The organism is Stenotrophomonas sp. STEN029 (assembly GCF_056760015.1).
Window position 1 is genome coordinate 1 of sequence record NZ_JBRREC010000009.1, and the last position, 57671, is coordinate 57671.

At 65.0% G+C, this 57671-nt stretch carries 45 protein-coding genes and 1 pseudogene (1 of these 46 running past the window's edge); 15 read left to right on the forward strand and 31 right to left on the reverse strand.

Annotated features, from left to right (window positions below):
* Nucleotides 1–145: 145 nt before the first annotated feature.
* From pal to ACVOLI_RS03440, 13 genes are all read right to left on the reverse strand, one after another.
* Nucleotides 146–664: a peptidoglycan-associated lipoprotein Pal gene (gene pal, locus ACVOLI_RS03380; protein ID WP_282269147.1), complete on the reverse strand. Its 519-nt coding sequence runs from the start codon at nt 662–664 to the stop codon at nt 146–148.
* Nucleotides 665–726: 62 nt separating this feature from the next.
* Complete coding sequence (gene tolB / locus ACVOLI_RS03385) at nt 727–2046, reverse strand: Tol-Pal system beta propeller repeat protein TolB (RefSeq protein WP_481533526.1); 1320 nt, start codon at nt 2044–2046, stop codon at nt 727–729.
* 155 nt (nt 2047–2201) lie between these two features.
* The gene (gene tolA, locus ACVOLI_RS03390; RefSeq protein ID WP_481533527.1) at nt 2202–3269 is read right to left on the reverse strand and encodes a cell envelope integrity protein TolA; all 1068 of its coding nucleotides are present in this window, start codon (nt 3267–3269) and stop codon (nt 2202–2204) included.
* A complete protein-coding gene (gene tolR / locus ACVOLI_RS03395; RefSeq protein ID WP_296251742.1) occupies nt 3259–3687 on the reverse strand; it encodes a protein TolR in 429 nt (142 codons plus the stop codon). The genes tolA and tolR overlap by 11 nt, the downstream gene beginning before the upstream one ends.
* A 38-nt stretch (nt 3688–3725) precedes the next feature.
* The gene (gene tolQ, locus ACVOLI_RS03400) at nt 3726–4508 is read right to left on the reverse strand and encodes a protein TolQ (protein WP_296251744.1); all 783 of its coding nucleotides are present in this window, start codon (nt 4506–4508) and stop codon (nt 3726–3728) included.
* Nucleotides 4509–4528: 20 nt separating this feature from the next.
* Nucleotides 4529–4954 carry a tol-pal system-associated acyl-CoA thioesterase gene (gene ybgC / locus ACVOLI_RS03405; RefSeq protein WP_282269154.1) on the reverse strand — a complete coding sequence of 142 codons (426 nt, stop codon included), beginning with the start codon at nt 4952–4954 and terminating at the stop codon, nt 4529–4531.
* Complete coding sequence (gene ruvB, locus ACVOLI_RS03410; protein ID WP_481533528.1) at nt 4944–5990, reverse strand: Holliday junction branch migration DNA helicase RuvB; 1047 nt, start codon at nt 5988–5990, stop codon at nt 4944–4946. The genes ybgC and ruvB overlap by 11 nt, the downstream gene beginning before the upstream one ends.
* 33 nt (nt 5991–6023) lie before the next feature.
* The gene (locus ACVOLI_RS03415) at nt 6024–7949 is read right to left on the reverse strand and encodes a potassium transporter Kup (protein WP_481533529.1); all 1926 of its coding nucleotides are present in this window, start codon (nt 7947–7949) and stop codon (nt 6024–6026) included.
* A gap of 35 nt (nt 7950–7984) precedes the next feature.
* Nucleotides 7985–8572: a Holliday junction branch migration protein RuvA gene (gene ruvA / locus ACVOLI_RS03420; protein WP_481533530.1), complete on the reverse strand. Its 588-nt coding sequence runs from the start codon at nt 8570–8572 to the stop codon at nt 7985–7987.
* A 10-nt stretch (nt 8573–8582) separates the two neighbouring features.
* Entirely contained in the window at nt 8583–9104 is a 522-nt protein-coding gene (gene ruvC / locus ACVOLI_RS03425; RefSeq protein ID WP_282269162.1) for a crossover junction endodeoxyribonuclease RuvC, read from the reverse strand.
* Nucleotides 9105–9177: 73 nt separating this feature from the next.
* The gene (locus tag ACVOLI_RS03430) at nt 9178–9909 is read right to left on the reverse strand and encodes a YebC/PmpR family DNA-binding transcriptional regulator (RefSeq protein WP_296251750.1); all 732 of its coding nucleotides are present in this window, start codon (nt 9907–9909) and stop codon (nt 9178–9180) included.
* 67 nt (nt 9910–9976) lie between these two features.
* Nucleotides 9977–10624, reverse strand: coding sequence for an esterase/lipase family protein (locus ACVOLI_RS03435; RefSeq protein ID WP_481509970.1), 648 nt, complete (start codon nt 10622–10624; stop codon nt 9977–9979).
* A 54-nt stretch (nt 10625–10678) separates the two neighbouring features.
* Nucleotides 10679–13756, reverse strand: a complete 3078-nt coding sequence (locus tag ACVOLI_RS03440) for a TonB-dependent receptor domain-containing protein (protein ID WP_481533531.1) — start codon at nt 13754–13756, stop codon at nt 10679–10681.
* A 201-nt stretch (nt 13757–13957) separates the two neighbouring features.
* On the opposite strand from ACVOLI_RS03440, the gene ACVOLI_RS03445 reads away from it, so the two are divergent.
* Both ACVOLI_RS03445 and ACVOLI_RS03450 read left to right on the forward strand, forming a co-directional pair.
* Nucleotides 13958–14440, forward strand: a complete 483-nt coding sequence (locus ACVOLI_RS03445; protein WP_481533532.1) for an RNA polymerase sigma factor — start codon at nt 13958–13960, stop codon at nt 14438–14440.
* On the forward strand, nt 14437–15450 hold the full coding sequence (locus ACVOLI_RS03450) for a FecR family protein (protein WP_481533533.1): 1014 nt from the start codon (nt 14437–14439) through the stop codon (nt 15448–15450). The genes ACVOLI_RS03445 and ACVOLI_RS03450 overlap by 4 nt, the downstream gene beginning before the upstream one ends.
* A gap of 42 nt (nt 15451–15492) precedes the next feature.
* Here the strand turns inward: ACVOLI_RS03450 and ACVOLI_RS03455 are convergent, their stop codons facing one another.
* The 3 genes from ACVOLI_RS03455 to aspS form a co-directional block, all read right to left on the reverse strand.
* On the reverse strand, nt 15493–15756 hold the full coding sequence (locus ACVOLI_RS03455; RefSeq protein ID WP_481533534.1) for a transposase: 264 nt from the start codon (nt 15754–15756) through the stop codon (nt 15493–15495).
* Between the two features lie 357 nt (nt 15757–16113).
* Nucleotides 16114–16635, reverse strand: coding sequence for a GNAT family N-acetyltransferase (locus ACVOLI_RS03460; RefSeq protein ID WP_296251762.1), 522 nt, complete (start codon nt 16633–16635; stop codon nt 16114–16116).
* A 3-nt stretch (nt 16636–16638) separates the two neighbouring features.
* Complete coding sequence (gene aspS / locus ACVOLI_RS03465) at nt 16639–18396, reverse strand: aspartate--tRNA ligase (RefSeq protein ID WP_481533535.1); 1758 nt, start codon at nt 18394–18396, stop codon at nt 16639–16641.
* Nucleotides 18397–18602: 206 nt separating this feature from the next.
* On the opposite strand from aspS, the gene ACVOLI_RS03470 reads away from it, so the two are divergent.
* Nucleotides 18603–19502 (forward strand): DUF3011 domain-containing protein, encoded by a 900-nt coding sequence (locus tag ACVOLI_RS03470; RefSeq protein ID WP_481533566.1) that lies wholly within the window; start codon nt 18603–18605, stop codon nt 19500–19502.
* A gap of 50 nt (nt 19503–19552) precedes the next feature.
* Here ACVOLI_RS03470 and ACVOLI_RS03475 read toward each other — a convergent pair whose 3' ends face one another.
* The 4 genes from ACVOLI_RS03475 to blaCESS all read right to left on the reverse strand — a co-directional run bounded on the left by ACVOLI_RS03475 (nt 19553) and on the right by blaCESS (nt 25148).
* Nucleotides 19553–20200: a hypothetical protein gene (locus ACVOLI_RS03475; protein ID WP_481533536.1), complete on the reverse strand. Its 648-nt coding sequence runs from the start codon at nt 20198–20200 to the stop codon at nt 19553–19555.
* A 26-nt stretch (nt 20201–20226) separates the two neighbouring features.
* On the reverse strand, nt 20227–22875 hold the full coding sequence (locus tag ACVOLI_RS03480) for a serine/threonine-protein kinase (protein WP_481533537.1): 2649 nt from the start codon (nt 22873–22875) through the stop codon (nt 20227–20229).
* A 69-nt stretch (nt 22876–22944) separates the two neighbouring features.
* Entirely contained in the window at nt 22945–24177 is a 1233-nt protein-coding gene (locus ACVOLI_RS03485) for a cation:proton antiporter (RefSeq protein ID WP_481533538.1), read from the reverse strand.
* Nucleotides 24178–24248: 71 nt separating this feature from the next.
* A complete protein-coding gene (gene blaCESS / locus ACVOLI_RS03490; RefSeq protein WP_481533539.1) occupies nt 24249–25148 on the reverse strand; it encodes a CESS family extended-spectrum class A beta-lactamase in 900 nt (299 codons plus the stop codon).
* Between the two features lie 167 nt (nt 25149–25315).
* Between blaCESS and ACVOLI_RS03495 the strand changes: the two genes are divergently transcribed.
* Nucleotides 25316–26191, forward strand: coding sequence for a LysR family transcriptional regulator (locus tag ACVOLI_RS03495; protein ID WP_481533540.1), 876 nt, complete (start codon nt 25316–25318; stop codon nt 26189–26191).
* Between the two features lie 259 nt (nt 26192–26450).
* Here ACVOLI_RS03495 and ACVOLI_RS03500 read toward each other — a convergent pair whose 3' ends face one another.
* A complete protein-coding gene (locus ACVOLI_RS03500) occupies nt 26451–28328 on the reverse strand; it encodes an ABC-F family ATP-binding cassette domain-containing protein (protein ID WP_282269295.1) in 1878 nt (625 codons plus the stop codon).
* A 312-nt stretch (nt 28329–28640) separates the two neighbouring features.
* On the opposite strand from ACVOLI_RS03500, the gene ACVOLI_RS03505 reads away from it, so the two are divergent.
* Complete coding sequence (locus ACVOLI_RS03505; RefSeq protein ID WP_481533541.1) at nt 28641–31019, forward strand: TonB-dependent receptor plug domain-containing protein; 2379 nt, start codon at nt 28641–28643, stop codon at nt 31017–31019.
* Between the two features lie 124 nt (nt 31020–31143).
* Here the strand turns inward: ACVOLI_RS03505 and ACVOLI_RS03510 are convergent, their stop codons facing one another.
* Nucleotides 31144–32037, reverse strand: a complete 894-nt coding sequence (locus ACVOLI_RS03510) for a LysR family transcriptional regulator (protein WP_481533542.1) — start codon at nt 32035–32037, stop codon at nt 31144–31146.
* 121 nt (nt 32038–32158) lie between these two features.
* Here ACVOLI_RS03510 and ACVOLI_RS03515 point away from each other — a divergent pair, with 121 nt between their 5' ends.
* From ACVOLI_RS03515 to ybaL, 4 genes are all read left to right on the forward strand, one after another.
* Entirely contained in the window at nt 32159–33349 is a 1191-nt protein-coding gene (locus ACVOLI_RS03515) for a serine hydrolase domain-containing protein (protein WP_481533543.1), read from the forward strand.
* A 20-nt stretch (nt 33350–33369) separates the two neighbouring features.
* The gene (locus ACVOLI_RS03520; protein WP_481533567.1) at nt 33370–34422 is read left to right on the forward strand and encodes a zinc-binding alcohol dehydrogenase family protein; all 1053 of its coding nucleotides are present in this window, start codon (nt 33370–33372) and stop codon (nt 34420–34422) included.
* Nucleotides 34419–35639, forward strand: a complete 1221-nt coding sequence (locus ACVOLI_RS03525; RefSeq protein WP_481533544.1) for an MFS transporter — start codon at nt 34419–34421, stop codon at nt 35637–35639. Before ACVOLI_RS03520 ends, ACVOLI_RS03525 begins: the two co-directional genes overlap by 4 nt.
* Nucleotides 35640–35970: 331 nt before the next feature.
* Nucleotides 35971–37683 carry a YbaL family putative K(+) efflux transporter gene (ybaL, locus tag ACVOLI_RS03530; RefSeq protein ID WP_481533545.1) on the forward strand — a complete coding sequence of 571 codons (1713 nt, stop codon included), beginning with the start codon at nt 35971–35973 and terminating at the stop codon, nt 37681–37683.
* Here the strand turns inward: ybaL and ACVOLI_RS03535 are convergent.
* A complete protein-coding gene (locus ACVOLI_RS03535) occupies nt 37659–38537 on the reverse strand; it encodes an AraC family transcriptional regulator (protein WP_481533546.1) in 879 nt (292 codons plus the stop codon). The genes ybaL and ACVOLI_RS03535 overlap by 25 nt on opposite strands.
* A gap of 44 nt (nt 38538–38581) precedes the next feature.
* Nucleotides 38582–39508, reverse strand: a complete 927-nt coding sequence (locus ACVOLI_RS03540) for a LysR family transcriptional regulator (protein WP_282269281.1) — start codon at nt 39506–39508, stop codon at nt 38582–38584.
* A gap of 120 nt (nt 39509–39628) precedes the next feature.
* Here ACVOLI_RS03540 and ACVOLI_RS03545 point away from each other — a divergent pair, with 120 nt between their 5' ends.
* The gene (locus ACVOLI_RS03545; protein WP_481533547.1) at nt 39629–40279 is read left to right on the forward strand and encodes an NAD(P)-dependent oxidoreductase; all 651 of its coding nucleotides are present in this window, start codon (nt 39629–39631) and stop codon (nt 40277–40279) included.
* A 185-nt stretch (nt 40280–40464) separates the two neighbouring features.
* On the opposite strand, the gene ACVOLI_RS03550 is transcribed toward ACVOLI_RS03545, so the two are convergent.
* From ACVOLI_RS03550 to ACVOLI_RS03575, 6 genes are all read right to left on the reverse strand, one after another.
* Nucleotides 40465–41751: an O-acetylhomoserine aminocarboxypropyltransferase/cysteine synthase family protein gene (locus ACVOLI_RS03550; protein ID WP_481533548.1), complete on the reverse strand. Its 1287-nt coding sequence runs from the start codon at nt 41749–41751 to the stop codon at nt 40465–40467.
* Between the two features lie 281 nt (nt 41752–42032).
* A complete protein-coding gene (clpB, locus tag ACVOLI_RS03555; RefSeq protein WP_481533549.1) occupies nt 42033–44621 on the reverse strand; it encodes an ATP-dependent chaperone ClpB in 2589 nt (862 codons plus the stop codon).
* Nucleotides 44622–44798: 177 nt separating this feature from the next.
* The gene (locus ACVOLI_RS03560) at nt 44799–45611 is read right to left on the reverse strand and encodes a DUF3014 domain-containing protein (protein ID WP_481533550.1); all 813 of its coding nucleotides are present in this window, start codon (nt 45609–45611) and stop codon (nt 44799–44801) included.
* 77 nt (nt 45612–45688) lie between these two features.
* Nucleotides 45689–47266 carry a hypothetical protein gene (locus tag ACVOLI_RS03565; RefSeq protein ID WP_481533551.1) on the reverse strand — a complete coding sequence of 526 codons (1578 nt, stop codon included), beginning with the start codon at nt 47264–47266 and terminating at the stop codon, nt 45689–45691.
* Nucleotides 47267–47329: 63 nt separating this feature from the next.
* Complete coding sequence (locus ACVOLI_RS03570; RefSeq protein WP_481533552.1) at nt 47330–48223, reverse strand: XAC2610-related protein; 894 nt, start codon at nt 48221–48223, stop codon at nt 47330–47332.
* Between the two features lie 55 nt (nt 48224–48278).
* Complete coding sequence (locus tag ACVOLI_RS03575) at nt 48279–48752, reverse strand: DUF3574 domain-containing protein (RefSeq protein WP_481533553.1); 474 nt, start codon at nt 48750–48752, stop codon at nt 48279–48281.
* Between the two features lie 219 nt (nt 48753–48971).
* Here ACVOLI_RS03575 and ACVOLI_RS03580 point away from each other — a divergent pair, with 219 nt between their 5' ends.
* From ACVOLI_RS03580 to otsA, 5 genes and pseudogenes are all read left to right on the forward strand, one after another.
* Nucleotides 48972–51404: a TonB-dependent receptor plug domain-containing protein gene (locus ACVOLI_RS03580; RefSeq protein WP_481533554.1), complete on the forward strand. Its 2433-nt coding sequence runs from the start codon at nt 48972–48974 to the stop codon at nt 51402–51404.
* 260 nt (nt 51405–51664) lie between these two features.
* On the forward strand, nt 51665–52996 hold the full coding sequence (locus ACVOLI_RS03585) for an OmpA family protein (protein ID WP_481533555.1): 1332 nt from the start codon (nt 51665–51667) through the stop codon (nt 52994–52996).
* Between the two features lie 274 nt (nt 52997–53270).
* On the forward strand, nt 53271–54017 hold the full coding sequence (gene otsB / locus ACVOLI_RS03590) for a trehalose-phosphatase (protein ID WP_481533556.1): 747 nt from the start codon (nt 53271–53273) through the stop codon (nt 54015–54017).
* A gap of 27 nt (nt 54018–54044) precedes the next feature.
* Nucleotides 54045–55850: pseudogene (locus tag ACVOLI_RS03595) on the forward strand (glycoside hydrolase family 15 protein); the annotation flags it as partial.
* Nucleotides 55847–57214 (forward strand): alpha,alpha-trehalose-phosphate synthase (UDP-forming), encoded by a 1368-nt coding sequence (gene otsA, locus ACVOLI_RS03600; protein WP_481533557.1) that lies wholly within the window; start codon nt 55847–55849, stop codon nt 57212–57214. The pseudogene ACVOLI_RS03595 and the gene otsA, both read left to right, overlap by 4 nt.
* Before the next feature lie 160 nt (nt 57215–57374).
* Here the strand turns inward: otsA and ACVOLI_RS03605 are convergent, their stop codons facing one another.
* Nucleotides 57375–57671, reverse strand: the 3' portion of a protein-coding gene (locus ACVOLI_RS03605; RefSeq protein WP_481533558.1) for a thiol-disulfide oxidoreductase DCC family protein. Its footprint extends 105 nt past the window's final position; the window shows 297 of its 402 coding nt (coding positions 106–402); the start codon falls outside the window, past its right edge — the gene reads right to left on this strand; the stop codon is at nt 57375–57377.

Sequence of the window (57671 nt, forward strand, 5' to 3'; positions counted from 1 at the left end):
TGCTCTGGCGCGCGGGGGTGTGTCAGACGGCCCTTTACCGCCGCAGATTTCACTAGCATACGGGCGGCGGGCCCGTTGCGGGTGCCCGCCCCCCCCCCGGCCCCCCCGCGACCACGAGCATCAGTTTGAGACTGATGCGCATCGATTACTGCGCGGTGTAGACGATTTCGACGCGACGGTTCTGCGACCAGCAGGACTCGTTCGAATCGGTGCAGACCGGACGCTCTTCGCCGTAGGACACGACGGTCAGCTGCGAAGCCGAACCACCGTTGGCCTGCAGAGCCGAGTTCACGCCATTGCCACGACGCTCGCCCAGGGCCTGGTTGTAAGCGCGGCTGCCGCGTTCGTCGGTGTTGCCCTGCAGGGTGATGCGCGAGGACGGACGGTCACGCAGGTACTTGGCGTGGCAAGCCATGATGGCCTGGAATTCCGGCTTGACCGAATCCTGGTCCAGGTCGAAGTAGACAACGCGCTGACGCAGGCAGGCGTCGGTATCCAGGTCGCCCGGGCCGTACAGGCCGGAGGTGGACGGACCGGTCGGCTGGGTGGTCGAACCGGTATCAACCGGCGGCTGTGCCGGCTGTTCCTTGACCTTCTTCGAGCAGCCAGCGAGCGCGGCTACCGACAGCAGCGAAACGAGCAAAACACGAGTTGACTTGTTCATGGCTATACCTAGTGGCTCCTGGCCAATGTTGGGGATTAATGCGGGAAGAGATTAACATTTTATCAACGCGCAGTGCGGTACGGACCCCATGCTGGCTCACGCACGTCGCCATCGGCCAGCACCAAGCGCTGGCGCACCCGGCCGTCGGCGGATACTTCATACAACACACCACGCCCACCTTCACGAGCGGCGTACAGCACCATGCTCGCATTGGGCGCAAAACTGGGCGATTCGTCCAACGAACCCGGCGACAGCGTGCTCCAGCGCGCCGCCCCCAGGCTGCTGTCCATCACCGCGATCTTGTAGCTGCTGCCCGCACCCTGGGCGACGGCAATCTTCTTGCCATCGAAGGAGACGCTGGCCTTGGCATTGTAGTTGCCCTGGAAGGTCACGCGGCTGGCGCTGCCGCCGGTGGCCGGCACCTGGTAGATCTGCGGGCGTCCGCCGCGATCGGAGGTGAAGTAGACCGAGCTGCCATCGGCGGCCCAGGTCGGCTCGGTGTCGATGCCGAAGTGGTTGGTCAGCTGGGTCAGCTGCTTGCTGCCCAGGTCCATCACGTAGATCTCCGGGTTGCCGCTGCGCGACAGGGCCAGGGCCAGGCGACGGCCGTCCGGTGAGAACGAGGGCGCGCTGTTGATGCCACGGAAGCTCGTCAGCAGCTCACGGCCACCGGTGGCGATGTCCTGCACGTAGATGGAGGAGTTGCCGCGCTCGAAGCTGACATAGGCCAGCTTGCGACCGTCCGGGCTCCAGCTCGGCGACAGCAGCGGCTCGGCCGAGCGCACGATGGTCTGCGGGCTGTAGCCGTCGGAATCGGCCACCATCAGCGCGTAGCGCATGTTGGCGCCACTGCCACTGGCAGTGATGTAGGCGATGCGGGTCCAGAAGGCACCACGCACACCGGTGATCTTTTCGTAGATCGCATCGGCCATCTGGTGGGCGACATCACGCATGGCGCTGGAACGTGCGGTCATCGCCAGGCCGAGCAGGCGCTCGCCCTTGGCCACATCGAACAGCTCGTATTCCACGCGGTAGGCGCCGGCACCGGCGTCCTGCACCCGACCGACGACCAGGAAATCCTGCTTGAGCGCGCGCCAGGTCGGGTATTGCACCTCGCTGCCGCGGCTGGGGCGTTCGACAATCTGCGCTTCGGGCAGGTTGCGGAACTGGCCGGAACGGTCCAGGTCGGCGCGCACCACCGCAGCCACGTCGGTCTGCGGCGCACCGGCCGACCCCTGGTAGGCCATCGGCACAACCGTGATCGGCGTGGCCGAGGCGTTGCCACCGGTGATTTCGATTTCCAAAGCCCCCTGCTGTGCCGCGGCCACAAAAGGCAGCAGCAGAACGGTGAGGGCGACCAGCCAGCGTGACAGATTCTTCATGAGGCGCTCAGCAGTACGAATGAATAAGAGAGGGATAGCAGCACGCAGATGAACATTTTCGCAATCGTGAACGAAAGTCATGTGAAATCCGCCAGCCACCGCCCCAGATTATAAATTTCCAATGAAACCAACCGGATGCCCGGAACAGCCATCGCTCAGTTCTGGGCGGTGAATGTAAACATCAGCTCGCGCCGGAACACCGTCTCATAGCCACGGAAGGGCAGCGGCTGCGCCCTCAGCACGGCACGCTCGATGGAATCACGCGCTGCCGCGTCCATGGCGCAACCCGATTGCACCTCGGCACTCATCACCTCGCCGCCCGGCAGCTGCTTGATCAGGATCCGGCAGCGCGTGCCATTGGCAACATTGTCCGGCCGGTTCCACTGCGCAACCACGGCCTGCTGGATGGCAGCAGCATACTTGGCGGTCAGGTCATTGCTGGTGCCGCCCTGCCCCGGCGACGGCGTGCTCGGCCCGCTGGTGCCGCTGCTGGTCGACGACGCCTGCGCGCGGGCGCGGGCATCGGCCACCTGGCGCAGACGCTGCTCGGCCAGCTTGGCCTCGCGCTCTGCCTGTTCGCGCTTGCGGCGGATCTCGGCGATCTTCTGCTGGCGCTCCTGCTCGGCCTGCGCCTCACTGGCCTGGCGCTGCTGGTCGGCGATCTTCTTGCGATCGGCCTCTTCCTGCTGCTTGGCCAGGCGCAGCTTCTGCTCGGCCTCTTCCACGCGCTTGCGTTCGGTCAGGTCGATCTGCTCCTGGCGGCGCTTGGCTTCCTGCTCCTGCTTGGCCTTCTCCTGGGAAATGGCCAAGGCACTGACGCGCTCCTGGTCGACCGTGTCCGGCTGGGCAATGCGCTCCTGGGCGTTGTGCTGCTGCGGGGTGGGCGCGTCCTGCGGCTTGGGCTCGGGGATGGGCTGCGGCGGCGGCACGGTGTCTTCCGGCACCGGCTCGGGCTGGGCTTCTTCCACCGGCTCGGGCAGATCCGGCAGTTTTTCCGAGGCACGCAGGGCCTGCCGCGCGGCCGAAGCCTCGGCGGCGGACAGCTGCATGTTGGCCTCAAGCGCCGGGTCGCCAGCGGCGGCCTCGGTGCTGCGGGAAGGCGACCACACCCAGGCGATGATGAAAATCGCCGCGACCAACAGGTGCACCAGCAACGCCAGTACGACCGGCAGGCCCCACTCGTTGCGGTTGTCGTGCGGTGGTGGCAGTGCGTCAGCGTGCATCGGTCGCCAGACCCACCTTTTCGATCTTCGCGGCCTTGATCACATCCATGGCGTCCATGACCTTCTCATAGGCCACGCTCTTGTCGGCGGCCACGATCACGCGAAGCGCCTTGTCCTGCGAGGCCAATGCGCTCAATTGCGCCTGCAGCGCGCCAGCGTCCATGGCCTGCGGGTCCTTGGCTTCGGGCAGCTTCAGGCTCATCTGGCCGTCGGCGCGCACCGAGACCACGATCGGGTCCTGCTTGCTCTCCAGCGCCTTGGCGGTGGAACTGGGCAGGTCGACCTCGAAACTGAGGGTCAGCAGCGGCGCTGTCACCATGAAGATGATCAGCAGCACGAGCATCACGTCGATATACGGCACGACGTTGATCTCGGACTTGAGCTTGCGGCGCTTGCGGCGGGGAATGGCGGCGGTCATAGATGGGCTCCTGCGGTCAGAGGAAGGCGCTGGCGCACTTACTCGTCGCTGCCGCTCTGCTGGCGCTGCAGGATGGAGCTGAACTCCTCGGCGAAGGTTTCATAGCGCACCGACAACCGCTCGACGCGGGTGGTGAAGCGGTTATAGGCCCACACCGCCGGGATGGCCACGAACAGGCCGATCGCGGTGGCGAACAGGGCTTCGGAAATACCCGGGGCAACCGAGGCGATACCGGCCTGCTCACCGCTGCTGATCATGTCGTGCATGGTCACCATGATGCCGAACACGGTGCCGACCAGACCCACGTACGGGGCAGTGGAACCAATATTGGCCAGCAATTCCAGGTTGCGCTCCAACCCATCCACTTCACGGGCGTAGGTGGTGCGCATGGCGCGCTGCGCGCCTTCCAGCTGGGTACGGCCGTCGAAAGCGCGGCGGCCCTGCAGGCGCGAATATTCGCGGAAACCGGCTTCGAAAATGGCTTCCAGACCATCAACCTGACGGTTGCGGTCGGTGGCCGAGGCGTACAACTTGCCCAGATCGGCGCCAGACCAGAAGCGGTTCTCGAACTCGCTGGCCTCGTTGTCGGCGGCCTTGAACACGCGTGCCTTGCGGAAAATGATCACCCAGCTGATGAACGAACCTGCCAGCAACAGCAGCACGATCAGCTTGACCGGGATACTGGCCTTGAGCATCAGGTCCAGGTAGTTGATGCCGCCGCCATGGCTGGCCTGCGCCACGGTCTGCGCAGCGGCGGCGCTGACGTCGGCCGGCAGGACCTCGGTCACGGTGGCCTGCAGGGCCAGAAGCAAAGCGATCATCCGATCTTCCTCAGTGTTGCTTAAGCGGGTTGTGTTTGAAGGGGTTTCAGTACTGCGTAAAGCGTGTCATCAAGCGCCTGCGGACGGAAGTCGCGGGCACCGACAGCGGCAAGGCGGACCTGCGCCGTCGCCAGCACCTGGTCATCGCGCATCACCGCCTGCGCCATCAGCAGGCTGGCCCGCCGGCATTGCAGCAGTTCCACCGTGGTGGTCAGCGCATCGTCCAGCTTGGCCGGCTTCAGGAAATCCAGGTTCATGGCACGGACCACGAATACCTGGCCGTCACCGCAACGCATGGTTTCCTGACCATAGCCGAGGGCGCGCATCCATTCGGTCCTTGCCCTCTCCATGAAGGCCACGTAGCGGGCGTGGTACACCACGCCGCCAGCGTCGGTATCTTCCCAGTAAATGCGTGTCGGCCAACTGAACCGAGACTCATTCGTCATCGCGTTGCTCCGCGAACAGGTCCGCAGGCGCCGGTGCCGCCTTGGGTTTGAGGCCCAGATGGCGGTAGGCCTTGCTGGTGGCCATGCGCCCGCGGGCGGTGCGCACCAGGAAACCCTGCTGGATCAGGAAGGGCTCGACCACGTCTTCCAGGGTGCCGCGCTCCTCGGAAAGCGCCGCAGCCATCGACTCGACCCCGACCGGGCCGCCATCGAAATATTCCACCAGGGTGCGCAGCATGCGCCGATCCAGCTCATCGAAGCCTTCCGGATCGACCTTGAGCATCTGCATCGCCGCCTGCGCCACCGCCTGGTCGATATGCCCACCGGCCTTGACCTGGGCATAGTCACGCACGCGTCGCAGCAGCCGGTTGGCGATACGCGGGGTGCCACGCGAACGGCGGGCGATCTCGCCGGCACCTTCGGCGCTGCAATCAATGCCAAGGATGCCTGCCGAACGCCGCACGATGCGGGTCAGCTCCTCGGCCGAATAGAACTCCAGCCGCTGCACGATGCCGAAGCGGTCGCGCAGCGGCGCGGTCAGCAGCCCGGCGCGGGTGGTGGCGCCAATCAGGGTAAACGGCGGCAGATCCAGCTTGATCGAGCGCGCGGCCGGGCCGTCGCCGATCATGATGTCGATCTGGAAGTCTTCCATCGCCGGGTACAGCACTTCCTCCACCACTGGCGAAAGACGGTGGATTTCGTCGATGAACAAGACGTCATGCGGCTGCAGATTGGTCAGCAGCGCGGCCAGATCGCCGGCTTTCTCGATCACCGGGCCGGAAGTGACACGCAGCGCCACACCCAGCTCGTTGGCGATCACGTGGCTCAGCGTGGTCTTGCCCAGCCCGGGCGGGCCGAAGATCAGCACATGGTCCAGCGCCTCGCGGCGGGCCTTGGCGGCCTGGATATAGATATCCATCTGCTCGCGCACCGGTGCCTGGCCGAGATAATCGGCCAGGCTGCGCGGGCGGATGCTGGCGTCGGCGGCGTCGTCCTCGCGGGTCGCGCCGGCGCCGATGATGCGGTCGTCAGTCATTTCGCAATTATGCGCCAAGCACGTCGCATCCGATCAGATTTCCACCTGCGCGCCCAATTCCACCAACCGGTTGCCCGGAATACGGAAGAAGCCAGTGGCAGGCGCCGCGTTGCGATGCATGAAGGCGAACAGCTTGTCGCGCCAGATCGGCATGCCACGGTTGGCACTGGCCACGATGGTCTCGCGGCTGGCGAAGAAGGTGGTATCCATCGGGTCGAAATAGATGCCGCCATGGTCGCAGGAGCGCATCAGCGCCAAAGGAATATCCGGGGTTTCCATGAAACCGTAGCGCACATGGACACGGTAGAACTCATCCCCCACCGAATCGATGCGCAGGCGCTGGCCTTCGGCCGCATATGGCATCGGCAGGGTTTCCACGTGCAGGAACACATTGCGCTCGTGCAGCACCTTGTTGTGCTTGAGGTTGTGCATCAGCGCATGCGGGACCACGCTTGGATCGGCGGTCAGGAACACCGCCGTACCCGGTACCCGTACTGGCGGTGCCAGCATCAGGCCAGGCAAGAATGTGTCCAGACGGATACCGTCCTTGCGGATCTCATCACGCAGCAGCTCACGACCACGGCGCCAGGTGCGCATCATCGTGAACAGCACCAGGCCAAGCACCAGCGGGAACCAGGCGCCCTGCAGCAGCTTTGCGCCGTTGGCGATCACGAAGCCGAGGTCGATGAAAATGAACACCACACACAAGGCCACGATGGCGTGGCGCGCCCGTGGCCACAGCACGCGGGCCACCAGCGCCAACAGCAAGGTGTCGATCAGCATCGTGCCCGACACCGAGATGCCGTAGGCCACCGCCAGGTTGCTGGAGCTGCGGAAGGCCAGCACCAGCCCGAACACCATCACCGCCAGGCCCCAGTTGATGCCCGGGATATAGATCTGGCCGATGGTGTCGTGCGAGGTATGCAGGATGCGCATGCGCGGGATGTAACCCAGCTGCATGGCCTGCCGCGATACCGAGAACGCACCGGTGATCACCGACTGGCTGGCGATCACCGCCGCAGCCGTCGCCAGCAGGATCATCGGAATCAGCGCCCAACCCGGCACCGCCTCGAAGAACGGATTTGCCACCGCGTCGGGACGCTGCAGCACCAGCGCGCCCTGCCCCAGGTAGTTCAACACCAGGCACGGCAGCACGAAGAAATACCAGGCATGGCGGATCGGCGGCGCACCGAAGTGGCCCATGTCCGCATACAAGGCCTCGCCACCGGTCACCGCCAGCACCACCGCGCCGAGAATGAAGACGCCGTGCCAGCCATGCTCCATGAAGAAGCGCGCCGCCCACAGCGGGTTGAAGGCCTTGAGTACCTCAGGCGCGGCGATCACGTTCCAGATGCCGATCGCGGCCAGTGACAGGAACCAGATGGTCATCACCGGGCCGAACACCTTGCCCACCTTCTCGGTACCGAAGCGCTGCGCGGCGAACACCGCCGCCAGCACCACCAGGGTGATCGGCACCACGAAATGCCCCAACCCCGGCGCCGCGACTTCCAGGCCCTCGACCGCGCCCAGCACCGAAATCGCCGGGGTGATCACCCCATCACCAAAGAACAGCGAGGCGCCGAAAATACCGAGGATGCCGACCACATAGGCTGACCGCGAGCCATTGCGCAGGGTGCGTTGGGCCAACGCCATCAGCGCCATGATGCCGCCCTCGCCGTCGTTGTCGGCGCGCATGATGATGGTCACGTACTTGAGCGTGACCACCATGTTCAGCGCCCAGAACGCCAACGACAACACGCCCAGCACGGTGTCGTGGTCGCTGTTGAGCCCGTAGTGCGGCGAGAACGCTTCCTTCAGGGTGTACAGCGGGCTGGTGCCGATATCGCCGAACACCACGCCAATGGCGCCGACAACCAGCGCCAGGCCGCCGGCAGCGCCGCCGTGACCGTGGCCATGGCCTTGAGTGGAGGATTCAGACGTGGAAGGAGCGTGGGACATGGCGATCTCGGGTTGGCGTCATGCTGCCGAAGGGGTTAACGCAGGGCTGCCTGCAGCGCTTTACGGATGACCGTGGCGACATCATCGCCCTCGGCACCGGCATCGCGCGCCATCTTGGCCGCCTCTGCCGGTTTATAGCCCAGTTGCTGCAAAGCCACTGTCGCCTCGGACACCGCATCGGTGCCCAGCTGGCCGGCAATGGGTGCGCCGCCACCGGTGAAATTGGCTGCGCGGTCACGCAGTTCGACCACCATGCGCTCGGCGGTCTTCTTGCCTATACCGGGAATACGGGTCAACGCAGTGACATCGCCGGTCTGGATCAGCCGCGCGAACTCGTCGACGCTGGTCCCGGACAGCACCGCCAGCGCGATCTTGGCGCCGATGCCCGACACCTTCTGCACGTCGCGGAACAGCCGGCGCTCGCCCTCACGCAGGAAGCCGTACAGCGAGACGCTGTCTTCCTTCTGCGCGTAATGGGTGAACAGGATGACCTCGCGACCGACATCGGGCAGGTCATAGAAGGTGCTCATCGGCGCCTCCAACTCATAACCGACGCCATTGACGTCGATCACCAGCCACGGCGGGGCCTTGTAGGCGAGGATGCCGCGCAGGCGACCGATCATGCGAAAAACCTCATTTGCGACTCCAAGCCTGGCGCACGTCCACCCCCAGCCGATTGGCCGTGGCGCGGACATGCGCATGCGTGATGGCCACCGCCAATGCATCGGCGGCGTCTGCCTGTAATTTGCCCTGCAGGTTCAGCATCAAACCCACCATGTGCTGCACCTGCTGCTTTTCCGCGCCGCCGCGGCCAACCACGGCCAGCTTGATCTCGGTGGCGGCGTATTCGCTGACCGGCAGGTCGCGCATCACCACCGCACACACCGCCGCCCCACGTGCCTGGCCCAGCTTCAAGGCCGAATCGGCGTTCTTGGCCATGAACACCTTCTCGATCGCCACTTCCTGCGGCTGGAATTCCTCGATCAAGGCATGCAGCCCGTGCGCCAGCAAACGCAAGCGCTGCGGGAAATCCGCCGCTCCCAACAGCACCAGTGGCGCGTGATGAACATGGCGGGCGCGGCCGTTGGCGTCGATGTCGATGATACCGACGCCGGTGCGTTGCGAGCCGGGATCAATGCCAAGGATGCGGGTCATGCTGCCTCTATCAGTAAAAAACGGCGCCCAGCATGGCCGGACGCCGTCTCACCCGGTGGGACCGGGCGGGTCGTCAGACCCGCTCCAGGCCTGCCTGGTCGACGTTGGAATACACGTCCTGCACATCGTCCAGGTCTTCGAGCATGTCCAGCAGCTTCTTCACCTGCACCGCGGTGTCAGCGTCGACGGCAACATCGTTGTCGGCGCGGAAGGTGATTTCGCTGTGGTCCGGCACCAGCTTGGCGGCTGTCATCGCGTCCTTCACCGACTGGAAGGCTTCCGGCGCGGTGATCACGTCGATGGAGCCATCTTCCGGATAGACCGCGATATCGTCGGCACCAGCCTCGATTGCCGCCTCGGTGATGGCCTCTTCATCCGCACCCGGTGCAAAGCTCAGCACGCCCAGCCGCTTGAACATGAACGACACCGAGCCTTCGGTGCCCATGTTGCCGCCGCACTTGCTGAAAGCATGGCGGACGTCGGCCACGGTGCGCACGCGGTTGTCGGTCAGGCAGTCGACGATCACGGCGATGCCGCCCGGGGCATAGCCCTCGTAGCGCACTTCCTCGTACTCGACGCCTTCCAACTCACCGGTGGCCTTCTTGATCGCGCGCTCGATGACATCCTTGGTCATGTTCGCGGCCAGGCCCTTGTCCATCGCCACACGCAGGCGCGGGTTGTTGTTTGGGTCGCCTCCGCCACCACGGGCAGCAACGCTGATCTCCCGGATGATTTTGGTGAAAATCTTGCCGCGCTTCGCGTCATTCGCGTTTTTGCGACCTTCGATGGAAGGACCTCGACCCATGGGAATACCGTACATCTGTCAGGAACAGGGCGGTAATTCTACCTGATCCCCCGCCCGGCCCCCGTCATCAGCCGGTTACGGCGGCAACCGTCGGAAAGCGCCCCTGGCGCAGGAAGCCGGCGGTCAGCGTGGCCACCTCGGGCGACAGCACCAGTCCGCTATGGCTGACCGGCACCACGCAGTGATCGGCCAGGCCCGGCAGACGGGTTTCGGCCAGGCCCACGGTGCCATCGGATTCGCCATCCAGCGCGCCCATCATCGCCCCCAGCCCATGCGCCACCGAGCCGGCGATCAGGCCGACCTCGGCCTTTCCCTGCCAATCCGGCAAACCGTGCAACAACAGGTCGCCACTACGCCCCAAGGCCGCCACCCAACCATGCTCGGCCATTGAACGGGCGGTGCCGCTGCCGCATAGCGGTGAGCCCAGGCAGACCACCCGCGGCACCTCCAGGCTCGGCGCCTGCCGCAACGCCTCCAGCGCGACCAGACCACCCAGGCTGTGCCCGACCAGCGATACCTGCCCTCCCGTGCGCAAACGTTGCACCAACTGCGGCACCGCCTGTTCGGGTCCGCCGAACACGCTGGCGTAGCCAAACGTGTCCACTGCGAAGCCCTGCGTGCGCAGCCGCCAGGCCAATGGCAACAGCCAGGAGCGGGTGTTCCAGATGCCGTGCAGGATCAGCACACGGGGACGCGGGGAGTTCTGCCATGACATGCGCGCAGTTTCCGTCATCGCCCCGGCCCACCACAACGGGCAACGCCCCGGCCTTCAGTCGAAGTTGTAATCCAGCTGCACGGCCAGCTGCCGCCCTACCGCGCTGTAGACCTCGTCGTAGTAGTACGGAAATTCGTCATTGCTGCTGTCACGCGGCGGCGCTGAATTGAATAGATTGTTGATGAACAAGGTCGCCGTTGCGCGCTTGCTGATCTGTTTTCCGGCATTGGCATTCCACAGCAGCAGTGGCTTGATCCGGCCTTGGCCATCAACTCGCGGCAAGCGGCCGTAGCGGATGCCGGACAGATTGGCTGACCAGCCACTCTGTCCCTGCCAACCCAGACTGGTACGCAGGTTGCTGCGGAATGCCAGGTTTTCACCTGAGTCCCACTGCGTCTCGCGCCATTCCTCGTGCAGGGTACCCGGCGAGCGCACCCGGCGCTGGGCCCAGAACGTGTGCGACCAGGCCATGTGCAGGGTGAAGTCACCGATGCCGTTGCTGAAACGCCAATCCGCTACCGTGTCGATGCCGCGGATGCGTTGCTCGGATTGGTTGGCCGCCGTCGACTCGACCATGAGGATGCGGCCATCGCCCTGCTCGCCACTACGCACTACCCGCGAACGTGCCTTGCGACACTCCCAGGAGCGTGGATCCAGCGTGCTCGGGCGCCCATCCGGGCGCAGACCGGTGGCGCACTCGGCTTCATCACGCAATAGCAGCGCCGGCGAGATGCGGCCTATGCCGCCTTCGTTGCTGACATCCCAATAGTCCGCGCTGATCGACAAGGCATCACCGGCATCCCAGACAACACCGACGGTGGTCGAGGTGCCGGTCTCCGCGCCCAGCTCTGGGTTGCGATAGGTCCGGGTCAGAAACTCCGATTCATAACCAGCGCAGCCGGAATTGGCACCGGCGACGATGCAGCGCCTTGCATCGATGGCGCTGCCAAAACTGCCGCCGCCATCGGTGAACACCCAGTGCATGTCCGGCATCTTGAAGCTGGTCGCGTGGCTGGCACGCAACAGCAGATTGTGTGCAGGCCGCCATTCCAGCCCCGCACTCCAGGTGCGCGCGGTGGCGACTGCGACCGCGTCGTCGTACCTGTCCACGCGGCCGGCCAGACTGCCCTTGATCGCCGTCGTCAGCGGAACGCTCAGCTCTGCGCCCAGCGCGTAGCGATCGCGCGTCCCCTCGCCCACGCTGCCGGTAAGGTTATAGGTGTCCATCTGCAGGGGCAGTACCGATGGCGTGTTGCGCAGCCGGTAGCGCTGTCGACTGGCTTCCGCCACCAGTGCCATTGCCAGGCTGCCCGCAGGCAGATCAGCGATCCCACCGGAGACAACATAGGACACCTCATCCACCCGGGTAAGCGCGTCGTAATGCACATTGCCGGACATGGCCATGTATTCGTCAGGCGTGATCGGCCGATACCAATGCTGCAGGTTCAATGGCTGGATGATGACGCCATCATTGGTCACCCCGATCGCGGGAACAAAGAAAAAGTCATTGACCTTCTGGCCCAGCAAACGCCGTCGATCACGCTGCACCCGATAATCCGAACGTCCCACCGTCAGGCTCCAGTCCAGGCGCTGCCCGTAACGACCTTGCAGCCCCAGCGCCAGATCCCACATCCGCTCACTGTAGTGATCGTTCATTGCGTCCGGCCCGCCTACTTCCTGCGGGGTAAGCACGCGTCGTGGCGCGAGGTATCCCAAGCGTGGGTCATAGACCTGGCTGACCTTGCCGGTACTGGCCAGATGCGGCCCGGTGATGGTTTCAAAGCCGCTGGCCAGCGCACTGCGCGCATTCCACAGCTGCAAGCCCGCCCATGCCTGCGTGTGCGGTGAAAACGTCCACTGTGCATGCAGCTGCCCGGACAACTCCCGCACGCCATCCATCAGCGAGGTGTAGCCAGCGTTGCGCCAGGTTCCGCAGCCGTGCCCCTGCAGCGCCGATGCCGCGTTGGCTGGCGCGACGAAGTCCCAGTCGACGAACTCACCCTGCCAGCGCGAGCAGACATCGCGCGGCAGTGGCGCCAGCGTTTGCGCGGCGCCGCCCTCGCGCATGAAGCCCAGTCCAAGTTCGGGATTCACTGGCACGCCTGCAGTGCCGTCCGTTGGACGTTGCAGGTCGCGTTGCGCGCCGCGCAGCAACTCGGCAGCCGAGTATTGCACGGCGTAACTCAGCCCCCAGTTCTCGCCGCCATGCCCGGCGGACCACTGCAGATCAAAGCGATCACCACCGCCCTGGCTGCTGGTGCCGGTGCGCACCCTGGCCTGCGAACCGCTGCGCGGTTGTTTGAGCACGATATTGACCACCCCGGCAATCGCATCGGCCCCGTAGATGGCCGAGGCGCCACCGGTCATCAGCTCGACACGCTCCACGCTGGCCAGGGGAATGCCACCCAGACTCTGGAAATTGCTGCGTCCGTTCGAGGGAAACGGGTAGTCCGGCAACCGCCGGCCATCGACGAGGATCAGTGCCCTGCCCGGGCCCAGGCCGCGCAGGTTCAAGGGCTGCGCGTTCGCCGAAAAGCGCCCGCCGCCGTCCAGCGACTCGGCGCCATAGTTGCTCATGCCATTCACGGCCAGCGCATCTGCCAAGGTGAAATGGCCATCGCGTTGCATCTGCTCGGCAGTGATGATGGTTACCGGTGCCGGGCCTTCAAACGCGCTGCGGCGTATCCGCGAGCCGGTGACCTGCAGCGAGGCCAGGGAACTGGCCACCGCCGGCATCGTCGCCGGCTGCGTTGGCTTGGGCGCTTCGGCTGCCGGCGCTGTCGCCGCCTGGACAATGGTGATGACCCCGCTACTGGTCAGCCGATAGCTCAGGCCGCTGCCAGCGAGCAGTTGCTGCAGTGCCTGGGCGACGCTGTAGCGCCCGTTCACCGCAGGTGCGGTCCTGCCAGCGAGCATCTGCGGCGCCATCAGTATCTGCAGCCCCGAGCTGGTTGCCAGTTGCGCCAACGCCTGCTGCAAGGGCTGCCGTGGCTGCTGGTAATCGCGGATGACGGAACTGCCCTGTGCCCAAGCAGGCACGATCACCAGGACAAGGCATAGCAACAGCCAGCGCAACATGCCACGCCGACCGTCCCGCACCCGCTGATTTCCGCGACCTGCGCTGGCAATCATCCCCTCTCCCAGTGACAACCGGACTGGCACCAAACCGGCAACCCCCTGTACAGACGCAGCAAGCGCAAAACCCCTCATCTGGCAGAATCACTGGCACTGGCCCAAGCTGCGCGTGTCGCCCCAGACTGTCAACGCCTGCCAATGACCGCCGCCCTGCCGCCCATCCAGCCCCCGCCCGACAGCCTCCGGGACACGGGCGCCATGGCGCAACAGTACCGTCCACGCCTGATGCGCTACTTCAGGAACCACCTGGGTACGGTGGAAGACGCGGAAGATCTCACCCAGGAAACCCTGGTGCGGATGATGCGCGATCCGCAGGCGGACAAGGTCAACAACGTCGAGGCCTATTTGATGACGATTGCGGGCAACCGGCTGCGCGACCGTTACCGTCGCGACCGTACCCGCCATGTTGGACAACATGTACCGATCGATGAGAACACCGAGGGCTGGCCCACCGAAACCGTATGTGGTGAGCGCGTCTACCAGGACCGCGAACGCCTGCAGCTGTTCTTGAAGGTGCTGGATGATTTACCACCGCGCTGCCAGCAGGTATTCCTGCTGCATCGCTATGAAGGCATGACCTATGCCGCCATCGCCAGCCAACTGGGCATCAGTGTCAGTGCCGTGGAGAAACAGATGATGCGCGCCCTGCTGCACTTCGGCACGCGTTTGGAGCAGCCATGAAAGAAACCAAGCTTGAAGTCGTTGCAGACGCTGATCCCATCCGCACCCAGGCTGCGGCCTGGTTTGCACGCCTGCACGCCGACGAAGTGAGTGAAGATGAGCAGGCCGAACACCAGCTCTGGCTGGATGCCGAGCCCGCGCATCGGCTTGCCTACGAGCGCGTCGAGCGCATGTGGTCGATGCTGGGCGATTTTTCCGCTGCGCCCGAGATCAGCCAGCGGCTGGCGGCGATCCCTGCAGCAGTTCCGGCACAGACCCAGCCGCAGCTGCAGCGCAGGCCGCGCCGCCTGCAATGGCTGGTGGCCTGTGCGGCGGCGTTGACTGCGGTTGTCATTGGCTGGCGCGTCCTTGCCCCGGCGCCAATCAGCGAACAACGCTATGCCAGCGCGATCGGCGAGCAGCGCAGCATCACCCTCGACGATGGCACGCAGGTTGATCTCGATACCGGCACCACGCTGCGCGTGCGCTACAACAGGCAACAGCGTCGCATCGCCCTGGACCAGGGCCGCGCCTTCTTCAAGGTTGCCGCCGACACCGCACGTCCACTGACCGTGGATACAGCACAAGGCAGCGTGCGTGCGGTCGGCACCCAGTTCGAGGTGTATCGCCTGGACGATGGCCTTGATGTAACCCTGTTCGAAGGCAAGGTACAGCTGCGCGCCGCCGCGGCCGACGACCATGCCGCAGCCGTGGCCACGCTTACTCCCGGGCAGCGCGCGCACATGGCCGCCGGCAAGGCTCCACAGGTACAGAGCTTCCACGGCGGCAGCGCACCGGCATGGATCGACGGCCAGCTGGTGTTTGCAGACATGCCACTGCGGGCGGCGGTAGACGAGTTCAACCGCTATGGCGGCAGTCCGTTGCGGATCAAGGATGCAGCGCTGGGGGAACTGCGCGTTTCCGGGGTGTTCCGCAGCAATGACAGCAGCGGCTTCGTTGAAGCCTTGAGCGCCTTGCACAGGGTTTCGGCACATACCAATGCCGCAGGCGAGACCGAGCTCAGCCGCTGACCAACCCGTGCCACGGTTGGCTCCGTGGCGCGTGGCAGCCGCTCACAACTGCTCGCGCAGGGCCTGCCTGATCCGTTCGCGCTCCTGCGCCTGCACGTGCAGCAGATCCTTGAGCCGCTGGTTCTCCAGCTGCAAGCGCCGCAGGTGGCTTGCATGGGGCACGCGCAGGCCAGCGCAGGCACGCCGCAACAGCACACGCGACGTATCACTGAAACCATGCTTCCTGCAGAGCACCTGCAGGGCTTGGCCGGCATCAAGCTCGCGCAGGAAGCCGATCACCTGAGCCTCGTCAAATTGCTTTCTCATGCTTGCTTCGCCTTGCCGGCAACGGCATTCAACGCCTGTATCGCCGTCCGTATCCACGCCCAGACATTCCGCACCGTGGCCGCAGCAACAAAGCGCAGCGATCAGGTCCGGTGTTCGGGAGGACGCGCGTATGCGCACGCAGCCCCCCCTTTCCTGTGTAGACGCAGCGGCCAAGCATGGCCGCAGCGATGCAGCGCACACTTTGATGTATGCAGGAAGGCTATCGGCAAACTACTGGATTACCAGCGTCGCGGCTCACGCCGCTCCCACAAATGCAGGCAAACAACAGTAGTGCCGAGCCATGCTCGGCAGAACGCACTCCCGGCGACGCCTGAAATCGGCATTGCCGAGCGTCAATCAGCCAGCAAGCCGCCGCAGGATGAACTCATTGTCACGCACGCTGCCGACCGGGAACTCATAGGCCCCGACGTGCTCGAAGCCATGCCGTGCATAGAAGCGTTGCGCGCCGAAATTCTCCGACCACACGCCTATCCACAACGTGCGCCCCGGCGTCTGCAGCCACTGCAGGGCCGCATCGAACAACAGGCCGCCACGACCACCGCCCTGGTACTGGCCCAGCACGTACAGGCGTTTCAACTCGCCGTCGGTTGCACTGGCATCCGCATGCGGCAAGCCACAGGGACCGGCAAAGGCGAAGCCAACGGCCTCGCCTGCCACGTCCAGCAACCACGCCGCGTAATCTCCGGACTGCAGCTGTTGCCGCTGTAGTTCGACCGGGTACGCCGTGGCCAGGTAATCGGCCAGGTCCTGCGCTGGGTACAGGTGGCCGAACGTCTCCACGAAGGTACGTTCGGCCAGTGCACACAACACGCCAGCATCATCGGGCGTGGCGCGACGGATGCTGGCGTCAGCTGCCAAGGCTCAGGCCTTGTCGGCGCGCGGACGCACCTGCACGTGCACTTCGGCCAGCTGCGCATCGGCGATCGGCGACGGCGCATCGGTCATCAGGCACTGTGCGCCGGTGGTCTTCGGGAACGGGATCACGTCGCGGATCGACTCGGTACCGGCCATCAGCGCGGCAATACGGTCGATGCCGAAGGCGATGCCACCGTGTGGCGGGGCACCGAAGTTCAGCGCATCCAGCAGGAAGCCAAACTTGGCGCGCGCCTCTTCGGCACCGATGCCGAGCAGCTCGAACACCGCGCTCTGCATTTCCGGGCGATGGATACGGATGGAACCGCCACCGATCTCGTTGCCGTTGAGCACCATGTCATAACCGCGCGAAACCGCGGTCTTGGCGTGTGCGCGCAGCTCGGCCACATCGTCCACTGCCGGTGCGGTGAAGGGGTGATGCAGGGCAACGTAACGCTGCTCTTCCTCGTCCCACTCGAACATCGGGAAGTCGGTTACCCACAGCGGTGCCCAGCCGTCGGCAACCAGGTTGAAGTCCTTGCCGGCCTTCAGGCGCAGCGCACCCATGAAGTCGGAGACCTTGTTGTAGCCGCCTGCACCGAAGAACACGATGTCGCCATTGCCGGCACCAACCTGCTTGAGCAGCGCAGCGAAGGCGTCTTCGGCGAAGAACTTCTGGATCGGCGAGCTGATCTCACCGTTCTCGGCAATCTTGATGTAAGCCAGGCCCTTGGCACCGTACTTGGCGGCGTGGGCGGCATATTCGTCGATCTGCTTGCGGCTGAGGCTGGCACCGCCCGGGATGCGCAGCGCGGCCACGCGACCGTCGGCGTCATTGGCGGCAGCGGTGAACACCGGGAACTCGCTGGCCTTGACCAGCTCGGCCACGTCCACCAGCTCCAGCGTGATGCGCAGGTCCGGCTTGTCCGAACCGTAGCGGCGCATCGCCTCGGCCCAGGTCATGCGCGGGAAGCTGGCGTCGAGGTCGACGTCGACCACTTCCTTGAAGATCGAGCGGATCATGTCCTCGACGAAATCCTGCACGTCGCGCTCGCGCACGAAGGCGAACTCCATGTCCAGCTGGGTGAATTCCAGCTGGCGGTCGGCACGCAGGGCTTCATCGCGGAAGCAGCGGGCAATCTGGTAGTAGCGGTCGAAGCCGGCCACCATCAGGATCTGCTTGAACAACTGCGGGCTCTGCGGCAGGGCGTAGAACTCGCCCGGGTGCATGCGTGCCGGCACCAGGAAGTCGCGCGCGCCTTCCGGGGTGGCCTTGGTCAGGATCGGGGTTTCGATGTCCTGGAAGTTGCGTGCATCCAGATGGCGGCGCAGCGCCTGCACCAGCTTGATGCGGGTGCGCTGCATGCGCTGCATTTCCGGGCGACGCAGGTCCAGGTAACGGTACTTCAGGCGGGTTTCCTCGCCCGGGTTCTCGTGCGCGTGGAACGGCAGCGGCGCGGCCTTGTTGAGGATGCTGATGCGGGTGGCGATCACTTCCACCTTGCCGCTGCGGATCTTGTCGTTGACCGCATGGCGCGCACGCACCACGCCTTCGACCTGCAGCACGTCCTCGTAGCCGAGGCTGGCGGCGACGGCGAACACTTCGGCGTTGTCGGGCTCGACGGTGACCTGGACGATGCCTTCGTGGTCGCGCAGATCGATGAAGCAGACACCGCCGAGGTTACGGGCAACGTCGGTCCAGCCGGCGAGGGTCACGGTTTGGCCGATCAGGGTCTCGTCGACCAGGCCGCAGAAATGGGTACGCATGGAAAGCTCCGCAGGGGGCCCGGTACGAAACGGTGCCGGGTAGCCCCGTATTTTGGCGCTCAGCGGGTGCAGGAGCAAATCCGGCGATCAGTCACGCGGCCTTAAGTGGGACTGCGCCTATAGTTCGGCCACCCAACCTGAACAGGGAAGCCGCCATGAACCGTCCCCTCCTGCTCGCCGGCCTGGCTGCCCTGCTTGGGCTGGCGATGAGCCCGTCCCCCGCTTCGGCCCAATCCGGCTATCCGGGCGGCCAGGGCAACACCATCCGCTGCGACAGCAACAGCAATCGCCAACAGGTCTGCAACACCGGCTGGCGCAGCGCGGTACTGGTCCGCCAGGTTTCCGATACGCGCTGCATCGAAGGTCGCAACTGGGGCAGCAACAACGGCAGCGTCTGGGTCAACGGCGGCTGCCGCGCCGAATTCGCCGAAGGGCGCGGCGGTGGCTGGGGCGGCGGCGCCGGCAACAACAACGGCCGCACCATCCGCTGCGACAGCAACAACAACCGCCAGCAGGTCTGCAACACCGGCTGGCGCAGCGCAGTGCTGGTCCGCCAGGTCTCCGACACCCGCTGCACCGAAGGCCGCAACTGGGGCAGCAACAACGGCAGTGTCTGGGTCAGCGGTGGTTGCCGCGCCGAATTTGCCGAAGGTCGCGGTGGCGGCTGGGGCGACGGCCCGGGCCACGGAAACGGCAACCAGACCATCCGCTGCGACAGCAACAGCAACCGTCATGTGGTCTGCAATACCGGCTGGCGCAGCGCGGTGCTGGTCCGCCAGGTTTCCGATACGCGCTGCGTGGAAGGGCGCAACTGGGGCAGCAGCAATGGCACGATCTGGGTCAATGGTGGCTGCCGTGGTGAATTCGCGGAAGGCCGTGGTGGCGGCTGGGGCAATGGCGGCGGCTGGGGTGGCAACAACTACTTCGTGGATTGCCACAGCAACAGCAACCGCCTGAACACCTGCGCCTGGGATCGCCGCCAGGGGCGCCCGGTCATCGTCCAGCAGGCCTCGGATACGCGCTGCGTGGAAGGCCGCAACTGGGGCTTCAACGGCAACAGCATCTGGGTCAACGGCGGTTGCCGCGCCCGCTTCGGCGCCCGCTGAGTTTCCCGCCCGAAGGATCAGAGGGCGCCGGCAACGGCGCCCTCCTTATGTCAGGCCTCGCTGCCCCAAGGCGCCGGCGGCAGTTCCACCGGCGTGCCAAGGTCAAACTCGACCTGGAACAAACGCCCATCCGGACGCGCCAGCTCGTAGACGAAGCGCTTGCCAGGCTCCAGCTCCATCGCCCAGGTGTTGCGCAGCGAGGCGGTCATGCCATTTGCGGTGAACATCGCCACCGATTGGGCATCGACCGGAAACTCCTGCCGCCCCGCGCTGCCGGCCTGGACGGTATCACCGCCGTACATGGTCACCGCATCCGCGCTGCCATCGGCATGACGGTGGTCGTGCTTCAAGCGCAGGCCGCTATCGGTACGGCTGATCACCCAGGTGCGCGAATGGTCATCCCCCACATGGAACGGCACCCGCAGTTCCTGCCGTGGGCTGTCGCAGCCACGCACATGCATCACCAGGGTCTTGCCATCGAATGGGTCCGGCGCGCTGGACTGCGGCTGGTTGGCGATGATGCGGCCAGCAAAGGCCTGCCCGCAGTAGCGCGCCAGATCGGCGAGGAACTGGTCGGCCGGCGCAACCGCTGCCGTTGCCTTTGGAGAGGTGCTGGCAGCGATTGCCGGAACAGGAAGGACGGCAGTGCCGGCCAGGGCCAGAACGCAGATCAGATTCGAGAAGGAGAAGGTTTTCATGCCCCGATCCTCGCCTACGCGCCCGTTCAAGGCAACGCGCCACTGCCTTGTACATGATCTCGCGCCGCCTGCAGGGCTCCGCGCCACTGCAAGGTCACCGCCGATGTCTTGCCGTACAAGGGCTCGGCGGCGGCGACGGCGGCCTGCCAATACTGCACGGCTTCGCTGCGATTGCTGCGCTGCTCAGCCAGACGCGCACGCAATACCTGTTGGCGCACCGCCGCATAAGGACTATCGAGCAACAGCGGCTGCACGGTTTCCAAGGTCTGCGCAGCCTCATCCAGTCGGTGCTTGGCGATCAGCCATTCGGCCCAGCCCTGCTGCAGGCGAGTACCGTTGGCGCTGCCGGCTGGAATACGCGGCAGCCACAGATCATGCGCCCGCTGCACCAGCGCATCGCCGTCAGCATTGCCTTGGGTAGCCAACAGCAGCCCAAGCTGCAGTTCCAGATCCAGGCTGTCCGGATGGTCGCCACCAATCGCTGCCGCGCGTACCGCCAACGCCTCGCGGTAGCTGGTTTCAGCGACGGCGCTCTCGCCCTGCGCCTGGGCAAGCTGCGCGGCGGTTTCGGTGACGACCGAATAGTTGTAGCTGTCCTTGCCCAGCACCTGGGCCGACAGCCGCAGGGCGGTTTCGACATAGGGCCGTGCACGCGCATAGTCGCCTTTGCGTATCAGTGCCTGCGCCAGGCGGTTGTTCTCGCTGATCACATAGACGCTGCGCTGTCCGAATATCGTTGGTGCGCGCGCCAGATTGGCCTCGAACGCGGCGATGGCCACATCCAGCTCACCGCGATCCATCACCATCAAGTTACGTTCGGTATTGCTGGCCCAGTAGTCATACGACATCTCCCCCAGGCTGCGCAGGAACATCGGCGTTGACTGGTCGAACGCCGCGGCCGAGGCGACCAGATCGCCCTTGCGCCGGTACATCATGCCCAGGTTGTCCAATGTCACGCCGATGTACTGCTCGCGTTTGCCGGCCTGGTGACGCTGCAGTGCCTGCTTGAAAGCAGCCTCGGCATCGTCATAGCGCTGCTCGGACAACAACGACAGTCCCAACGAGTTGTAGGACTGGGCAACACGGAAGCTGTCTGCTGGCTGCCTGCCCAGCAGCGCCAGCGCCCGCCGCGCCATGGCGGCACCTTCCACGCCCTTGCGGTTGTTGGCATAGGTTCCCGCCAGCAGGTTGAACAGGCGCGCGGCTTCGTCCAGGTTCTTGTCGCCACCAGCGGCGGCCAACGCTTCGGCGGCTTGCAGCATCATCGGGTCGGCACGACGCAGATCACCCGCATTGCGGTAGGCCAGGCCGATCACGCCCTTCAAGCGTGCCTGTACTTCCGGCGATGCATCCAGCTCCTCGTCGATGCGCGATGCTGCCCGATCCAGCACTTCGCGGGCACTGATGTCCTCACCGCCGCGCACGCCTCTCTCGCGTGGATCGGCCGCCTGGAACATTTCCACGAGGAACCCGCTGACCTGCTCGGCGATCGTTGCCTCGCGCTCGGCGGCGGCGCGTTCGGCGGCCAGGCGCCACACAAACCAGGCCGCAAGCAGCAGCACCAGCAACAGCAAGGCAGCCCCCTTCCAGTTGCGTCGCAGCCAACGCCCACCGCGATAGAACCGGCCACCATTACGTGCCTGCACCGGCCGATACTGCAGATAGCGCTGCACGTCCGCGGCCATCGCCTCCACCGACGGATAGCGCTGCCCGGGCGCCAAGGCCCCCGCCCGCACCACGATGGCGTCCAGATCACCGCGCAAGGATCGCGCCCAGCGACAATCGCTTCCTGCCAACCCGCTGGGCGCCGCCACCGCGGCAGCGCTGTCATCTGCGCCGCGCCTGCCGCGCTTGCCTGCCAACAGCTCGCTCAATACCGCAGCCAGGCTGAAGACATCACTGCTGACACCCACCAGGCTTCCTGACTGCAGCTCTGGCGCCGCGTAAGCAGGCGTAAAGAATTGCGCAGCCGGGTCGTTGGCCTCGTCGCCCAGCACGCGCGACACACCGAAGTCCAACAACACCGGTTCGCCATCCTCACGCACCAGGATATTGGACGGCTTCAGGTCGCAATGCAGTACCAGCCGCGCGTGTGCGGCCTGCACCGCGCTGCACACTTTCAGGAACAGCTGCAGGCGCTGGCGCAGGTCAAGCTGGTGGCGCGCGCAGTAAACATCCAGCGGCTCACCACGCACATATTCCATCACCAGATAGGGATGCCCGCCCGGGGTAGTACCACCGTCGTACAGGCGGGCGATGTTGGGATGCTGCAAGCTGGCCAGAATGCGCCGCTCGGCGGCCAGGCGCTCAGCGACACGCGCACCGGGCTTGCCCTGCAGCACTTTGATCGCCACCTCCTGCGCATACAGGCCATCAGCACGCTCGGCACGGAACACCATCCCCATGCCGCCGCTGGCCAGCCGTTCGCACAGACGCCAAGGCCCAATGACTTCGCCTTCACTCAATTCGGAAGGAATCGCCGCGACCATCAACTGCTGCATCGGCTCGAGCGCACGGCCGAGTTCGCTGGTCTGCGCTTCGAGCAGCTCCAGTGTTTCGGCCACGACGGCGGGATCAGCGCTCAGCCGCGCGAGTTCGCTCCGCCATTGCGACGGATGCAGTTCACACACGGCGTCGAACAGCTCGCGCACCTGTTGCCAACTATCCCGATCCACCTACACCCCCTGTGCCAGCCGCCCGCTGCATTGCGAAGCCGACGTTGCCCTGGGAATGATAAGCGGCGCTCAACGCTCCGGTACGTAAGAGTTGGGGGCTGAAGACGAGTCCGAATCAAGCACGGCTTCTCTTACGATCTCTGCATCCGCAGTTTCGGCAGCTTCATTGCTGAGCGGGTCCACATCCATCGGCCGCCGGAACACCAGCGATGGCAACAGTGTGGTCAGCGCGGCATACAATAGCAGCGCACCAAACAACACCGGCGAGATCGCAAAGCGCTCGCGCATGATCGCTGCCAGCACCAGGGTGAAAATCAGCGTCGGCGACAGCGCCAGCGCAACCCGCAGGCTGGTGCGGAAGCTCTCTCCGAACAGCACCCGCCGCTGCAGCCAGATCACCGCGATGCGCAGCGGCAGCACCACCAAGGTGATGAGCAGGCCAAGACCCAACGCTTCGAAGCTCAGCGCTTCGGCCGGCACCTTGGTACCCGAGTTGAAGAAATAGAAAGGTACGAAGAACGATGCGAACAGGCGCAGCGCATGCAGGTTTTCATGCGAGGCCAGCGACGGCATGCGCTGCTGCAGCAGGCGCGCGACCAGGCCGGCGATGAACGCACCCACCAGGTAGTACACGCCCAATGCATAGGTGATGTAGGCGGCCAGCATGCCTACCATCACCAGCAGCGAGAACTCCGAGCCCGGCGCGTGCGGCGCCACCCAGCGGCCGAGTCCGATGAACAGCAACGGCAGGCCGACCATCATCGCCAGCAAGGCCATGCTCGACAGTGCCATATGCACCGGATCGCCGGCCTGCAACACCACGAACAACGCAGCCAGCGCCAACAACTCGCCGGCAATGGCCTTGCTGCTGACCCAGAACCGCTCGGCATCATCCAGGCCGAGCTGGGACAGCGAATCCATGATGAAGCCGGTGGAGGGCGTGAGCAGCGCCAGCGCCAGCAAGGCCGCCGCCTGCCAGGGCAAGCCGGCGTAATGCCATGCCAACCAGGCGACGCCGGTGAGCGTGGCGCTGCGGATCAGCAGATGGGTCAGCAGCGGCCACATGCCCTTGCGCAGGTCGGCCAGATCCACTTCCAGGCCGGCAAACAGGAACAACGAGGAAATACCCAGCGTGGCCAGCAGGTTGACCACCGGATCGTGCGATCCGTCACCCAGCCACAGCATCGCGCTGATGCCGAACACCAGGCAGGTCAATGGCGCGGGAATATTGAAACGCTGCAACGCGCGCGGGATGACCAGCAACGCGAAAATCAACAACAGATAGATTACTTCCTTGCTCATGACGCCTGTTTCCTGTGACCGGTTACGCGGGGTCACGCCCACCGGCCACCACCGCGCCAACGGTGGAGCCGTCAGCGCAGGCGGGCGCCAGCCAGCTCCCCTACCTGGCGCAGGATGCCATTCCTGCCGTCATCATCCAGTGCAGAACCCTGCAGGTAGCTGCTCAGCAGCCATGGTGTGCCACCGGCCAACGGCCACAGTACGGCAATGTCGTTGCTGGTGTCGCTGCCGTTGCTGCCGGTCTTGTCGCCTACCCGCCAGTCCTGTGGCAGACCTGCGCGCAGGCGTGCATCGCCGGTCTGGTTGTCGATCAGCCAATCGGCCAGTTGCTGGCGCGAGGCCTCGCCGAGCACGTCGCCAAGCAGGAAGCGCTGCAGGTTGCCGGCCATCGCCGCTGGGCTGGTCGTATCGCGCGGGTCACCGGTGGCAAACCGGTTGAGCTCCGGCTCATTGCGCGCACTCACGGTGACGCGGTCACCCTGCTCGCGCAGGAAGGCGGTAAGCCCGGCCGGGCCGCCAACCAGCGGCAGCAACAGGTTCGCCGCCGCGTTGTCACTGACGATCATCGTCGCCCGGCACAGATCGCGCACGGTCATAGTCTTGCCGACGTGGCGCTCGGTGAACGGCGAATGGTCGAGGATGTCGCTCGCCCGCACCGGCACGCGCTGGTCCAGCGACAACTGGCCGGCATCCGCACTGCGCAGGACCGCTGCGGCCAAGGGAAACTTGACCGTGCTGCACATCGGGAAGCGTTCGTCGATGCGGTGTCCGTAGCGGGCGCCACTGGCCGGGTTCCAGAGGCAGACCCCCAGCCGGCCGCCACTGGCTTTCTCAAGTGCGGCGAAGTCAGCGTCACTGACTGCCAACGGCATCGTGATTGCAGCGCCACCAGCGCGCGCAAACGCGGCCGGTATCAAGGCGCTGGCCAAGGCGGCACCGCCAAGCGTGAGGAACTGACGACGAGCAAGCATGGGAACTCTCCTTTGGCGTGATCGGGCTGATCTTGCCCGCCGCTGCGGCCTGCGACCATCGCGAATAATCATCGCAAGCCATTAGTTAAATTTGCAGCTAAGGCGAAAATTCGGTCACGGGACGCGGAATAATGCGACCGACCATCAAGTTTCGTCATGACTACGCCATGATCCGCCCCCAGTTGCCACTCAACGCCCTGCGCGCCTTCGAAGCCGCCGCGCGCCATCTGAACTTCACCCGCGCCGCGCTGGAACTGTGCGTCAGCCAGGCCGCCTTGAGTCACCAGATCCGTGGGTTGGAGGACCGCCTGCAGGTCAGCCTGTTCCATCGGCTGCCGCGCGGCGTGGCCCTCACCGACGAGGGTGCGGCGTTGTATCCGGTGCTCACCGAGAGTTTCGACCGCATGGCGATCGCGCTGGACCGTTTCACCGGCGGCCGTTTCCGCGAGGTGCTGACCGTGGGCGTGGTCGGAACCTTCGCGACCGGCTGGCTGCTGCCGCGGCTGCCCGACTTCGAGGCTGCGCATCCGGATATCGAGCTGCGGGTGCAGACCCACAACAACCGCATCGATCTGGCCGGCGAAGGATTGGATCTGGCGATCCGCTTCGGCGATGGCGACTGGCAGGGGCAGGAGTGCACGCCGATCGTCGACACCTTGTTCGCGCCGCTGTGCGCGCCGGCGGTGGCGCGGAAACTGCGGAAACCGCGTGATCTTGGCAACGTAGCGCTACTGCGTTCCTACCGCAACGACGAGTGGCCGCGCTGGTTGCAGCAAGCGGGTGTCAGCGGTGTGGAAGCGCGTGGTGCGGTGTTCGATTCGTCCCTGACCCTGGCCAGCGCTGCGGCAGCGGGTGCCGGCGTGGCGCTGCTGCCACTGCGCATGTTCGAGCAGGACCTGGCCGAGGGACGGCTGCTGCAGCCCTTCGCACAGACCTTGTCATTGGGCAGGTATTGGCTGACGCGATTGCGCTCGCGACAGGAGCGTGAGCCGCTGCGACGCTTCCGGCTATGGTTGCAGGCGCAGGAAGGATTGGACCTGTAGTGCCGAGCCATGCTCGGCAGAGGCGTCACCTGTAGTGCCGAGCCATGCTCGGCAGGAGCTTTACCAGCAAAAAGCTACCCTCACCCCACCCCCCTATCCCGCAAGCGGGAGAGGGGCCAAGGCGGTAGTGCCGAGCCATGCTCGGCAGGCGCGTCACCGATAAAGCCTCAGCCGAGCATGGCTCGGCTCTACAGTGGCATTTCAGGCATTGCCAGCTTCGCGGCTGACGCCGCTCCCACAAGCAAGACCGAGCCCGGGCTCAGTCCTCCAACATCTCCATCCACGCCGCCTCAGCCTGCTCCAGCTGCTGCACCAGCACTTCGCGTTCGCCGCCCAGCTTGGCCATCTTCGCTGCGTCGGCGTAGTTGCCGGAATCGGCCAGCTGCGCATCCACCTCAGCCAGCGCTGCACCCAACTGCTCCACCTTCTTCTCGGCCGCTTCCAGCTTGTGCGGGTTGACCGGCTTCTTGTTGGAAGCCGGCTTGGCCGGGGCAACCTGCGCAACCGGTGCAGCAGCTGCAGGCTTTTCCTGACGATCACTCTTGTTGCGTGAACCCTGCGCGCTGGCGCGGGTACGCAGCCACTGTGCGTACTCGTCCAGGTCACCGGCAAACGGCTCGACCACACCGTCGGCGACACGCCAGAACGTATCGCAGACCAGGCCGATCAGATGGCGGTCATGCGACACCATCACGATCGCACCTTCGAACAGTGCCAGCGCCTCGGCCAAGGCTTCGCGCATTTCCAGGTCAAGGTGATTGGTCGGTTCGTCGAGCAGCAGCACGTTCGGCTGCTGCCAGGCGATCAAGGCCAGCGCCAGACGCGCACGCTCGCCGCCAGAGAAACCATCCACCGTCTCGAATGCACGGTCACCCGGGAAGTTCCACTTGCCGAGGAAATCGCGGAACGACTGGTTGACGCCATCCGGCGAGATTTCGCGGAAGTGATCCATCGGCGTCATGCCAGCGTGCAGCGATTCCACCGTGTGCTGGGCGAAGTAACCGATCTGCAGGTCCGGGTGGGCCATGCGGTCACCGCCAAGCAACGGCAGGTCGCCGACGAGTGATTTCACCAACGTGGTTTTACCCGCACCGTTCGGCCCGAGCAGACCGACGCGCTGGCCGGCTTCCAGGCCGAAGCCGACGTTGTCCAGGATCACTGCGTCCGGGCCGTAACCGGCGGTGACGTCGTTGAGGCGGATCAACGAGAACGGCAGCTTGGCCGGCGGCGAGAACTCGATGCGGAATTCGCGCTCGGCGCGCACCGCTTCGGTACCGGCCATCTTGGCCAGGCGCTTCATCCGGCTCTGCGCCTGGGTGGCCTTGCTGGCCTGCGCCTTGAAGCGATCAATGAAGCTCTGCAGATGCGCGCGCTCGGCCTGTTCCTTCTCGTGCGCGATCTGCTGCTGGCGCAGGTGCTCGGCACGCTGGCGCTCGAAATCGGTATAGCCGCCCGGATAGAGCTTGGCGCCGCCGCCGTGCAGATGCAGGGTGTGGGTGGCGACGTTGTCCAGGAACTCGCGGTCATGCGAGATCAGCAGCAAGGTGCCCGGATACTTCAGCAGCCATTGCTCCAGCCAGTACACCGCGTCCAGATCCAGGTGGTTGGTCGGTTCGTCGAGCAGCAGCAGGTCGCTGGGCATCATCAGTGCGCGGGCAAGGTTCAAGCGTGCGCGCCAGCCACCGGAGAACGCCGACACCGGACGATCATGCGTCTCAGCCGGGAAGCCCAGGCCATGCAGCAGCTTGCCAGCGCGCGCCTCGGCGTCATAGGCGCCCAGTTCGGCCATCTTCTGGTGCGCGTTGGCAACCGCTTCCCAATCCTCGCGCTCAGCCGCTGCGGCTTCTTCCTGCAGCACCGCGGCGACCACGTCATCACCGCCAAGCACGAAGTCGATGGCGCGGTCGGGCAGCGCCGGGGTTTCCTGGGCCACGTCGGCGATACGGATCTTGCCGGGCAGCGACACGTCGCCCTTGTCGGCTTCCAGCTCACCGCGCACGGCCGCAAACAGGCTGGATTTACCTGCGCCATTACGGCCCACCACGCCTACGCGATAGCCGGCATGCAGGGTGAGGTCTACGTTGGACAACAGCAGGCGCTCGCCCCGGCGAAGGGCGAAATTACGAAGGGAAATCATGAATGGGTCCGTTATAACGAAAAGGAATGAGCATGTGAGCAGCATTCCTGCGACGTAATTCTAACGTTAACCAATACTTGACTCACGCCCTGTTATCGCACGCGCCTGAACGGCGTTGCCTGACAAGGGCCAAGTACTCGCATAGCCAAATCGCCCTTGCTGAACTGAAAAAGCTTTCAAAAGCAACAATTTAGCTGAACCGTCCGGTTTGACACGAGGTAAAAATTCCATTAATTCGTTGATGGCGCACCGCAACAGCCGCGAACCCCACGCGCCGCCGATGCCGCCACTCAATACCGGAGCTGCAACCTGATGAACCGCAAGTCCAGCACCCTCGCCGTCGCCATTGCCATCGCCCTTGGCGCACCGGCCCTCCCCGCCCTGGCCCAGTCCAGCGCCAATACCCTGGATACCGTGATCGTTACCGGTACCCGTGTGGCCGACCGCACCGTGGCCGAGTCACAGTCACCGATCGACATCATCACCCCGGAAGCCCTGCAGTCCACCGGCACCGGCGAGTTGGCCACCGCGCTGTCGCGCGCCCTGCCCTCGCTGAACTTCCCGCGCCCGGCCCTTACCGACGGCACCAGCGGCATCCGCCCGGCGCAGCTGCGCGGGCTCTCGCCTGACCAGGTGCTGGTGCTGGTCAACGGCAAGCGCCGCCACACCTCGGCGATGATCAACGTCAACGGCAGCATCGGCCGTGGCTCCTCCGCGGTGGACATCAACGCGATTCCGATCGCCGCCATCGAACGCGTCGAAGTACTGCGCGACGGCGCCTCGGCCCAGTACGGCTCCGATGCCATCGCCGGCGTGGTCAACATCGTGCTCAAGGGCAGCGGCAAGGGCGGCAGCCTGGCGGTGGATTACGGCCAGTACTCGGCCGGTGACGGCAACAAGTACCAGCTCTCCGGCGACACCGGCGTCAGCTTCGCCGATGGTCGTGGCAGCGTGCATTTCGCCGGCCAGGTCAGCCAGCAGGACGAAAGCAACCGCGCAGGCCCTTATCAGGGCACCACCCCGAATACCGGCAACTTCCCGTCCATCGGTGAGAAGACCTTCGTGGTCGGCGACCCGCGCGTGGATGCCACCGCTGCCTCGGCCAACGCCAGCTTCAACTTCAGCGACAACGTCAGCGCCTACGCCAGCGCCCTGCTGAGCAACCGCGACATCACTTCGTTCGCGTTCTACCGCTCGCCCAACCACAGCGGCCAGACCGCGCTGCTGGCGCAGGTCTACCCTGACGGCTTCGTGCCGCAGATCAACCAGTACTCCAAGGACCGCTCGCTGGTAGCCGGCGTCAAGGGCAATACCGAGAGCGGCTGGACCTGGGACGTCAGCGTCAACCACGGTGAAAACACCCTGGATTTCCACACCCGCAACAGCATCAACTACAGCCTGGGCGTCAACAGCCCGACCTCGTTCTACGACGGCACGCTGAAATACCAGCAGGACATCTTCAACGCCGACATCACCAAGTCGCTGGATTGGGGCCTGGCCTACCCGGTCACGCTGTCCTTCGGTGGTGAGTACCGCCGTGAGAAGTGGGAGCAGAACGCCGGTGAGCTGAACTCCTATACCGGTAGCGGCGCGCAGGGCTTCGGTGGTTTCACCCCGACCAACGAAGTGCACAACGATCGCCACAACTACGCTGTCTATGCCGGGCTCGAAGCCGACCTGACCGAGAAGTTCTCCGCCGGCCTGACCGGTCGCTACGAGGACTATTCGGACTTCGGCGACAAGTTCTCCGGCAAGCTGTCGGCGCGCTACGCCTTCACCGACAAGGTTGCGCTGCGCGCCACCGCGTCCAGTGGCTTCCGCGCACCTTCGCTGGCACAGCAGAGCTACCAGGCGGTCACCAGCACCATCATCAATGGCAGCTTCGTCGACCGCGGCACCTTCCCGACCACCAGCGCTGCCGCACAGGCGCTGGGTGCCAGCCCGCTCAAGGCCGAAAGCTCCACGTCCTATAGCCTTGGCCTGGTGCTGCAGCCGGTTGACCGCCTGTACCTGACCGTCGATGCCTACCAGATCGATATCGACGACCGCATCGTGCTGTCCACCAACATCACCACCAATGCCGCCGCCAACGCGCTGTTGGCCGGGCTGGGGCTGCCGCAGGTCACCGCGTTCTCCTACTTCACCAATGGCGTGGACACCCGCACCCGCGGTGTCGATGCGGTGTCCAGCTACACCATCCCGTTTGCTGCCAGCAGCCTGGAACTGACCGCTGCCTACAGCTACAACGAGACCGAAGTGAAGAAGTTCATCGCCTCGCCGGCGGTGTTCGGCAGCCTGGGCATCACCCAGTCGCTGATCGGCCGCGACGAGATCGGCCGCATCGAGGACAGCTTCCCGCGTGACAAGGCCATCGTCAGCGGCACCTGGCGCTCGGACCGCTGGGAGCTGGGTCTGTCGGCGACCCGCTATGGCAGCTTCACCGTGCGCAACTCGGCCACTGCTGCCCGCGACCAGACCTATGACGCCAGCTGGGTAGTGGATGCCTCGGCCAGCTTCAAGCCCAGCGAAAACTGGAAGCTGACCCTGGGTGCGGACAACCTGCTGGACCAGTATCCGGACCGCACCGCCGACCTGCAGAACTCGACCTGGGGCATGCTGCCGTACAGCAACTACTCCCCGTATGGTTTCAACGGCGCCTACGTCTACGGCCGTATCAGCTACACCTGGTAATACCGGTTTGATGTTGTGCCTGGTTTGATGTCGTGAAAGGAAGATGCCCTGGGAAACCGGGGCATTTTTCTTTGTGCCGTCGGGACGTTGCCAGACGCCAACTCCATGCACGGGGACGACGGCCTCAAGCAGCTTGCGGAAACACCTTCGCGCAGAGGAAATCCACCAATGCCCGTACCTTCGGCGAGGGGTACTTGCTGGCCGGCCACAACACATTGAAAACACCGGCTCCGCTTACCTGGTCGACCAGGATGGACTGCAGCAAGCCGGCAGCCAGCGGCTCGCGGATCGCGAAATCCGGCAGGTAGGCAATCCCCAGCCCGCGCAATGCGAAGCACACGCGCGTCTCGATGTTGTTGCAGATCATTGAGGTCGGCAGTTGCAGCTCGGCCTCGCCCGCTGCGCGTCGCAGCGCCCAGGCCTCCAGCTTGCCGCTGTTGGGGAAGCGATAGTGCAGGCAACTGTGCTGCTCAAGGTCGGCCGGAGTCTGCGGCACGCCGCAGCGCGCCAGATAGTCCGGCGACGCCACCAGCCGCATGTGGAAACTGCCCAGGCGACGCGCCGACAGACGTGAGTCGGCTGGTTCGCCGGTACGCACCACCGCATCGAAGCCTTCCTCGATGACATCGACCATGCGGTCGGTGAAGTCCAGGTCGAGCTCGATCTGTGGATAGGCGCGCATGAATTCGCCCAGCACCGGCAGCATCAGCGAGCTCACCAACGGCAGGCTCACCCGCAGGCGTCCGCGTGGCGCCGCGCTGGCCTGCGAGAGCTCCAGCTCGGCGGCATCAATCTCGGCCAGGATGCGGCGGCTGCGTTCCAGGAACAGCGTGCCTTCGGCGGTGAGGGTCACGCTGCGGGTGCTGCGATGGAACAGGCGCACACCCAGCTTCTCTTCCAGCCGCGCCACGCTCTTGCCGATCGCCGAGGCCGACACCCCGAGCTCACGCCCGGCCGCGACGAAGCTGCGCGTCTCGGCCACCTGCACAAACACCACGAAGCCATTGAGGCTGTCCATGATCCGCCGCCCGTTTGATTGCGGACAGTTTATTCCGCGCATCACGGAACTGCAGCCTGCTTTTTCTTCAATCGGGGGATTCCTATCGTCACCGCCTGCCCTTTTCTTCGAGCCAGCCGCAATGACGACCCCCGCGTTCCCCCAACCTTCAAGTGCCGTGCCTGACCCGGTTTTGGCTTCCATCCAGACCGTCGTGCAGCAGGCACTGGACGAACAACGCCTGGTCGGTGCCGTGGTGCTGGTCGCCCGTAATGGTGCGCTGATCCACCGCCAGGCCAGCGGCCTCGCCGACCGTGCCAGCGCGCGCCCGATGCGCGTGGACACCGTGTTCCGGCTGGCTTCGGTCAGCAAGCCCATCGTTTCCGCTGCGGCCATGGTGTTGGTGGCACAGGGCAAACTCGAGCTGGATGCCGGCATCGAACGCTGGCTGCCGGAATTCCAGCCGCGATTGGCCGACGGCCGCCCGGCACGAATCAGCGCGCGGCAGCTGCTGAGCCATACCGCCGGTCTGGGCTACCGCTTTTTCGAAGCCGATGCGGACGGTCCGTATGCACGGGCCGGCGTCTCCGATGGCATGGATGCCTCCGCCATCAGCCTGCAGGACAACCTGCGTCGCATCGCCGAAGTACCGCTGTCATACGAGCCCGGCAGCGCCTGGGGCTACTCGCTGGCAACCGATGTGCTGGGTGCCTTGATCGAACGCATCCATGGCACACCGCTGCAGCAGGCCGTGCAGCAGTTGCTGACCGGTCCGCTGGGCATGGGCGATACCGGCTTCGTCGCCGCCGACCCGCAACGCGTGGCAATGGCCTATGTAAGCGACGCCCCGCAGCCACACCTGCTGGCCGAAGGTGAGATTGTTTCGCCCTTCGATGGCGCCATCGGCATCACCTACAGCCCGGCACGTATCTTCGACGCGCAGGCCTTCCCGTCTGCGGGCGCCGGCATGGCAGGCACCGCCGGCGATCTGTTGCGCCTGCTGGAAACACTGCGCATTGGTGGCGACAACATGTTGCCCGACGAACTGATCGCTGAAATGGGCCGCGACCAGACCAACGGCCTGGAACTGCCCAGCGCACCGGGCTTCGGCTTCGGCCTCGGCTTCTCGGTGCTGCGCGACCCGGCGCTGGCTGCTACACCGGAATCACCTGGCACCTGGCGCTGGGGCGGTGCCTACGGCCATTCCTGGTTCGTGGACCGGGCACAGGGCCTGAGTGTGGTGGCCTTCACCAACACCTTGTACGAAGGCATGTCCGGTCGCTTCGTCACTGATCTGCGCGATGCGGTCTACGCCGCAATGGAGGCGCGCTGATGGCGACCTCCACTGCACGCATGCGCGCCATCGCCTTCCATCGTGGCTCCAGCCTGGCCGATCCACAGTGTCTGCTCGACGTCGATGTCGACTGCCCGCAACCCGGACCGCACGATCTGCATGTGGCAGTGCGCGCGGTCTCGGTCAATCCCCTGGATGTGAAAGTCCGCGCTGGCCTGGTCGCTGTGCCTGATGCCGTCCGTTCGCTGGGCTGGGATGCCGCCGGAGTCATCGACGCCGTTGGCGAGGCGGTCACCCTGTTCAAGCCCGGACAAGCGGTTTACTACGCGGGCAGCTTCGACCACAGCGGCAGCAATGCCGAATACCAACTGGTCGACGAGCGCATCGTCGGTCATATGCCCGGCACGCTCGGCTTCACTGACGCTGCTGCACTGCCATTGGCGGCGTTGACCGCATGGCAGTTGCTGTTTGAGCGTCTGGGTGTCGTCCGCGGCAAGCCTGCTGCTACCGGCAGTCTGTTGGTGCTGGGCGGCGCGGGCGGCGTTGGCTCGATGTTGATCCAACTCGCGCGGCGACTGACCAACCTGACCGTGATCGCCACCGCCTCACGCGCGCAGAGCCGCGATTGGTGCCTGGCCATGGGCGCCCACCATGTCATCGACCACCGGCAGCCGCTGCCGGCACAGGTCGCTGCCCTGCCGGCGCCACCGGTCAACCACATCGCAGCGCTGTCGAACACTGCCGAACACCTGCATGAGTTAGCCGAGTTGATCGCGCCGCACGGTCGGCTGGCCATCATCGATGACCACGACACACTCGATGCAGCGCCGTTCAAAGCCAAGAGCGTGTCTTTGCATTGGGAAATGGTGTTCACCCGCCCGCTGTACGCCACCCCGGACCAGATCGCCCAGCACCGGATTCTCAATGAAGTCGCTGCGCTGGTGGACTGCGGCGTGCTGCGCTCCACCGTCACACAGGTACTGCAGCCACTGGATGCCGCCAGGATGATCCAGGCCCATCGCCTGCTGGAAGCCGGTGGCATCACTGGCAAGGTGGTGCTGGCCCGCAACGAGGAAGACAGCGCTGCACGCACGCCGGAGGACGGTCAATGAGCACCGCCTCCACCGCACGCTTGCCGCTGGGCGCGTTGTTGGCCTTGGCGATGGCCGGCTTCATCACCATCCTCACCGAAGCCCTGCCGGCCGGTCTGCTGCCACAGATGGCAGTTGGGCTCGGCGTGTCCGAAGCATGGATCGGGCAGACCGTGACGATCTACGCCATCGGCTCGCTGCTGGCGGCGATTCCACTGACCAGCGCCACCCAGGGCGTGCGCCGTCGCCCGCTGCTGCTGGCGGCGATCGCCGGTTTCGCCCTCGCCAACACCGTCACCACGTTCTCCGGCAGCTACGCACTGACGATGCTGGCGCGTTTGCTGGCAGGCATTTCCGCCGGACTGTTGTGGGCGTTGTTGGCGGGCTATGCGGCGCGCATGGTGCCGGCACATCAACAAGGCAAGGCGATTGCCATCGCGATGGTCGGCACGCCACTGGCATTGTCGCTGGGCGTGCCAGCCGGCACGTTGTTCGGCAACCTGCTGGGCTGGCGGATCTGCTTTGGCGCGATGAGCCTGTTGGCGCTGGTGCTGATGCTATGGGTACGGTTCAAGGTGCCGGACTTCGCCGGCCAGCCGGCGAACCAGCGCATGCCATTGCGGCAGGTGCTCTCCATTGCCGGCGTGCGCCCGGTGCTGTTGGTGGTGCTGGGCTTCGTACTGGCACACAACATCCTCTATACCTACATCGCGCCATTCCTGACTGCCGCCGGCCTGGGCGCGCGCACCGACCTGGTGTTGCTGGTGTTCGGCATGACCTCGCTGCTGGGCATCTGGATCGTCGGAGTGCTGGTCGACCAGCACCTGCGCGCGTTGACGCTTGCCAGCACCGTACTGTTCGGCGCGGCCGCACTGGCACTCGGGTTGGCCAGTGAGACGGCGCTTGTGGTCCATGCGGCAGTGGCGGTGTGGGGGCTTGCTTTCGGCGGCGCCGCAACCCTGTTCCAGACGGCGCTGGCAAAGACTGCCGGAGACGCCGCCGATGTCGCTCAATCCATGTTGGTCACCGCCTGGAACGCGGCAATCGCCGGCGGCGGCATCATCGGCGGCGCACTGCTCGGGCGCTGGGGCGTCGGCGCATTTGCTCCCGCTCTACTGGTGTTGCTGGTGGCGACCCTGGCCGTGGTATGGGCCGCAAGGCGGCATGGTTTCCCCGGCACAAGCGACAAAAGCATCGCGAGCAACGCCAGCTGTTCTGGGACCTGCCGCGGGTCCTGAAGGAAGATGCCCCGGGAGACCGCGGCATCTTTACTGAGCTGGAGCAAGGCGTTACCCCTCCCCAGCCCTCCCCTTGCCTGCGGCAAAGGGAGGGAGTTAACGGCAAAGCCCGCAATCCAACCGTTCGCGCGGACCGCCCCCTCCCTTTGCCGCAGGCAAGGGGAGGGCTGGGGAGGGGTGCCTTTGCCTTCGCCCTTGATCTGGCCAGCCCCAAATCCCATCGATCCAATTCCGTGGGACATAAAAACCCAGATTTTTCATATATTTCCCCGCACCCAAGCCACCAGCCCCTTTAGAATCAAACCACCCCCACCTGACCCAGCGAGCCCTGATGCACCATGACACCGCCCTGATCAACATGATTGCCATCGGTTTGGGCCTGGCCTTCGTGCTTGGTGCCCTGGCCAACAAACTGCGGCTGTCGCCGCTGGTGGGCTATCTGGTGGCCGGTGTCATCGTGGGGCCGTTCACGCCGGGCTTTGTCGCCGACCAGGCGCTGGCCAACCAGCTGGCCGAGATCGGTGTGATGCTGCTGATGTTCGGGGTAGGCCTGCACTTCTCGTTGAAAGACCTGATGGCGGTCAAGGCCATCGCCATCCCCGGCGCCATCGGCCAGATCCTGGTCGCCACCCTGCTCGGCTGGGGCGTGGCCACGCTGATGGGCTGGCCGGTGCTGCACGGCGTGATCTTCGGCTTCTCGCTGGCCACCGCCTCCACCGTGGTGCTGCTGCGGGCCATGGAAGAACGCCGCCTGCTGGAAACCACGCGCGGCAAGATCGCGGTCGGCTGGTTGATCGTGGAGGACCTGGCCTGTGTGCTGGCACTGGTGATGATGCCGGTGATCGCCGACGTGTTCGGCCCCGAGGCCAACGGCAAGGAGCTGTCCATCGGCGGGCTGCTGGCTTCGATTGGCTGGACCTTCGTGCAGTTGGGCCTGTTCGTAGCGGTGATGCTGGTGGTCGGCCGCCGCGTCATTCCGTGGGTGCTGGAGAAAGTGGCCGGCACTGGTTCGCGCGAACTGTTCACCCTGTGCGTGCTGGCGATTGCCCTGGGTGTGGCGTTCGGCGCTGCTGCCTTGTTCGGCGTGTCGTTCGCGCTGGGTGCGTTCTTCGCCGGCATGATGCTTAACGAGTCCGAGCTCAGCCACAAGGCCGCACACGATTCACTGCCGCTGCGCGATGCGTTCGCGGTGCTGTTCTTTGTCTCCGTGGGCATGTTGTTCAACCCGATGATCATCGTCGAGCACCCATGGCAGGTGCTGGCGACGGTGCTGATCATCATGGTCGGCAAGTCGGCCGCGGCCTTCTTCATCGTGCGCGCCTTCGGCCATTCCAAGAGCACCGCGCTGACCATTTCCGCCTCGCTGGCGCAGATCGGCGAGTTCGCCTTCATCATCGCCGGCCTCGGCGTGGCATTGAAGATCCTGCCGCCAGCCGGGCAATCGCTGGTGCTGGCCGGCGCGCTGGTGTCGATCATGCTCAACCCGGTGGTGTTCGGCCTGCTCGACCGCTGGCAGGCACGCCACAAGGAAACCACGCCGGTACTGGAAGTGCCGGACATCCCCCCAGGCCCGTCGCTGGACCTGCAGGACCACGCCATCGTGGTCGGCTATGGCCGGGTTGGCAGCGAGCTGGCACAGGTGCTGCGTGACCGCGGTGTGCCGGTTCTGGTGATCGATGACAACCGCGAGCATGTGGAACGTGCGCACGCTGCCGGTATTCCCGGCATTCGTGGCAGTGCCGCCTCGGACAAGGTGCTGGCCGAGGCGCATCCCGAGCGCGCGACGATTGCGGTGCTGGCGATTCCGCAGCCGCTGGAATCAGGTGAAGTGCTGGCCAAGCTGCGCGCCATCAACCCCAACCTGACCCTGCTCGCGCGCGCGCACAGCGATGCCGAGGTCAAGCACCTGCTCGACCACGGCGCCGATGGCACGGTGATGGCCGAGCGCGAGCTGGCCTATTCGCTGGCGGAAATGATCATGTCCACCCCGCCCTACCGCAGCCTGCGCCCGGGAATGCCTCAGCCGGCGGCCAGCGGCACGTAGATATCGGCACGCAGGATGGCCTCGGGGACTACTTCCGGGTCGTCGAGGAAGTGGTAATGCAGCGGTGCATCGCGCAGGGCGTGGCCGCTGCCCGGCAACCAGTCACGCAGCAGCTGATCGGTGGCATCTTCCAGCAGCGAGTAGCTGCCGACATGGCGCAGCCGCGCCACGCGGCCGCCGCCAAGAACCAGGCGCTGCAGCGATTCCGGCAACGCCGGCAGTTCCGCATCCAGCGCAAGCGCGCAATCGAACAGCAGCTCCTCGGCAGGCAGCTCGCGGTGGTCGCCCAGCGGCACGCCGATCAGCTGCTGCAGCTGCTCAACCAGGCCCTGCTCCGCGGCCCAGCCGAACAGTTCGCCGAACACGCCATCCAGATCGTCGAAGGCCCCGCGCGCGCGCAGTGCCACCACTTCGAAGGGTTCCAGGGTGACGACTTCCACGCTCAGCGGCGCGGGTTTTTCGGCTGGCGGCAATGGCCGTGACAGCTGCTCGATACTGGCAGCCAAACGCCTGGGATCTTCCCGCAGCTCACTGGCGCTGGCATCCACGGTTTCGCGCAGCACTCGTGCCAAGGCTTGTGGTGTGTCATAACCCGCCAACAGCGCGATCTCGGTGACACTGGCATCGCTATGCGCAAGCCGCTGCAAGGCCTTGACCACGCGCAGCCGCTGCACGGTGCGGCCAATGGTTTCGCCAGTCAGCGCGCGATACACGCGGTGGAAGTGAAACGGCGAGTAATGGGCAATGGCCGCCAGTGCATCCAGATCCGGCAATGGCCCGCCGACATCGATGCTTTGCTGCAGGCAAGCGACGACCCGGTCCAGGCGTGGCAACTGCGCGACATTGGCTTTCATTGCGGCATCTCCGTTGGCTGGTGGAGCTATTGCAGCGCGCCTGCTCAGCGGCGGCGTTTCCGATCTTGCGCAAACCCGGCATCCGCACCGGGCAGACCCGTCAGATGATCCTGCAGCAACACGATGGCCTGGCGCACCTTGGCCGGCTGGGTCTGCCGATGCGGGGTGACTGCCCACACCGGCAACGACGGTACCTCCCACTCCGGCAACAAGCGCTGCAGGCTGCCAGATTCCAGCAGCGGCGCCGCATCCAGACTGGTCAGCACCGCCACTCCCAATCCGGCTTCGCACAGACGCAGTACCGCCGGTTGGTTCTGGCTGGCGATACGCGGGTGCGCGGGCACCAGGCGCTCCTCGCCACTCTCCCGCTGATGCCAGACCAGACCGGGCACCTGCGGCATGCCCAGCCATTCCGCCGCCGGCACCTGCAGCGGATCGTCGGGAACGCCGTGCCGCTGCAGCCAGGCCGGCGCCGCGCACGGCCAGCGCTGCAGGCTGCCCAGGCGTTGCGCCATCCAGTCACTGTCCGGCAACTGGCCGAAGCGCAGCGCAAGATCAATGCGCGCCTGCAGCAGATCGGTCCAGCCATCGTCGAAGAACAGGTGCAGGCGCAGCTGTGGGTTGTCCTGCAGCCAGCCGCCCAAGGCTGGGCCGATGTGCGCGGCCATGCCCAGCGGCGCAGACAGGCGCAGCTCGCCGCTGGGTGCCTGCCGGGCGGCCGACAGTTCGGCCTCCGCCTCGCCCGCTGCATCCAGCAGGCGCGCACAGGCGGCGTAGTAGCGGCTGCCGACGTCGGTCAGCGCCAGACGCCGCGTCGAGCGGTGCAGCAGGGCCACACCAGCGTCCTGCTCCAACGCGCGTACCTGCTGACTGACCGCCGAGGTACTCATGCCCAGCGCCCGCGCCGCCGCACTCATCGAACCGTGCTGCACCACCTGGGCGAACAAGGCCATCCGTTTGACACTGTCCATCGGCCACCTCCGTGCCGCCATTGTGAAGCACAGCTTCAAGGTGATTGTGATTTTTTGCGACTGCCGCCGACGCCGACTTGGGGGGACACTGGCGTCATTCCCCACCCCAAGGACGTTCCCATGAAAGTTGCCCTGATCGGTGCCACCGGCTTTGTCGGCAAGGCCGTACTCGACGAACTGCTGGCCCGCGGCCATGACGTGACCGCGCTGGTCCGCGACCCGGCCAAGCTGGAAGCCCGCCCGCACTTGCAGGTGACCAAGGCCGATGTGCGCAATGCCGATGAAGTGCACGCCGCCGTTGCCGGTACCGATGCCGTGATCAGCGCCTACAACGCAGGCTGGGCCAACCCGGACCTGTACAATGAGTTCCTTCAAGGCACCCGTGCAATCGTCGCCGGCACCAAGGCTGCAGGCGTGAAGCGTTACATCGTGATTGGCGGTGCCGGCAGCCTGTACGCAGCGGACGGCACCCAGCTTGTGGACTCGCCCAGCTTCCCGGCCGCGATCTATCCCGGCGCCAGCGCGGCGCGTGATGCGCTGACCGAGCTGCGCAACGAGACGTCGTTGGACTGGACCCAGCTGAGCCCGCCGGTTGCCTTCCATCCGGGCAGCGCGACCGAGCGCACCGGCACGTACCGGGTTGGCGGCGAGACCCCGCTGAGCACCGGCGACGGCCCGGGCACGATCAGTGCAGCGGATCTGGCAGTGGCGGTGGTGGATGAGCTGGACGCGCCGAAGCATGTTGGCCAGCGGTTTACGGTTGCCTGGTGAGTTTCTTGCGCTAGAAGCTCCCCCTCACCCCAACCCCTCTCCCGCAAGCGGGAGAGGGGCTCGCATTGCTGGCGCTCGTAGTCCACTAGCCCCTCTCCCGCGCGCGGGAGAGGGGTTGGGGTGAGGTCAGCTTCTAGCAAGCAGACCCAGCTCCTGACTTTCCTCTGCAGCGTCCGAGCCGCTTCTCAAGCCCCAGCCAACGCCTGCTCCAGATCCGCCAGCAAGTCATCGATATGTTCGATGCCCACCGACAGGCGCACGGTATCCAGCGTCACCCCGGCCTTCTCCAATTCCGCCGCATCCAACTGCCGATGCGTGGTGGACGCCGGATGCGTCGCCAAGGACTTGGCATCACCAAGATTCACCAGCCGCGTGAACAGCTGCAGCGCATCAAGGAAACGCGCCCCGGCCTCACGCCCACCCGGCAGGCCAAACGTCAGCACGCCAGAGCCCTGCCCGCGCAGGTACTTCTGCACCAGCGCATGCTCCGGATGATCAGGCAATGCAGCGTAGTTCACCCACGCGACCTTCGCGTGCTTCTGCAGGTAATTGGCCACCGCCAGCGTATTGCTGTTGATCCGGTCCATGCGCAGCGCCAGCGTCTCGATGCCCTGCAGGATCTGGAACGCGTTGAACGGTGAAATCGCCGCGCCCATGTTGCGCAACGGCACCACGCGGGCACGGCCAATGAAGGCCGCCGGGCCCAGTGCTTCGGTATAGACCACGCCGTGGTAACTCACATCCGGCGTATTGAGGCGCGGGAAGCGTTCCTTGTGCTCGGCCCACGGGAAGCGACCGGAATCGACGATGGCACCGCCAAGGCTGGTGCCGTGGCCGCCGAGATACTTGGTCAAGGAATGCACCACGATATCCGCGCCGAAATCGAAGGAACGCTGCAGGTACGGCGTGGCGACAGTGTTGTCGACGATCACCGGCACACCATGCGCATGCGCGATCTTGGCGATGGCTTCGATATCGGTGACGTTGCCGCGCGGGTTGCCGATGGATTCGACGAACACCGCCTTGGTGCGCTCGTCGATCAAGGCTGCGAAGGCCTGCGGATCGCGGTAATCGGCAAAGCGGGTCTGGATGCCAAACTGCGGCAGCGTATGCGCGAACAGGTTGTAGGTGCCGCCGTACAGCGCGCTGGAAGCCAGGATATTGTCGCCGGCCTCGGCAATGGTCTGGATGGCGTAGGTGATCGCGGCCTGGCCCGAGGCCAGCGCCAACGCACCGATGCCGCCTTCCAAGGCCGCGATGCGCTTTTCCAGCACATCGGTGGTGGGGTTCATGATGCGGGTATAGATATTGCCCTGGACCTTGAGGTCGAACAGATCGGCACCGTGCTGGGTGTCGTCGAAGGCGTAGGCAACGGTCTGGTAGATCGGCACCGCGACTGCGCGGGTGGTCGGATCGGGGGAATAGCCGCCGTGCACGGCGATGGTTTCAGGCTTCCACTGCGGATCGGTCATCGGAGTGCTCGCTAAGGAGTGACCGCTGACGATAGCCGAGGATGGATGGCAACCGGTGGACGGTTGCAGGGGTTACTTGTGAGGGGGCGTTATGTGCTGATGCTTTTTTTTGAAGCGTGCATCTCTAGCTAGAAGCTTCCCCTCACCCCAACCCCTCTCCCGTAAACGGGAGAGGGGCTCGGATCGCGTCAGCTGCCCCTGCACTAGCCCCTCTCCCGCGTGCGGGAGAGGGGTTGGGGTGAGGGCAGCTCTTAAAGCTTTTGAAGCGTTGGCTCCGGCTTTCAGCCCTTGCCAAACTGCAACTGCCCGCCACCACCAGCTTCCACCTTGATGGTGTCGCCGCTGGCGAACTCGCCGGCCAGGATCTTCTGCGCCAACGGATTTTCCAGCTGGGCCTGGATCGCACGCTTCAAGGGCCGCGCGCCATAGATCGGGTCGAAGCCAACATTGCCCAGCACATCGAAGGCCGAATCCGACACCTCCAGGCGCAAACCACGCTCGCCCAGGCGCTTCTCCAGTCCACGCATCTGGATGCGTGCGATCTGCTTGATCTGCTGCTTGTCCAGCGGGTGGAACACGACGATGTCGTCCAGGCGGTTGATGAACTCCGGACGGAAGTGCGCCTGCACCACGCCCATCACCGCTGCCTTCATCTGCGTATAGGCTTCCGGGCTGTCGTCGCCGCTCATGTCCTGGATCTGGTGCGAGCCCAGGTTCGAGGTCATCACGATGACGGTGTTGCGGAAGTCCACGGTGCGGCCCTGGCCGTCGGTCAAACGACCGTCATCCAGCACCTGCAGCAAGATGTTGAACACATCCGGATGCGCCTTCTCTACTTCGTCCAGCAGGATCACGCTGTACGGGCGACGACGCACCGCCTCGGTCAGGTAGCCACCTTCTTCGTAGCCCACATAACCCGGGGGCGCACCGATCAGGCGCGACACGCTGTGCTTCTCCATGAACTCACTCATGTCGATGCGCACCATCGCGTCGGGCGAATCGAACAGGAAGTCGGCCAGCGCCTTGGTCAGTTCGGTCTTGCCGACGCCGGTCGGGCCCAAGAACAGGAAGGAGCCACTCGGACGGTTCGGGTCCGACAGGCCGGCGCGCGAACGCCGCACCGCGTCGGAGACCACGCGGATCGCTTCTTCCTGGCCAACCACGCGGTTGTGCAGCATGTCTTCCATGCGCAGCAGCTTGTCGCGCTCGCCTTCGAGCATCTTGCTGACCGGAATACCGGTCCAGCGCGAGACGACCTCGGCGATTTCCTCGTCGGTCACCTTGTCCTGCACCAGCTTGAAGTCCTCGCGCTCCATCTCCTGCGCGGCCTGCAGCTGCTTCTCCAGGTTCGGCAGCAGGCCGTACTGGATCTCGCTCATCTTGGCGAAGTCCTGTCGACGCTGCGCGGCTTCCAGGTCAAGTTTTGCCTTCTCGACCTGCTCCTTGATCTTGGTCGCGCCCTGCAGCGCGGCCTTCTCCGACTTCCAGATTTCGTTGAGGTCGGAGAACTCACGCTCCAGCGTGTCGATGTCGGCTTCCAGATCGGCCAGGCGCTTGCGCGAGGCATCGTCCTTCTCCTTCTTCAGCATTTCGCGCTGGATCTTGAGCTGGATCAGACGGCGTTCCAGACGATCAAGTTCTTCCGGCTTGGAGTCGATCTCCATGCGGATGCGCGAGGCGGCCTCGTCCATCAGGTCGATGGCCTTGTCCGGCAGCTGCCGGTCGGTGATGTAGCGATTCGACAAGGTCGCCGCCGCAACCACGGCCGGGTCGGTGATCTCCACACCGTGGTGCACCGCGTAACGTTCCTTCAGGCCACGCAGGATGGCGATGGTGTCCTCCACCGTCGGCTCACCGACAAATACCTTCTGGAAGCGGCGCTCCAGCGCGGCATCCTTCTCGATGTACTGGCGGTATTCGTCCAGCGTGGTGGCGCCGATGCAATGCAGTTCGCCACGCGCAAGCGCGGGCTTGAGCATGTTGCCCGCATCCATCGCACCGTCACCCTTGCCGGCGCCGACCATGGTGTGCAGTTCGTCGATGAACAGGATGATCTGGCCTTCGTTCTTGGACAGGTCATTGAGCACGGCCTTTAGCCGCTCTTCGAACTCGCCGCGGAACTTGGCACCGGCAATCAGCGCGCCCATGTCCAGCGAGAGCACGCGCTTGCCGCGCAAACCCTCGGGCACTTCGTCGTTGATGATGCGCTGGGCCAGACCTTCGACGATCGCGGTCTTGCCCACGCCGGGTTCACCGATCAGCACCGGGTTGTTCTTGGTACGGCGCTGCAGCACCTGGATGGTGCGGCGGATCTCTTCGTCGCGGCCAATCACCGGGTCGAGCTTGCCGCTCTCGGCACGTGCGGTCAGGTCGATGGTGTACTTTTCCAGCGCCTGGCGCTGCTCTTCGGCGTTTTCGCTTTGCACGGTTTCTCCGCCGCGCAGCTTGTCGATCGCGGCTTTTACTTTGTTCTTGTCAGCGCCCGCAGCACGCAGGGCCATGCCGGCCGGGCCGCCATCGTCCACCGCCGCCAGCAGGAACCACTCGCTGGCGATGAACTGGTCGTTGTGCTGCTGGGCCAGCTTGTCGGTGTTGTTGAGCAGGCGATTGAGATCGTTGCCCATCGACAGGCTGCCGGCCTGGCCGGACACCTTGGGCAGTGCATCGAGCGCCTCGGTCAGCCGCTCGCGCAGCACCGGCACGTTGACGCCGGCCTGGGCCAGCAAGGGCCGGCTGCTGCCACCGGGCTGATCGAGCAGCGCGCTGAGCACATGCACCGGCTCGATGATGTTGTTATCACGGCCAACCGCCAGCGACTGGGCATCCGCCAAGGCTTTCTGGAAATTGGAGGTGAGCTTGTCCATCCGCATGGGTCTTCTTCCTCAAAGTTGGGAGGCCAGCAGTGCTGGCGATACTGATTCAGATGCGGTTGCAACGGCGTGATTCAAGGGTGAATAGCGTCCTTGTTCAGCTGCAATCGCAATCCCGCTCCAGTATCACCAGCTGCCGTCACCGCAACCTTGATCCAACGCAAGCGGCAGCGCGGCTCAGCCGCGCGTGATCGCCGCGCGCAGCGCCCGCAGCTGCTGCTTCACCGCCTGTTGCTGGCTGGCATCCATGCGCAGCAAGGCTTTCTGCCCGATCGACAGCGACTGCAGGGCCGGATCGACGAAGCGATAACGGCCCTTGCCATCCGGCTCCACCGCCAGCGGACGGGCCGGCTCGGGGGTCTGCAACAGGTGGTCGATCACCACCACCAGCCTGTCGTTGAAATAACCATCGGGATGACCGATATCGCGATAGGCCTGCTGCAGCAAGGGATAGAAGCGTTTGTAAGCAGCCGCTACCGCGCCCGCATCGGCACGGGTAAAGGCATCCACGTAAGGCGCATAGCGCGTGGCATTGGCGGCTGCCAACTGCTCACCGCCAGCACCGCCCTGCTCCACCTGCAGCGCGCCCGGCAACGGCCGCACGGCCATCGCCGCCCCTGGCAGGCTGGGCTGGGTGAGGTTGTCCACATGCACCACCACGCGCTGGATCAGCTGCTCACGCAGCAGCACGGCCAAGGCATCTGCGGGGAACAAACCGTTCAAGGCCTGCCAGACGGAGGCGTCGCTGTCGGCCAGGGCCGGCAAGGCCGGGTCGGCCGCCACGTCAAGCGGATATTTCGGCTCAGCCGCTGGCTCGGGCGTAGCCGGCGGTTGGATGGCCGGTGTAGCCGGGCTATCCACCAGCGGAGCAACGGTTGGCGTTGCCTGCCGCAGCTGCGCCACGTCATCACGGAACATCCACCATGCCGCGCCGCCAACCGCGACGACGCCAACCACTGCCCAGGGCCACACTGCTTTGCGCTTCTGCATCACTTGCACCTTTATTGCACGTGATGGTGTGACCCTGTTTATCCCGCCGGGTTCCCCTGCGGTTCAAGCCCCATGCATCAACGCTGTTTCTGCAGTGACATCAGGCCGATAACGACCGCCAGTACCGCGTAGGCAGCGCTCACCTGCAAGGTGATGGCCTGGCGCAGGCCGTCCAGCTGCCACGGCAGGTAGATGCCGCCGCGCGGATCGGTGGAATGGATCACGCCGAACGCACTCAGCGCGGCAGCCACGAACAGCAGACTCACCGCGACGCCAGCACGCCGCTCGATCAAGGCCACCAGTGCTGCCGCCCAGATCATCGCGGAGATGATGAAACCATTGCCCAGCAACTGCAGCGTAGCCACATCCGACAGGCCATGGCCGTCGACCGCTGCATACAGCGCAGCCGCCGCATCCGGCGCCACCCAGGTGCCGAACTTGATGTTGATCAGGTAGGCAATCGCCGGCAGGAAGGCCAACGCGACCGCGATCGCATGCTCACGCTTGGTCTGCTGGAAGGCCTGCACGGTGATGTCCAGGCCGACGAAGACGATGATTGGTGCCAACACCGCCACCGGCAGCCACTGCACCAACCCGGCAACCACGCCGAGCATGCCGCCGATACCGATGAACAGGCCGGTCAACAGCGTGTAGCCGGTGCGTGCACCCAGGCGCTTGTAGGCCGGCTGGCCGATGTATGGCGTGGTCTGTGCGACACCGCCGCAGACGCCGGCGATCAGCGTGGCAATGGCCTCGACCAGCAGGATGTCGCGGGTGCGGTAGTCGTCACCGGCAGCGCGTGCACTCTCCGCCACGTTGATACCACCCACCACCATCAGCAGGCCGAACGGCAGCAGCAGCGACAGGTATGGCACGGTCAACGGCAGGCCTTCGACGAAGCCCAGCGTCGGCAGCGGCAAGGCCACGGCGAAGGAGATGGCCGGCGGCCACTGGAAGCCGGTCAGTGCGCCCGCCGCGCCCAGCCCGTAATACAGCACCACACCAACCAGCAGCGCGAACAGCACACCCGGCAAACGCAGCGGCACCACGCCACGCGCAACCAGCACATAAAGCAACACACCCAGCGTGACCAGACCGACCAACGGCTGGCGCATGCTCTCGATCAGCGGCAGGAAGCCGAGCAGGGTCAGCGCTGCACCACCGATGGAGCCGAGCAGCGCCGCACGCGGCACGTGGCGGGTAACCGCATCGCCGACGAAGGACAGCACCAGCTTGAGCAGGCCCATCACCACCAGCGAGGCCATGCCCAGCTTCCAGGTCGCCATCGCCGCGGCCTGCGGGTCCATGCCCAGCTGCTTGAAGCCGACGAAGGCCGGGCCCAGCACCAGCAGCGCCATGCCGATGCTGGTCGGTGCATCCAGACCCAACGGCATCGCGGTGACGTCATCACGGCCAGTGCGGACAGCCAGACGGCGCGCCATCACCGTGTACATCAGGTTGCCGATCAACACGCCGAAGGCGGTGCCCGGGAACATGCGGCCGAACACCACATCGGCCGGGAACTGGAAGATGCCGACCAGCGCCATCGCGATGAAGCCGAGGATTGACAGGTTGTCGACCACCAGGCCGAAGAAGCCATTGAGATCGCCAGCGACGAACCAACGTGGACGGGATGCGGATGCAGAAGAATTCATGGGGATATCGTCAGGAATGCGGAGCGATGGTAACGCCGGGAAAATGCGTGCGGATGGAACAGATCATTCGTTCGTGGGCAGTTTCACCCAGCCCAGCACCGGGCCACGGCTGGGATTGCGGTAACGCAGCTGCAACCAGCCATCGGCTTCGTCCAGCAGCTCGACGCGGTCGCCCTTGAGCAGGTAGCGCTTGGTCGAGGTGTCACCGGCCCGGCTGTACAGCAGCAGCTTGTCCGGCACCACCGATGCGCTGCGGCCCGGCATCGGGGCGTCCTTCAGCGGCGGATCGAAGGCATTCCAGATGGCGGTTTCGAGCCGCTTGCCTGCGGCATCCCAGGTGCTCCACACCGTGAGGATCTCCGCATCTTCCACTTCGGCCAGCGCCAACACCTGCGCGAGCGCTTCGGTGTCGAGGAAGGCGTTGCGCATCGAGCGGTACAGGTAGACCTTGTCGCCCGCAAAGCGGTAGATATCGCTGTACCACATGGGCCCACTGCGGCAGCTGCTGCTCAACGTGCGTGTGGCCGGGTCCGGGGTCAGCGACCAGAAACCTTCACAGCTGATCTCCGGGGCCTCAGGTGCGGCCAACGCGCGGAACTGGCCACTGGCCGGCTCGTACAGGTAAACCGTGACCGATTCGTTGACCTGGCCCAGCGTCGCACTGGTGTCCAGATCCTGGTAACCGTCGAAGTTGTAGTCGGCGTGGCCCAGCCGCGTGCCGCCGCCTTCCTCGTTCGTGGACGCAGGCAGCACCTGCCGGGCCGGTGAGCGGCTGGTGCCCACCTCCACGCTGCCGTCGCCGAGCAAGCGCGCATGCGCGCTGACGCCGGCAGCGACCTCGAAGCGGATCTCGCTGTCATCTGCCGCGAATGCCGGCGCTGCCAGCAGCGAAACCGCTGCAATCAGCAAGCCGCGCGTGGAAAAACGGCAGCGGGACGTGGATATCAGGGACATCATCGAGAAGCTCATCTGCGGTTGGAGGCTGCCCGCAGGCTAGCCGATCCAGTGCGGATCAGAACGAAACCTCGACCGGCTGCCGCGACCACAGCACCGACTGGTGCCTGGTTGCCTGCTTCCACGCCAGGCGGATGGCTTCGATGTCGTTGCGGCGCTGCGGGCTGTCCTCATGCAGGATCACCAGTACCTTGGTGCGCAGCCGGTTAGGCTCCGGGGCACCGCGGAACAGCCACTGGCCGTAGGCATCGAACACGGTCAGGCCATCGGGGAATCGCGGGGTGACTTCCTTGTCGAGGAAGGCGCGCCACTGCGCATCGCTGATCACATCGGTCTGCTCACGTGCCGACGGGCCAGTTTCCTCGCCAACGCCGAAATACAGCTCGCTGCGCACCCAGCCACCGGCTTCGGCCGGTCGCGCGGCATCACCGTGCAATTGGGCACTGGGTGCAGGCTCGGCAGCAGGTGGAGCGGCGTGGGCAGCTCCGGCAACGGCAAACAACAGGGGCAACAGGACTGCGTGCAACTTCATGGAAAACCTCCGGACAGGAACGACACGGTGGCATCCAAGGCACCGCAGGGGATATCGCGTTTGGTTATCAGCCAATTGCCAGCAGGACTTGCATCGCGGCCGCCGTTAACGCGAAGATAATATATCGCTTCATCCGGATGGATGTAAGTGTTATCTGAAACCTTTCCACCATCCGCGCCTCCCCCACGTCCCGCTTTTCCCACAGTTTCTGGAGTTCCCATGTCCCGCCCCACCTCGGCCCCGCTCGGCCTGGCCATCGCGCTGGCGCTGTCTTCCCCCGCTTTTGCCCAGGACGCCCAGCAGGCGACCAATCTGGATACGGTGATCGTCACCGGCACCCGCGCCGTGGACCGCACCGTGCTGGAGTCCACCTCGCCGGTGGACGTGCTCAGCGCCGAGGACATCCGCAAGGCCGGCGTGGTCAACGGTGAGCTGGGCAGCGCGCTGCAGGCGCTGCTGCCCTCGTTCAACTTCCCGCGCCAGTCCAACTCCGGCGGTGCCGACCACATCCGCGCCGCCCAGCTGCGCGGCCTGTCACCCGACCATGTGCTGGTGCTGATCAACGGCAAGCGCCGCCATAACAGCGCCCTGGTCAACACCGACAGCAAGATCGGCAAGGGCACCACGCCGGTGGACTTCAATGCCATCCCGGTCAGCGCAATCAAGCGCATCGAGGTGCTGCGTGACGGCGCCGGCGCGCTGTATGGCTCCGATGCGGTGGCCGGCGTGATCAACGTTATCCTCGACGACGCGCCGGAAGGCGGCGCCATTGAGGCCAGCTTCGGCGCGCACCACACCGACCTGAAGCCGATCGACCGCACCCTGACCGATGGCCAGACCAGCTTCTTCAGCGCCAAGGTCGGCACCGCGCTGACCGACGACGGCGGCTTCCTGCGCGTCGGCCTGGAACTGAAAAACCGCGAAGCCACCAACCGTGCCGGCTTCGACCAGATCCCGCCGTGGGAAGCGCAGACCCCGGACAATCTGGCCCTGGCCGGCAAGCGCAATTACTCACTTGGCGATGGCGCCAGCAAGGACCTCAACGCCTGGTTCAATGCCGAAATCCCGTTCGGCGCCGCCTCCAAGGCCTACGCCTTCGGCACCTACAACCAGCGCGATACCGAAGGCGCCAATTACTTCCGTTACCCTGATGGCGAGGCCAACTGGAAGGAGCTGTACCCGAACGGCTACCGCCCGATCTCCGAAGGCGAGAACCTGGATGTGCAGCTGGTGGCCGGTGCTCGCGGCGAGCTGGGCGAATGGAACTACGACGCCAGCCTTGACCACGGCCGCAACGAGTTCACCTATCGCCTGCGCAACTCACTCAACGCCTCGCTCGGACCGACCAGCCCTACAAGCTTCAAGACCGCCGATTTCAGCTTCACGCAGACCGTGGCCAACCTCGATTTCGGCCGCCTCTTCGTACGCAGCAATGACACCCACAGCCTTGGCTTCGGCATCGAAGGCCGTCACGAGCGCTATGAAACCGGCGCCGGCGACCCGGCCAGCTATGCCGCCGGCCCGTATACCGACCGCCCGACCGGCTCGCAGGCCGGCGGTGGCCTGACCCCGCAGGACGAGGCCGATCTGTCGCGCGATGTGATCAGTGCCTACACCAGCCTGTCCTCGACCTTCGGCGAGAAGTTCTCCACCGATATCGCCGCCCGCTATGAGCATTACGAAGATTTCGGCGGCGAACTGACCGGCAAGATCGGTGCGCGCTATGCCTTCGCACCGGCATTCGCGCTGCGTGGTTCGGTCTCCAACAACTTCCACGCGCCGTCGCTGAGCCAGATCGGCTACGAGTCCACCTCGACCGGTTACACCGCCGGTGGCCAGCTGGTGCAGGGCCGTCTGCTGTCGGTGAACAATCCGATCGCACGTGCCTTGGGCGCTACTGACCTGAAGCCGGAAAAGTCGATCAACTACAGCCTCGGCTTCACCAGCCAGATCGGCAGCCACTTCGACCTGTCGCTGGACCTGTTCCAGATCGATATCGATGACCGTATCGCACTGTCGGAGAGCATCACCGGCGATGCACTGACCGATTTCGTGCAGCAGCAGTTCGGCATCGGTGGGCTGGAAAGCGCGCACTACTTCGTCAACGCCGCCGATACGCGCACCCGTGGCGCCGAGTTCGTCGGCAACTGGCGGCAGTCGCTGGGTGACGGCGAGCTGCTGTTGACCGGCACCTGGAGCTACGCCAAGACCGAGCTGAAGAATGTCGTCGCCACGCCTTCGCAGCTGCTGGCACTGAACCCGGACTACGTGCTGTTCGGCGTGGAGGAGAGCAATACGCTGACCGACGCCGCACCGCGCACCCGCGCGCAGTTCGCCGCCAGCTGGGCCAATGACAGCTGGTCGCTGAGCAGCCGCGTCAGCCGTCATGGCAGCGCCAAGCGCGTGTTCGATTTTGGTGGCGGCTACGTCCCGACCCAGACCTACCAGGCCGAATGGCAGTTGGATGCGGAAGTCGAGTACCGCATCACGCCGCAGTGGAGCGTGGCGATCGGCGGGCAGAACCTGACCGACAACTACCCGGACAAGTCGAACGAAGACATCTACTACTTCGGCAACCTGCCGTATGACGTGTTGTCGCCGATTGGCAGCAATGGTGCTTATTGGTATGGGCGGGTGCGGTTTACGTTCTGATTTGGGTGTTTAGTGCGGGATTGCTTGCTTAGAGCTTCCCCTCACCCCAACCCCTCTCCCGCGCGCGGGAGAGGGGCTCAGAACGCTTGAGCTCGTAGTGCACTAGCCCCTCTCCCGCGCGCGGGAGAGGGGTTGGGGTGAGGGGAAGCTTCTAGCTAAAGAACCCCAAAGCCCGCGAATTCATCCAGCTTTAACAGCGCTGGGCGCTCCTTACGCCTGCCGGCACATTCCAGCCCGGTTCATCCCTTGCGGAGGCGTATATGTTCGAGTCGTTGATTCGCGAAGCGGCCAGCCGATTTCATCTCGGCGACAATGCAGGGCGCCTCGTGCGCCAGCTTGTCGATGTCATTTTCGATCCAGCCAACGGCGGCTTCGCCGGACTGCAGAAACGCTTTACCGACGCAGGCCTCGACGGCCTGCTCTCGTCGTGGATCGGCACCACGCCAGGCGACAACGTCCTGCAACCGGACCAGTTCAGCGCCGGCTTCGGCCAGAACCTGTCCAGTGGCATCGCCAGCAAACTCGGCATCCCAGCTGCCGCAGTGAACATGGCGGGGGCGTGGTTGTTACCCAAGATCGTCGGCCAGCTTACCCAGGGCGGAACAATCCCCACTTCGCGTCCTGCTGACTACGAGCGCTGGTTTGGTACCAGCACACCTACCGCCGGCTATAGCGGCGGTGGCACCGTTGCCAGCAAACCATCCGGCGGCTTCTGGAAATGGCTGCTTCCACTGATCCTGCTGCTTGCGGCGTTCCTGCTGTTCCGCAGCTGCAAGAAGGAAGAAACCGTTGCACCAGCGCCGATGCAACCGGCGACCACCATGCAACCTGCGGCACCGGTTGCACAAGCCAATCCACGCTTTGGCTTCGAGAACGTGGACGGCAAGGTGACAGTAAGTGGCCAGGTTGCCAACGAGGCGGACAAGACCCGCTTGTGGGATGCGCTGAAAGCCAACTTCGGTGAAGGCAATCTGGCCGGCAACATCAGCGTTGATCCGGCAACCCTGCCAGCGGGTTGGCTGGACAAGCTGATCGCCGCGCTGCCAGAGCTGAAAGCCAAGGGCCTGAAGTTCGGTTTCGATGGTGACAAGCTCAGCATTGATACCAGTGGCATGGCCGAAGCCGATCGTTTCACCGTAAGCGACAAGCTGCGCAGCCTGTTCGGCGGCTTCGAGATCAGTGGCTTGTGGGACCGTGCGGCAGCAGCGTTATCAGGGCTCAAAGCAGGTTTCAGCGGCGATGATCTGGTCAAGGCCTTGAACCTGATGAACATCTATTTCGACACAGGTTCGGCCACCATCACCCGCGACAGCCTGGAAACGCTGACCAGCGCGGCCAATGCGATCAAGCAGGCACCTGCAGGCACTAAGATCGAGGTAGGCGGGCACACCGACAACACCGGTGATGCAGCTGCCAACGTCACCTTGAGCCAGCAGCGTGCAGATGCTGTGGTTGCCAAGTTGGCCGAGCTTGGCGTTGCTGCCGGTACGCTCAGTGCCAAGGGCTATGGCCAGGAAAAGCCGCGTGCCAGCAATGACACCGACGAAGGACGTGCGCAGAACCGCCGGATCGAGTTTGCGGTTACCAAGTGATGTTGTGGATTGGGTGAAGAGCAGAAGCTTGCCCTCACCCCAACCCCTCTCCCCCCGGTGGGGGGGGGGGGAGGGGGCGACGAGTGGGCGCGCGGGGGGCCCCACACCCCCGGGGGTGGGTGGGGGGGGTTCGCCACCCCGGTGGGGGCGGGCGCCGCCCCCCCCCCCCCCCGGGGGGTGTGGGGTTGGGGTGAGGGCGCTCTGAAAGCACGCAGTCCCAACCGTTTCACCCCAAATGACCTTCCTGTAACAACCGCTACGGCATAGTGTCCGCATGCTTGATGACCTACAGCGACCGCCCCCTCCGGCGCTGGCAGATGACGACGCACTGTTTCTCGACGTAGACGGCACCTTGCTCGCCTTTGCCGACCACCCGGACAAGGTGGCACCCGACCCGTCCCTGCTCACGCTGCTGGCCAGCGTGCAGCAATGTCTGGGGGGCGCGCTGGCGCTGCTCAGTGGCCGCCCCGTCAGCCAACTGCAGGCGATGTTCGCGCCATTGCGCCTGCCCATGGCTGGCCTGCACGGCGCGCAATTGCTCACTTCCGCCGATGCGTCACCTGCGCAGGCGGATACCGCGCAATGGCTGCACGCATTGCACCAGCGCGCGATGCAGCTGGCGCATGCCCACCCCGGCGTGATGATCGAGAACAAGGGCCAGGCACTGGCCCTGCACTGGCGCAACGCGCCGGATGCTGGCGCGGCCGTGATCACATTCGCCAACGCACAACTACCGCAGCTCCATGACGTGCGCCTGCAACCCGGCAACCACGTCATCGAGTTCGTCGGCAGCGGCCACGACAAGGGCCGCGCCCTGCAGCAACTGATGCAAAACCCGCCTTTCCAAGGCCGGCGCCCGGTCTTCATCGGCGACGACCTGACCGACGAGCACGGCTTCCACGCCGCGCAGCAGCTCGGCGGCATTGGCGTACTTGTCGGCCAGCGCAACGAAAGCGTGGCAGTTGCAGCACTGCCCGACATCACCGCCGTACACGCTTGGCTGCGCGCAGCCATTACCTGACCCACCCGGAGGAAACAGCGACGCCACTGGCGCTCGCGCAACAAGGAGAACGCAATGCAAGACGCCACCCTCGACCTTGGCGTAGTTGGCAATGGCAGTTTCGGCGCACTGATCGACAGGCAGGCGCGCGTAGTCTGGAGCTGCCTGCCCAGCTTCGATGGCGACCCGGCTTTCTGCGCCCTGCTCGGCCCCAACCAGCACCCCGGCGGTGACTTCGGCATCGAGCTCGAGGACTTCCTCGACAGCGAGCAGTCCTACCTCACAAACACTGCGATCCTGCGCACCGTGCTGCGCGATACGCATGGCGGCGCAGTGGAAATCCTCGACTTCGCCCCGCGCTGGCGCCAGAACGATCGCTTCTACCGGCCGGTCAGCCTGATCCGCCAAGTCACGCCGCTGTCGGGCAATCCGCGCATCACGGTGCGCGCTCGGCCGCTGGCCGACTGGGGTGCGCGGCAACCGGAAACCACCTGGGGCAGCAACCATATCCGTTGGTTGCTACCGGATCTGGTGTTGCGCCTGACTACCGATGTGCCCGTGCGCTTCGTCCGCGATGCCCTGCCCTTCGTACTCAATCATCGCGTGCACCTGGTGCTGGGCGTGGACGAATCGCTGAACCGCTCGCTCAGCGGCTACGTACAGGAAGCCATGCAGCGCACCCGCGACTACTGGCGCGAATGGGTGCGCTACCTGTCGGTGCCGCTGGAATGGCAGGACGCGGTGATACGCAGCGCCATCACCTTGAAACTGTGCCAGTACGAGGACAGCGGCGCGATCATCGCGGCGATGACCACCTCCATCCCGGAAGCCCCCGGCAGCAGCCGCAACTGGGACTACCGCTATTGCTGGCTGCGCGATGCCGCCTTCGTGGTGCGCGCGCTCAACCGGCTCGGCGCGACCCGCACCATGGAGCAATTCCTGGGCTACATCTTCAACCTGGCCAGCACCGACGGCAGCCTGCAGCCGCTGTACGGCATCGGCTTCGAGGCCAAGCTCGACGAGGAGGAAGTCGCCTCGTTGTCCGGCTATTGCGGCATGGGCCCGGTACGCCGCGGCAACCTGGCCTGGGTGCAGCGCCAGCACGATGTCTACGGCAGCGTGGTACTGGCCTCCACCCAGCTGTTCTTCGACCAGCGCCTGCAGGACCCGGGCGATGCGCATACCTACGCGCGCCTGGAGCCTCTTGGCGAGCAGGCCTTCGCCCTGCATGACGTGCCGGATGCGGGACTGTGGGAATTCCGTGGCCGCACCGAAGTGCATACCTATACCAGCGCGATGTGCTGGGCGGCCTGTGATCGGCTGTCCAAGATCGCAACCCGCTTGAAGCTGGATGGCCGCGCCGTCTACTGGCGCGAACGGGCCAACCAGATCCACGCGCGGATCATGCACGAAAGCTGGAATGAGCAGCTTGGTCACTTCACCGACACCTTTGGTGGTCATCGGCTGGATGCATCCTTGTTGTTGCTGGCCGACATCGGCTTCATCGATGCCAAGGACGCGCGCTTCATCGCCACGGTCGAGGCCATCGGCCGCGATCTGAAGCATGGCAATGCCTTGTACCGCTACACCGCGCCAGATGATTTCGGCACACCGGAAACCAGCTTCACGATCTGCACCTTCTGGTACATCGACGCACTGGCAGCGATCGGGCGGATGGACGAAGCGCGCGAGATGTTCGAGATCCTGCTGCAGCAGCGCAATCATCTGGGCCTGCTATCCGAAGACCTAGCCTTCGATGGCAAGGCCTGGGGCAATTTCCCGCAGACCTACTCGCATGTGGGCTTGGTGATCGCTGCGATGCGCTTGTCGCGCAGCTGGCAGGAGGCGTCGTGAGCCGACTGGTGGTGGTCTCCAACCGCGTGGCATTACCAGGCGAAAACCGCGCTGGCGGGCTGGCCACCGGTCTGTTGGCGGCGCTCAGCGAACGCGGCGGTTTGTGGTTTGGCTGGAGTGGACGCAGCGTCAATGTCGACAGCGGTGCCCTGCATGAAGCGCAGGATGGGCCGATCCGCTATTTGACGATGGACCTGTCCAAGAACGATCTGGACAGCTACTACAACGGCTTTTCCAACCGCGCCTTGTGGCCGCTGCTCCACTTCCGCCTGGATCTTGTCGACTACGACCGGCGCAAGCGCGAGGGTTACTGGAAGGTCAATAGACTGTTTGCCGATACGCTGGCTCCACTGCTACGCGACGACGATACGGTGTGGATCCACGACTACCACCTGATCCCATTGGCGGCGTTGCTGCGCGAGCGTGGTATCGCCTGCAGGATTGGCTTCTTCCTGCATGTGCCGGTTCCCTCGGCCGACCTCATCCAGGCCCTGCCCGACCACCGCTCACTGTTCTCGGCGTTGTATTCGTACGACCTGCTCGGCTTCCAGACCCGCCGTGACGTCGACCGCTTCCAGTCCTATGTGCGCCTGTTCGGCGGCGGCACGTTGATCGACAGCGACTGGATCAAGGCACCCGACGGTCGCCGCGTGCGCACCTCCGCATTCCCGATCGGCATCGATACCGAACACATCGCGCGGCAGGCCCGCAGCGCGGCCAGCAACAAGCCGGTGCGCGACCTGCGGCAGAGCCTGCAGCACCGCAAGCTGGCAATCGGTGTGGACCGGCTGGATTACTCCAAGGGCCTGCCGGAACGTTTCCACGGCTTTGAACGATACCTGCAGCGCTATCCGCAGCAGAAAGGCGATATGACCTTTCTGCAGATCGCACCGGTATCCCGTGGCAGCGTCAACGAGTACCGCAAGCTGCGTGGCGATCTGGAGCGTCTGGCCGGGCATATCAACGGCGGCCATGCCGAAGCCGATTGGACACCGCTGCGCTACGTCAACCAGAACTACGCACACAGCACCCTGACCGGGTTCTATCGGCAGGCGGCAGTCGGCTTGGTAACGCCGCTGCGCGACGGCATGAACCTGGTCGCCAAGGAGTACATCGCTGCGCAGGACCCCGACAACCCGGGCATGTTGGTGTTGTCGCTATTGGCTGGCGCGGCGGATGAATTGAAGCAGGCGCTGCTGGTCAATCCGCACGATCTGGATGGTGTTGCCGATGCGATAGCGACGGCTGCAAACATGCCGCTGGCAGAGCGGATCGAGCGCTGGCGGGCGATGATGGAGCATCTGCGTACGCATGATATCCACCGCTGGCGGCGGGATTATCTGTTGGCATTGGAGGGGGTTTAGGTCTGGAGCAGGGGCAAGAGCTTGCCCTCACCCCAACCCCTCTCCCGCAGGCGGGAGAGGGGCTAGTGCACTACGAGCGCAAGCAATGCGAGCCCCTCTCCCGTTTACGGGAGAGGGGTTGGGGTGAGGGGAAGCTCCTGGCAAGCAGAACCCAACCCACTCAATCCAAAAACCGCCCGCGTTGCTCCGCCGTCGGCAGAAAACAGCTCTCATGCCGCCCAAACCAGCGGTAGCGATTCCGCGCCAGCCAGCGATACGCAGGATCCCGCACGACAGCCGGCAACACCCGCGCAAGCCCAGCCAAGCGCCAAGCTCCACCCAATCCGGTCACCACCCGCAGAATCGCGTCTGTATCGGTGTAAGCAACACCATCAGAAACCAGCAGGAACGACAACGGATCGTCCGGATCCAGCCCGTGCGCAGCCAACAGCGCCCGCCCCTGCCCGCCCTGCATCGC

What these genes read in the sequence shown, in the direction of transcription:
- pal (WP_282269147.1), bottom strand. Translation starts at nt 664, where the DNA reads ATGAACAAGTCAACTCGTGTTTTGCTCGTTTCGCTGCTGTCGGTAGCC.
- tolB (WP_481533526.1), bottom strand. Translation starts at nt 2,046, where the DNA reads ATGAAGAATCTGTCACGCTGGCTGGTCGCCCTCACCGTTCTGCTGCTG.
- tolA (WP_481533527.1), bottom strand. Translation starts at nt 3,269, where the DNA reads ATGCACGCTGACGCACTGCCACCACCGCACGACAACCGCAACGAGTGG.
- tolR (WP_296251742.1), bottom strand. Translation starts at nt 3,687, where the DNA reads ATGACCGCCGCCATTCCCCGCCGCAAGCGCCGCAAGCTCAAGTCCGAG.
- tolQ (WP_296251744.1), bottom strand. Translation starts at nt 4,508, where the DNA reads ATGATCGCTTTGCTTCTGGCCCTGCAGGCCACCGTGACCGAGGTCCTG.
- ybgC (WP_282269154.1), bottom strand. Translation starts at nt 4,954, where the DNA reads ATGACGAATGAGTCTCGGTTCAGTTGGCCGACACGCATTTACTGGGAA.
- ruvB (WP_481533528.1), bottom strand. Translation starts at nt 5,990, where the DNA reads ATGACTGACGACCGCATCATCGGCGCCGGCGCGACCCGCGAGGACGAC.
- ACVOLI_RS03415 (WP_481533529.1), bottom strand. Translation starts at nt 7,949, where the DNA reads ATGTCCCACGCTCCTTCCACGTCTGAATCCTCCACTCAAGGCCATGGC.
- ruvA (WP_481533530.1), bottom strand. Translation starts at nt 8,572, where the DNA reads ATGATCGGTCGCCTGCGCGGCATCCTCGCCTACAAGGCCCCGCCGTGG.
- ruvC (WP_282269162.1), bottom strand. Translation starts at nt 9,104, where the DNA reads ATGACCCGCATCCTTGGCATTGATCCCGGCTCGCAACGCACCGGCGTC.
- ACVOLI_RS03430 (WP_296251750.1), bottom strand. Translation starts at nt 9,909, where the DNA reads ATGGGTCGAGGTCCTTCCATCGAAGGTCGCAAAAACGCGAATGACGCG.
- ACVOLI_RS03435 (WP_481509970.1), bottom strand. Translation starts at nt 10,624, where the DNA reads ATGTCATGGCAGAACTCCCCGCGTCCCCGTGTGCTGATCCTGCACGGC.
- ACVOLI_RS03440 (WP_481533531.1), bottom strand. Translation starts at nt 13,756, where the DNA reads ATGATTGCCAGCGCAGGTCGCGGAAATCAGCGGGTGCGGGACGGTCGG.
- ACVOLI_RS03445 (WP_481533532.1), top strand. Translation starts at nt 13,958, where the DNA reads ATGGCGCAACAGTACCGTCCACGCCTGATGCGCTACTTCAGGAACCAC.
- ACVOLI_RS03450 (WP_481533533.1), top strand. Translation starts at nt 14,437, where the DNA reads ATGAAAGAAACCAAGCTTGAAGTCGTTGCAGACGCTGATCCCATCCGC.
- ACVOLI_RS03455 (WP_481533534.1), bottom strand. Translation starts at nt 15,756, where the DNA reads ATGAGAAAGCAATTTGACGAGGCTCAGGTGATCGGCTTCCTGCGCGAG.
- aspS (WP_481533535.1), bottom strand. Translation starts at nt 18,396, where the DNA reads ATGCGTACCCATTTCTGCGGCCTGGTCGACGAGACCCTGATCGGCCAA.
- ACVOLI_RS03470 (WP_481533566.1), top strand. Translation starts at nt 18,603, where the DNA reads ATGAGCCCGTCCCCCGCTTCGGCCCAATCCGGCTATCCGGGCGGCCAG.
- ACVOLI_RS03475 (WP_481533536.1), bottom strand. Translation starts at nt 20,200, where the DNA reads ATGAAAACCTTCTCCTTCTCGAATCTGATCTGCGTTCTGGCCCTGGCC.
- ACVOLI_RS03485 (WP_481533538.1), bottom strand. Translation starts at nt 24,177, where the DNA reads ATGAGCAAGGAAGTAATCTATCTGTTGTTGATTTTCGCGTTGCTGGTC.
- blaCESS (WP_481533539.1), bottom strand. Translation starts at nt 25,148, where the DNA reads ATGCTTGCTCGTCGTCAGTTCCTCACGCTTGGCGGTGCCGCCTTGGCC.
- ACVOLI_RS03495 (WP_481533540.1), top strand. Translation starts at nt 25,316, where the DNA reads ATGATCCGCCCCCAGTTGCCACTCAACGCCCTGCGCGCCTTCGAAGCC.
- ACVOLI_RS03500 (WP_282269295.1), bottom strand. Translation starts at nt 28,328, where the DNA reads ATGATTTCCCTTCGTAATTTCGCCCTTCGCCGGGGCGAGCGCCTGCTG.
- ACVOLI_RS03505 (WP_481533541.1), top strand. Translation starts at nt 28,641, where the DNA reads ATGAACCGCAAGTCCAGCACCCTCGCCGTCGCCATTGCCATCGCCCTT.
- ACVOLI_RS03510 (WP_481533542.1), bottom strand. Translation starts at nt 32,037, where the DNA reads ATGGACAGCCTCAATGGCTTCGTGGTGTTTGTGCAGGTGGCCGAGACG.
- ACVOLI_RS03515 (WP_481533543.1), top strand. Translation starts at nt 32,159, where the DNA reads ATGACGACCCCCGCGTTCCCCCAACCTTCAAGTGCCGTGCCTGACCCG.
- ACVOLI_RS03520 (WP_481533567.1), top strand. Translation starts at nt 33,370, where the DNA reads ATGCGCGCCATCGCCTTCCATCGTGGCTCCAGCCTGGCCGATCCACAG.
- ACVOLI_RS03525 (WP_481533544.1), top strand. Translation starts at nt 34,419, where the DNA reads ATGAGCACCGCCTCCACCGCACGCTTGCCGCTGGGCGCGTTGTTGGCC.
- ybaL (WP_481533545.1), top strand. Translation starts at nt 35,971, where the DNA reads ATGCACCATGACACCGCCCTGATCAACATGATTGCCATCGGTTTGGGC.
- ACVOLI_RS03535 (WP_481533546.1), bottom strand. Translation starts at nt 38,537, where the DNA reads ATGAAAGCCAATGTCGCGCAGTTGCCACGCCTGGACCGGGTCGTCGCT.
- ACVOLI_RS03540 (WP_282269281.1), bottom strand. Translation starts at nt 39,508, where the DNA reads ATGGACAGTGTCAAACGGATGGCCTTGTTCGCCCAGGTGGTGCAGCAC.
- ACVOLI_RS03545 (WP_481533547.1), top strand. Translation starts at nt 39,629, where the DNA reads ATGAAAGTTGCCCTGATCGGTGCCACCGGCTTTGTCGGCAAGGCCGTA.
- ACVOLI_RS03550 (WP_481533548.1), bottom strand. Translation starts at nt 41,751, where the DNA reads ATGACCGATCCGCAGTGGAAGCCTGAAACCATCGCCGTGCACGGCGGC.
- clpB (WP_481533549.1), bottom strand. Translation starts at nt 44,621, where the DNA reads ATGCGGATGGACAAGCTCACCTCCAATTTCCAGAAAGCCTTGGCGGAT.
- ACVOLI_RS03560 (WP_481533550.1), bottom strand. Translation starts at nt 45,611, where the DNA reads ATGCAGAAGCGCAAAGCAGTGTGGCCCTGGGCAGTGGTTGGCGTCGTC.
- ACVOLI_RS03565 (WP_481533551.1), bottom strand. Translation starts at nt 47,266, where the DNA reads ATGAATTCTTCTGCATCCGCATCCCGTCCACGTTGGTTCGTCGCTGGC.
- ACVOLI_RS03570 (WP_481533552.1), bottom strand. Translation starts at nt 48,223, where the DNA reads ATGATGTCCCTGATATCCACGTCCCGCTGCCGTTTTTCCACGCGCGGC.
- ACVOLI_RS03575 (WP_481533553.1), bottom strand. Translation starts at nt 48,752, where the DNA reads ATGAAGTTGCACGCAGTCCTGTTGCCCCTGTTGTTTGCCGTTGCCGGA.
- ACVOLI_RS03580 (WP_481533554.1), top strand. Translation starts at nt 48,972, where the DNA reads ATGTCCCGCCCCACCTCGGCCCCGCTCGGCCTGGCCATCGCGCTGGCG.
- ACVOLI_RS03585 (WP_481533555.1), top strand. Translation starts at nt 51,665, where the DNA reads ATGTTCGAGTCGTTGATTCGCGAAGCGGCCAGCCGATTTCATCTCGGC.
- otsB (WP_481533556.1), top strand. Translation starts at nt 53,271, where the DNA reads ATGCTTGATGACCTACAGCGACCGCCCCCTCCGGCGCTGGCAGATGAC.